This is a genomic window from Hydrogenophaga bisanensis, from assembly GCF_042665135.1.
Classification (GTDB): domain Bacteria; phylum Pseudomonadota; class Gammaproteobacteria; order Burkholderiales; family Burkholderiaceae_C; genus Hydrogenophaga; species Hydrogenophaga bisanensis.
The window spans coordinates 1-49,074 of record NZ_JBHTBX010000019.1; the positions used below are offsets into that span (position 1 = coordinate 1).

A 49,074-nucleotide genomic window follows, 5' to 3' on the forward strand; every position below is an offset into this window, starting at 1 on the left:
AACCGCCCGCGTGCCGTCCACGGCTTCTACCCGCCGATCGTCGTCTACCAGGCCATGTTGGACAAGCTCAATCAACCCAATTCCTCAACTCAATAAATCGGTGTTGCACTTGGTGCTTGACTCCGCCAAGCCTTTTGCATTTCAGCGCCAGTACAGTGTGCGCGAGTGGGAGCAGCGTTTCTGGCACAAGCGGCTGTCCCACCCGTCGCTCGAGGTCTACGCCGCACCCATCGACACCACCATGGCGGTGTATGACAAGCGGCTCTACGATGGCGTGTTCTTCGAGGCGGTCCGGGTCGCCGGTGACTTTGGATGCCTCCACATGCCGTGGCATCCCCAGCTTGATCTGTTTGATGCATCGACTCGGCAGAAGTATCTCCAGGGAAATCGTTCCAGCTCATGGCTGAAAGATCGTTGAATTTGATGGTGGCGCTGCTTCTGGCGGCCACTCTGGTGGTCCCCGGGGGATACGCCTTCCTGGCGCTGGCGCTGTCGGTCGCGGGTTTGTCTTGGAGGGCCGGCTTGCTGCCGAGCTGGAAGGATGCATGGACCCGGCCTGGTGTGCGCTGGTTGGTGCTGGGGATCGCAGGCTACGTGGTGGCCTACGTGCTCGTGGGGATTGTGCATGGATACAAGATCCAGTATTACGAACCCCTGATTCCATTCTTCCTGGCGCCATTCATGTTGGCGGGAGCGAGGCGGTGGCTGCCCGCGCAGCGATCTGTCTGGTTGGGGTTTGCGTTCGGTGCGCTGCTCGCGGGTTTCATGGCGTGGTTTCAGGTCTACCACGAAGGGATTGCCCGTGCGCATGGGGCGCATGGAAACGCCATCCCCTTCGGTCACATTGCTCTGTTGCTGTCCGGTGCATCGTTGTGCGGCTATCTGTACTTCCATCGCCGCCAGGATCACTGGGTCTATCAGACGGTGTGTCTGGCCGGCGTGGGGGCCGGCTTTGTGGCATCGTTCCTCAGTGGCTCCAAGGGAGGGTGGTTCGCCATCTTCCTGATCTTTTTCGTTTGGGCCTGGCGCGTGACCGCACGCCGCCCCTTGCGCGTCAGATTGGCCTATCTCACGGCCATCGTTCTCCTGTTTCCCGCCTTGCTCTGGTTCGCGCCCCGGGAACTGGTCTGGGACCGTCTGATCGGCGGGCTCGATGGCGCCGTGCACTGGCTGAGCAATGGCGGTATCACGGAAGGTTCGGTCAGTATCCGTCTGGAGATATGGCGGTTTGGCCTGGCTCAGTTCTGGGAACGGCCTGTCTTTGGTTGGCCGCAGAGTGAAGCCATCAGCGCGATGCGTGCTCATCTGAGGCAGTTCGACATCAGTGATGTTCTGGCCAACCTGGGAACGTTTGACAACCTGCTGGTCGAAACCCTGATGTCAGCCGGTTTTGTCGGCTTGGCCGGGCTGGTCTGCTTGTTCGTCGGTGTGCTGACCACCTTCGGCGCCCGGTATCTGTCAGAGGACGATGACCATCGGGAGCTGGCATTGGCCGGCATGCTGATCACTGTGTTCGTGCTGGGTTACGGGCTCTCCGTCAATGTCCTGGGCATCAACGCCTTCCGCCAGGTGTATCTGTCTTGGGCCGCCCTCTGGCTGGCGTTGTCCCTTTGGTCACCTGCGTCCTGGATCCGACCGGACAAGTCTGGTTACACGGATCCCTCTCCCAGTTCCGGCGGGAGCTGATAGGCCCGGATCAATGTGGGCCAGTGAGCCTCTTCCGACCAATGTCGGATGGCCTGTCGCTGCGCTTCCTTGCGCAAGGATCTGAGCAGTCGCTCAAGGTTGGCCGATTTCCAGTCATCGCCAGGACGCACCCCGCATTTGTCGAAGTCGACAATCCACGCCAGACCGGTGTCGTCAAGCAGCAGGTTGTGTGCGTTGAGGTCCGAGTGGAAGACCTGATGGTCGTGCATGCGTCGTATGGCCCGGCCGACAGCCTCCCAGTCCGAGTCGGGCAGCGTGCTGACTGCCAGGCGCTGGACCAGGTTGCGGGTTCCAGGCAGCATGGCCACCATGATGTCGGCGCGGTAGGTAAGTCCCTTCGGGTCAAATCGTGCCGCCACGGGCGCGGGTACGGGCAGGCGCCAGTAACGCATCAGGCGGAGCAACTGGTACTCGCGCATGGCCCGGCTCGACGCTACCCGCGTCCCCATGAAGCGGTCCTTGCTGATCCTGGCCATCAGACCACCCCGGCGATAGTGCCGCAGCACCACGGACACACAGCCGCAATCGGTCAGGTGAACCTGCCCCCGGCCGCTGCCGGTGGCCATGGGCCGGGCATCGCCCTGATGCGGGCCAAGGTCAAAGTCGGCGGAGGCTACCTCGTCGGACAGACCCGGGTCCCACCAGACGACCCGCCCCTGGTGACTCGCCGTACGGATCGGGGTCAGGGCCGCGGGATCGTGATGCGCCCAAAGGGGGGCGAGCATGGCGAGTGTGCGTGCAGTAGCCCCCTGGTGCTGCCTGACCAGTGAGGCGGCGCGGTGGCCCATGCTCCTGAAAGGCCCGAGGTCGTGGCAGGCCATCTCGACCTGCTGCCGCAGTTCCTCAGCAGAGCGTACGCGCACCCCGGCACCCGCGGTTTCGATCAGCTGGTAGAGCTGTTCGAAGTTGTGGGTATGAGGGCCGAATAGGACCGGCTTGCCGAACACCATGGCTTCGAGTGCATTGTGTCCGCCGACATGGGCCAGACTGCCGCCGATGAAGCAGAGGTCCGCGCTCTGGTACCACTGCATCAACTGGCCCATGGTGTCGCCCAGCCAGATGTGCACGTCCTGGGTGGGTTGCTCACGTCGGCTGTGACGCGCGAAGGCGAGCCCGGCGCGCCCCAGATTTCGGGCGACATCGTCGAAACGCTGTGGGTGTCGGGGCACGAGCACGAGCAGCAACCGGGGATCCAGCCGAACCAGGTCGGGCCAGAACGACAGCAGGATGTCTTCTTCGTCCTGATGCGTGCTGCCAGCCACCACCACCAGTCTGCCATTGAATGCCGGTGAGTGCACGGTGGGGGGCTCGTGGGCCGGCATGTCGAACTTGAGGTTGCCGGTGCTGTGGCAACGTTCTGCGGGTACACCCAGGGCGATGTACCGGGCCTGGCTCTCCGGCTCGGCGGCGGCGACCCAGCTCAGGTGGGACCATGCCGGGCGGAACAGGCTGGCCAGTCGTCGGTAGCTACGGGCGGATCGCTCGGACAGACGTGCATTGACGATGACCACGGGAATGCATCGACGCCGGCATTGCCACAGCAGTTCTGGCCAGACCTCCCGTTCAATGAGGATGAGCATCCTAGGCTGAAGCCGGTCGAGGAATCGGGCGGTGGCGCCGGCGGTGTCCAGCGGAAGGTACACATGGCGGATCACGGCACCCCAGTGGTCCCTGAGCATCTGCATCCCGGTGGGCGTGACCGTGCTGACGGTCAGGCTGTGATCACGCCACTGATGCCGCAAGGCCTCGATGAGCGGACGTGCGGCCTGCACTTCGCCGGCGGAGGCCGCGTGTATCAGGATGCCGCCGGCGGCCTCCGGTGGGCACTCGATCATCCCCAGCCGCTCTGCCAGGCGTTTGGCGTACAGAGGTTCGCGCCGCCCTCGCCACCACAGCCAGCCGAGCACCGCGGGTACCAGCAGGCGAGCGATGAGCCGGTACAGTCGGTGCGTGGGGCTCAACGCCAGTGTTCCGCGACCCATGCCGTGGGCAAGACGCGCCGGTACCACTTGCCGCTGATGCCTGCGATGGCATCCGGCGGGTTGGGCTTGCCATGGAAGGCAATCACGCGGGCGCCAGGCGGGATCACCGGTGGGGCGAACCAGCCCATGATGCCCCGGCGCATGCAATGTCGCTTGAAGCTGCGGCACCATTCCTCCGGCCAGTAACTGACCTTGCCCTGGCGACCGAGGAAGCCCGTGATGAACTCCTGCTCGTTGCGCACCTCTTCGACCACCTTGGGGTAGCCGCTCCTGAGGTGGTCGAGGGCGTCGACATGGGCGCCCACGGTGAACAGGTACACCGAGGTGTTGCCGGTGCCGTCTTTCTTGTCCCATTCCTTGATCACCACGAATTCGCCGGGTTGATCGAAGAAGGGGTCCAGACTGTCGACGATGACGATGTCCAGATCGAGGAAGAGCGTCCGGCCCTCCAGGTCGTACAGGGGGTTGGCGAAGCTGGTGAGCTTGAGCCAGCCATGACCGAAGGTCCAGGGCTTGCGCTGGTCGAACTCGTCAAAACCGATCGGAGGAATGGGTTTGACTTCGATGCCGGGATCGATTCCCTGGGCGTCGTCGGTCAGGCAGACAAAGCGGAACGGTCGGTGCAGGTGCCGGCGAACCATGTTGTGCAGACGGTTGACGTACTCGGGGCCGTATTTCTTTCCCCACTTGATGCACAACACATTGACCGATTGCATGAGACCTCTAGGCTTTCTTGTCGACGACACCGGCCGGATCAGGCCTGCCGGTGTCCGGTCGGGCAGTTTAGCTCAGCTCAGCGGGCCAGCATCGCGTCGATCGGTCGCAGGTCATCGGGAGCGAGCTGACCGCTGGCCTGGCGCAGGCGCAGGCCGCCGAGCAGGACGTTGTAGCGGGCTTGCGCCAGATCGCGCTTGGTCTGGAACAGCTGGCTCTGGGCGTTGAGCACATCGATGTTGATGCGCACCCCCACCTGGTAGCCCAACTGGTTCGCTTCCAGGGCGCTCTGGCTGGAGGCTTCGGCCGCCTCCAGCGCCTTGACCTGCCCTTGGCCGGACAGGACGCCGAAGTAAGCGCTGCGAGTGGCCTGGGTGACGCCACGGCGTGCGGCTTCCAGATCGGTGCGCGCCTTCTCTTCCAGGGCCACGGTTTCCTTCACCCGGTTCTGGATCGCGTAGCCGGCAAACAGCGGCAGGTTGAACTGCAGGCCGATGGTACCGGTGTTGTTGCGGACGTAGCCCGGGATGTTCGCCGAGGACGATGGCGCGCGTGCGACCTGGTACTGACCCACCAGGTCAAGCGTGGGCTTGTGGCCGGCTTCGGCCTTGGCGGTCTCCAGTCGGGCGATGTCGAGCCCCTTGGCGGCTTGCTGGATGGTTGGATGGCGCTGTTCGGCTTCGCGCACCCAGGCTTCCGGATCGGCGGGGGACAAGGCGGGCAGGGCCACCGGCACCATCAGGGGCTTGGGGCTGACGCCGCTGCGGCCCACCAGTTGGTCGAGTGCCAGTTTCTTGACACGAAGGTCATTCTCGGCGGCGATCTCCTGGGCTTGCACCAGGTCGTAGCGTGCCTGGGCTTCCCGCGAATCGGTCACTGTGGAGGTACCCACCTCGAAGTTGCGCTTGGCTGCGGCGAGCTGCTCGGCCACTGCGGCCTTCTGGGCCTGCACGAAGGTCATGGTGTCCTGCGCCGCCAGCACATCGAAGTAGGCTTGGGTGGTGCGCACGATCAGTTCCTGCTCGGCGGCCTGAAGCTGGGCCTTGGCCACCTCGAGCGCCAGTTCACCTTGCTCGCTGGCCGCCCGGTTGGCCGGCCGGTACAGCGGCTGGCTGGCAGACAAGGTGACGTTCTGGCTGTTGAAGGAGCCGTCCAGTGCGTTGACCGAGCTGTTGCGGTCGTTCCAGTTGGCGCCCGCCGACACGCCCGCCTGGGGCAGCAGCCCGGCCTTCGCCTGCTCCGCACGGGCGAGGTTGGCTTCGTACTGCGACCGGGCCGACAGATAGGTGGCGTCGTAGGCACGTGCCGCCTCGTAGATTTCCACCAGGCTCTGGGCCTGCGCGGGCAAAACCATGCAGGCGGCCACGGCTGCGACAGCAGCCATGCGGACGTGGAACTGACGGTAGAGAGGACGGTTGGCGCGCAGGGCACTCATGGCAAATCCTTCGATGAACGGATAAGGGCTGACCAGGCAGACGCTGCTCAGTAAACGGGGACCGACGGGTCGCGCTCCTGCGACCAGGCGTGAATGCCGCCGTGGACGTTGACCACCTGCTCAAAGCCTTGCTGCATCAGGAAGTGAACCACCTGTGCACTGCGGGCACCGTGGTGGCACAGGCAGGCAATCGGGCGGTTCCGGTCCAGTTCCAGGTAACGGGCCGGGATGCTGCGCATGGGCATCTGGACCAGATCGAAGCCATCATCGGGTTTGACGCTGGCCATCTGGAATTCCCAGGGCTCGCGCACGTCCAGCACCATTGGTTTGACACCGGATTGCTCGTCGGCCAGGGCCTGAAGCCACTGCGGAAACTGGGCGGGACGGATGGAGATCATGGTGGCAGGTGGGTCAGAAGCGGAAGCGGGATGCTTGCGGGAAGTTGTGCAGGCGAGGAGCCACGGTGTCCCAGGGCTGTGCCGTCTGGAACGAGGTGTCTCCCACACGGGTAATGATCGTGGCGCGCATCACAGGTTCCTCGCCCACGATGGCGCCCAGTCGGCCGCCCGGTGCCAGCAACGACAGCAGTGCCGGCGGTACTTCGGCCACGGACCCGCTGAGCACGATCACGTTCCAGGGGGCTTCTGCCGCGCAAGCGGCGAAGCCGTTGGCGCACGCATCGGCCGCCCGCACATCGGCGTTGGTGATGCCGGCGCGCTGCAGGTTCTCACGGGCCGTGCGGGCCAGCGATTCATTGATCTCCAGCGAAACCACCCGGGACGCCAGGCTGGCCAGCAGGGCGGCCATGTAGCCGCTGCCTGCACCGATCTCCAGCACCTTGTCGTCCGGATGAATGGCCAGGTCCTGCAGCAGGCGCGCCTCGACCCGGGGAGCAAGCATGCATTCACCTTCCACGGCGGGCGAGGCCAGGGGCAGTTCCATGTCGACATAGGCCAGCGCCTGCTGGCCGGCGGGCACGAACTGCTCGCGGGGCAGTCGATCGAGCAAGTCAAGCACGACGGGATCCAGCACTTCCCATGGACGGATCTGCTGTTCGATCATGTTGAAGCGTGCGCGGGCCAGGTCGAGGGTGTCCTGAGAGGTCATTTTGATACTCCGGTGGGTATATTAGCCGATCCTGCCCCATTTTACCGGGGGGACCCTGACTCACCCCTGGCAGGCATGGGGTCGGCCACGGTGTCGCGGGGGCCCAGGCGGCGACGCAGCCAGGAGGCCAGATCATCCATGTAGCAGTACACGACAGGGACCACCACCAGGGTCAGGATGGAGGAGGTGATGACGCCGCCGATCACGGCCTGACCCATCGGAGCTCGCTGTTCAGAGCCCTCGGTCAGCGCAAACGCCAGCGGCACCATGCCGAACACCATGGCCAGCGTGGTCATGAGAATCGGGCGCAGACGAACCTTGGCGGCCAGCAGCAGGGCGTTTTCCCGGTCCAGGGGAAGCTGGTCATCAAACCCCTCCCGGGCGCGGATGGCGAAGTCCACCAGCAGGATGGCGTTCTTGGTGACCAGGCCCATCAGCAGCACGATGCCGATGACCGAGAACATGCTCATGCTCGACCCGAACATCATCAGCGCCAGCACCACGCCGATGAGCGTCAAGGGCAGCGAGGTCATCAGCGCCAGCGGTTGCAGGAAGCTCTGGAACTGGCTGGCCAGGATCATGTAGATGAAGATGATGGCCATGGCCAGCGCCGACACCGCGTAGCCGAAGCTCTCCTGCATGTTCTTGGTCGAGCCGCCGAACTCGTATCGGTAGCCGGGCGGGAAGGCAACCGTGTCCAGCGCGGCACGGACCTCTGCAGACACCTCGCCCAGCGAACGGCCATACACGTTGGCGCTGATGGCCACTTCACGGTTGAGGTTGCGCCGGTTGATCTGGTTGGGACCAGTGGACTCGGTGATCTGCGCCACCTGACCCAGCCGGACGACGCGCCCCTGACCATCGCTGCCGGTGCCGATCGTGAGCGGCAGTTGCTCCAGGTCGGCGGTCCGCTCCCGCTGGTCCGGCGCCAGCCGGACGTTCACGTCGTAACTCTCGCCGTCCTGGGCCCGCCAGTTGCCCACCGTCTGCCCCGCCACCAGGGTGCGCAGGCTGCTGGCCACCGCGGCCGTGTTCAGTCCGGCATCCGATGCCAGGTCACGCCGCAGGCTGACATCCACGGTGGGTTTGTCGGGCTTGAGGCTGGAGTCCAGATCGACGAGGCCCACGATCGGGCGGATCTTCTGCATCACTTCCTCGTTCAGCCGCGCCAGCTCGGTCAGGTCGTCCCCCTGCAACGAGAATTCCAGCTGCTTGTTGCCGCCGACCGGATCGAGCAGGCCGGCGTGGGTCACTGTGATCCCGGGCACGGTGCGCAGCCTCTCCCGCAACCGGGCCGACATGGCGTCGGCGCTGACCTGGCGGTCCTTCCGATCGACCAGGCGGACATAGATGCTGGCGTACATCTTGCCCTGAGCATTGCCGGTGTTGATGGTCGTCAGTGTGTACCGCACCTCCGGAAACTCGCGCAGGATCGCCTCCACCTGCCGCGCCTTGGTCTCGGTGGCCTCGAGCGAAGAGCCCACGGGGGTATGGAAGCTCACCGAGGTCTCGGAGAAGTCCGCCTTGGGCACGAACTCGCTGCCCAGCAGGGGCAGCAGGCCGATGCTGGCGATGAAAGTGACGACGGCCAGCGCCATGGTGGCCAGCTTGTGCCGCAGCGACCAGCGCAGCGCGCCCTGGTACTGCTCGGCCAGATCGTCCTGGACACGATCAAACCAGGCGGTGATGCGACCGATGGTGCGGTCATAGAGGGTCGCCGGCGGCAGGTGCTTGCCGTGCTTTTCAATCTCCGGATCGTGCCAGACCGAGGACAGCATCGGATCGAGCGTGAAGCTCACGAACATCGAGATCAGCACCGCCGCCACCATGGTGATGCCGAACTCGTGGAAGAACTTACCGATGATGCCGCCCATGAAACCGATGGGCAGGAACACCGCCACGATGGACAAGGTGGTCGCCAGCACCGCCAGACCGATCTCCTGCGTGCCATCCATGGACGCGTTGAACGGGTTCTTGCCCATCTGCACATGACGCACGATGTTCTCGCGCACCACGATGGCGTCGTCGATCAGCAGCCCCACCGACAGCGTCAACGCCATCAGCGTGATCATGTTGATCGTGAACCCGAACAGGTTCATGAAGAAGAACGTGCCGATCAGGGCAATCGGCAGCGTCAGGCCGGTGATGACGGTGGAGCGCCAGCTGTTGAGGAACAGGAAAACGATCAGTACCGTCAGCAGGGCCCCTTCGATCAGGGTCTGGCGGACGTTGTTGACCGACACCCGGATGGGGCGTGATCCGTCGGCAATCGGCTCCAGGCGGACACCGGCGGGGACCTCCGCCTGTAGCTGGTCAATGGCCGCCTTCAGGCCATCGGTCACGGCAATCGTATTTTCGTCCTGGGCCTTCTGCACCTGCAGCAGCAGCGTTCGTTCGCCGTTGTAGAGTGCCAGGCTCTCGACCTCCTGGGTGCTGTCGCTGATGCGCGCCACCTGGCCCAGCCTGACAGGCTGACCATTGCGGCGAGCCACAATCACGCTGGCAAAGTCCTGCGGGTTCTGCTGGCGCGAGAGCACCTGGACCACGCGCTCGCGTTCGTCTGTCTTGAGGGTTCCGACCGGCAGGTCCTGGTTCTCACTGCGCACCGCAGCCACCACCTGCTCTGTCGTGATACCCATGGCCTCCATGGCCGAAGGGTCCAGATCGATGTTGATGGCGCGCCGCGTGCCGCCGACCAGGCTCACGGACCCCACCCCCCGGACGTTTTCCAGCCGCTTCTTGAGGGTCTGTTCGGCCCAGGTGGTCAGTTCGACGGCACTGGGTGCCTGACCCTGGGCAGAAGCTTGCGGCAAGACCGCGACGGACCAGATCGCCCGGCTGGCGGGATCGAAACGCAGCACGCGCGGTTCATCCACCTCATCCCGGAAGCTCGGCCGCAGGATGGCGATCTTCTCGCGCACGTCCTCGGCGGCCTTGCGGCCATCAATGTGCAGCTGGAACTCGATGATGACGACCGATTGCCCTTCGTAGCTGCGCGAGGTCAGCGCATTGATGCCGGCGATCGTGTTGACCGATTCCTCCACTTTCTTGGTGACTTCGGACTCGACGATTTCGGGTGAGGCGCCGGGGTAGGTGGTGGTGACCACCACCACCGGAAAGTCGATGTTGGGAAACTGGTCGACTTTCAGTCGCTGGAAAGAGAACAGCCCCAGGACCACGAATGCCACCATCACCATGGTGGCAAAGACGGGATTGCGCAACGAGACGCGAGTGAACCACATGGCGTTCGCTCAGGGTTGGCCGTTGGCCTTGGGGGCGGCGTCTCCCGCCTTGACCGCGGTGCCTTCCCGGATCAGGCCGGCGGTGGCCCGCAGGATGGGCGTGCCGGTCTCCAGACCGGTCTGGCCGCTCACATCGACCATGGGCTCGTCACCCGCCATGCCCTGTCGCTGCAACTGCACCGCCACGTGAGCGACCTTGCCATCACGGACCACCTGTACGTAGGGCACGGGCTTGTCATTGCGCACCGCCGACAGTGGGATGGCTGCCACCTCCTGCTGGCCCGTGAGGATGTCGCCCTGCGCGAACAGGCCTTGCCGCATGCCGTCCTGTGCCGCCACTTGCAGGTACAGCAACACGCTTCGGCTGCCGGTCTGGACGCTGGGGTTGATCCGGGCCACCCGGGCCTCGACCGGTCGGTCCAGTCCTTCGATGCGCAGGCGGGCGGTCTGCCCGGCGGTCACCCGCGCCGCAGCTGCCGGCGACAGGGCCACTTCCACCTCGAAGGCCGACAGATCCACCATTTCCGCAATCCGCGCATCGACGCCCAGCCGCTCCCCGTTCTGGGCAAGGCGCGCCGAGATCTGTCCACTGAGCGGCGCCTTCAGCACCGTGTCGGCCAATGCCTTGCGGGCGATGTCCAGTGCGGCCAGCGCGGCCTGGTGGTTGGCCTGGGCGGCGGCGAGGTTGGCGCTGGAGGTCTCCAGCGCGGTGGCTGAAATGAATCCCTGCCGCACCAGAGCCTGGTTGTTGTCCTGGGTGCGCTGGGCAATCGCGACCTGGGCCTGCGCCGCGTGGGCCTGCTGCTCGGCCTGGCGGACCCGGGCCTGCGCGTCGGCGCTGTCGATGCGGGCAATGACCTCACCGGCACGCACGGCTTCGCCCTCACGCTTGACGAAGTCCTGCAGTTCGCCGGCCACCCGCGCCTTGATCTGCACGGTCTGAAGTGCCTTCAGGCTGCCGGAGACCGGGACCGTGCTTGACAGGGATGTCTTGTTTACCCGCACCACGTCCGATGAGCCAAGTTCGAACACCGGTGCCTGCTGGAGCTGGGTGGCGGCCTCGTTGGCCACTTTCTGCTGCTGGGCGCGCTTGCCGATCGCGCGCGCAATGCCCAGGGCCAGTCCAAGCACCAGCAGTGCCAGCAGGATCCAGCGCAGCCGGGAGGTCCGGCGAGGGGTTGTGTTCATGAGGATAGGGTGTGTGGCGTGGCCACCAGGCCATGGAGGATGAGATCGACCTGGGTGTCGATGAACTGAACCGGATCGATCTCACGCGTGGATGGGCAGCATGGGCCCAGCGAATGCTTCCACATCAGCAGGAAGATCATGGGTGAGATCAGGCTGTAGACGGCGTAGTCGAGGTTGGTCGGGCGGAAGTCTCCCCGGCTGATTCCGCGCTCAAGGACGCGGCGCAACAGACGGTCTCCGGGTTCGATCACTTCATGCTCGTAGAAAGCCGCGAGTTCGGGGAACATGCGCGCCTCGCTCATCACCAGCTTGGTGATGCCGGAGGCGGGCGTCATGCCGATCCGTTCCCACCAGGAGTGCAGGCAATAGCGCACGAGATCGGCGCTGCTGCCGTCAAAGGCCTCCAGCTCCTGGTTCCATTCGTCGAAACGGCCAGCGATGTTCTCGCGCACCACCGCCTTGAACAGGTCTTCCTTGCTGGGGAAGTACAGGAAAAGGGTGCCTTTGGAGACGCCCGCACGGGCGGCCACCTCTTCGACGCGGGTGGCGGCAAACCCCTTCTCCACGAACAGGGTCAGCGCGGCATCCAGCAGTTCGCCAGGGCGCGCTTCCTTGCGCCGCTCGCGGCGTGGGCGGGCAGCATCGTGCTCGGATTCGTGGTCGGCAGGGGAGGTAGGCATATTACTGACCGGTTGGTTATTAATATACCCCAAAGCCAACAGGGGCGCTAGCCGAGGCGAATGCCGACGCGCCGAATCTGGCCACCTTCCATGGCCCGCACGCTCAGTTCGGCCTGCCCCAGGGCCACGCTGTCACCGACCACGGGCGGGCGGTGCAGTTTTTCGGTCAGCCAGTGGCCCAGGGTCTGGGAAGGCTCGCCGGGGACCGGCAGACCGTAGAAGGCACACAGGTTGTCCATGGTGGTTCCGGCGTCCAGCACGAAGTCGCCGAACACCTGCCGCACCTGCTGCTCGTCGTCGGGGTCCGGCAGGGTCACGCCCAAGCGCCGGGCGCTCCAGGCAATGGTCGAGCCTTGCAGCAGCAGCGATGCCAGCACGACCACGAAAGCCACATTGAAATAGGTTTGTGCCCCCGGAATACCGGCCATCACCGGGAACACGGCCAGCACAATGGGTACCGCGCCGCGCAGGCCCACCCAGGAGATGAAGGCGATCTCGTTGCGTGCAAAGCGCATGGGTGCCAGGCACAACCAGACGGACAGCGGGCGGGCGATCAGCATGAGCACCATTGAAATACCCAGCGCGGGCCACAGGGTCTCCAGCAGACGTGTGGGCGTGACCAGCAGGCCCAGCAGCAGGAACATGCCGGCCTGGGACAGCCAGGCGTAACCGTCCATGGCCGACAGCGATGACCGCACCAGACGGCGGGCGCGGTTGCCGATGATGACTCCCATCGCGTAGACCGCGAGAAAGCCGGAGCCGCCCAGCCAGGTCACGCCGGCAAACACCGTCAGCCCGGCGGACACCAGCAACAGGGCGCGGATGCCTCCGCCGCCGTCTTCGCCACGCCCCAGGCGCTTGAGCAGTTCGGCCATGCCAAATCCGGCGGCCAGGCCCAGAGCAGCCCCCCAGCCAAACTGAAGCAGGAGGGATCGCAGGACCTCCATCGGGCCGACCGTGCTCGGGCCTCCAGCAGCCACCGCCAGCGCCACGCCAATGCAGGTCAGTGTCAGGTAGACCGCCATCGGGTCGTTCATGCCGGATTCGATTTCCAGCGTGGCCGCCACCCGCTCATTGAGCCGCACGCCCGAGGACTTGAGCAGGGAAAACACCGCCGCGGCGTCGGTGGAGCCGACGATGGCGCCGACCAGAAGGGCCAGCGGCCAAGACAAGTCGAGCAGCCAGTGGGCCGCCGCACCGGTGAGGCCCGCGCACACCACCACACCCACCGTGGCCAGGCACAAGGAGGGTTTCAGTCCGGTGCGAAAGGTGTCGAAGTCGGTGCGCAGACCCCCATCGAGCAGGATCACCGCCAGCGCCACGTTGCCGACCCAGAAGCTCAGGCGGAAATCATCGAAGACCAGGCCGCCGGGCCCGTCCTCGCCCGCCAGCACGCCCACCAGCAGGAACACCAGCAGGAAAGAGAACCCGGCGCGTGCCGAGAACACGCCCGCCAGCACGCTGATGAACACCAGGCCGGCAGCCGCCAGCAGGGGCAGGGTCAGGAAATCAAGTGACAGGGACATGCCCCGACGCTACCAGAAAGCCGCCGGGGCACTTGAGCTTTGTCCCTGAAAACCGCCGATCTGCGGGGCAGTGTTCAGTTGGCAAACGCCGCAATCCCCGTGATCGCGCGGCCCAGGATCAGCGCGTGCACGTCGTGCGTGCCTTCGTAGGTGTTGACCACCTCCAGGTTCACCAGGTGGCGGGCGACTCCGTACTCGTCGCTGATGCCGTTGCCGCCCATCATGTCGCGGCTCATGCGGGCGATCTCCAGCGCCTTGCCGCAGCTGTTGCGCTTGAGGATGCTGGTGATCTCCACCGCGGCGGTGCCTTCGTCCTTCATGCGGCCCAGGCGCAGGCAGCCCTGCAGGCCCAGGCTGATTTCGGTCAGCATGTCGGCCAGCTTTTTCTGGATCAGCTGGTTGGCGGCCAGCGGGCGGCCGAACTGCTGGCGGTCCAGTACGTACTGGCGGGCGCGGAAGTAGCAGTCTTCGGCGGCACCCAGCGCGCCCCAGGCGATGCCGTAGCGGGCGCTGTTCAGGCAGGTGAACGGGCCCTTCAAGCCGCGCACCTCGGGGAAGGCGTTCTCTTCCGGCACGAAGACCTCGTCCATGACGATTTCGCCGGTGATCGAGGCGCGCAGGCCGACCTTGCCGTGCACGGCAGGGGCAGAGAGGCCCTGCCAGCCTTTTTCCAGAATGAAGCCGCGGATCTGGCCGCCGTCGTCCTTGGCCCAGACCACGAACACGTCGGCGATCGGGCTGTTGGTGATCCACATCTTGGCGCCGCTCAGGCTGTAGCCGCCGTCGACCTTGCGGGCGCGGGTGATCATGCTGCCGGGGTCGCTGCCGTGGTTGGGTTCGGTCAGGCCGAAGCAGCCGATCCATTCACCCGTGGCCAGCTTGGGCAGGTACTTCTGTTTCTGCGCTTCGCTGCCGAACTCGTAGATAGGCACCATCACCAGCGAGCTTTGCACGCTCATCATGGAGCGGTAGCCGGAGTCGACGCGCTCGACTTCCCGCGCCACCAGGCCGTAACAGACGTAATTCAGACCCGCGCCGCCGTATTGCTCGGGGATGGTCGGGCCCAGCAGGCCCAGTTCGCCCATCTCGCGGAAGATGGACACGTCGGTGGTCTCGTTGCGGAAGGCCAGCTGCACGCGCGGCAGCAGCTTTTCCTGGCAGTAGGCACGGGCGGCTTCCTGCACCTGGCGTTCGTCGTCGGTCAGCTGGGCGGTCAGGTGGAAGGGATCTTCCCAACTGAAGGTGTTCTTGGTCGATGCCATGGGGTGGTCTCCGTGAAATGAATGAGGTGGATTGTCGTGCCGCCATGAATAGCTGTCTAATATCGATTGACGATTGATCAATACATGGATTGAATTGATGGAGTTCCGTCACCTGCGTTGCTTCACCGTGCTGGCCGAGGAGTTGCACTTCGGCCGCGCGGCCCAGCGTCTGGCGATGACCCAGCCGCCCCTGTCGATGGCCATCCAGCAGCTGGAGGCCGATGTGGGTGCGCGCCTGTTCGATCGCAACAGCCGTGGCGTGGCCTTGACCGCCGCCGGGCAGGCCTTTCTGCCGCGGGCACAGGCCTTGCTGGAACAGGCCGCGCAGGCTGCCCGTGAGGCGCGCGACGTGGGGCAGGGGCTGGCCGGACAGTTGCAGATCGGCTTTGCCGGCACGGTGCTTTATCGCGGCCTGCCGCAGGTGCTGCAGTCGTTTTCGACGGCGCACCCCCGGTTGCGACTGGTCTTGCGGGAGCTGTCCAGCAGCGAGCAGCTGGTGGAACTGGTGCACGACCGGCTGGATCTGGGTTTTGTCCACACCACGCGGGTACCGGCCGGCTTCTCGCAGATTCTGGTGTCCAGCCAGCCGTTCATGGCCTGTCTGCCGGCCAGTCATCCGCTGGCTGCTGCCGGGCGACTGACGCTCGACCAGCTCAGGGACGATGCTTTTGCGATTGTCATGCGGGCGGTGTCGCCCGACTATCACGACCGTATCCTTTCCGCCTGCGCCGACGCCGGGTTCGAGCCAGCGCTGGCCTTCGAATTGCGCCACTGGCTCAGTGTCGTGTCCGTGATCGCCCAAGGGCTGGGCGTCGGTCTGGTACCCGCCGCCTTGCAGCAGGCCGGGCTGCCTGGCGTGGTCTTTGTCCCGCTGCAGCAGCCACTGGCCCCCTACGACACCCATTGCCTCTGGCGGACCGGGCGGGATGAGTCGGCATTGGGGGCATTCCTCCAGGCGGTTCGCATGGCCGCGCAGCCCGGGCATGATGGTGGCCCGGCATGAAACGAAGCGGAGAGATGACGTGAGCGATTCACAGACCCTGGTCCTTGGCGGTGGCTGCTTCTGGTGCACCGAGGCGGTGTACAAGGAGGTGCGCGGCGTGCTGGATGTGGAATCGGGCTACAGCAACGGCCAGGCCCAGCAGCCCAGCTACGAGGACGTGTGCACCGGCACCACCGGTTGCAACGAGGTGGTCAGGCTGGTGTACGACCCCTCGCAGGTGAGCACCCGTGAGCTGCTGGAGATTTTCTTCGTCATCCACGATCCGACGACCTTGAACCGACAGGGCAACGACGTCGGGACACAGTACCGCAGCGGCATTTACGTCACCACGCAAGAGCAGCGCGCTACCGCCCTGGCACTGATCGGAGAGCTGACTGCCGAGAACGCGTTTGGACGCCCGGTCGTGACCGAGGTTCTGCCGCTGCAGAACTTCTGGCCAGCCGAGGACTACCACCAGGATTTCTTCGAGCGCAATCCGTTCCAGGGTTACTGCATGGCGGTGGCGGCCCCGAAGGTGGCCAAATTTCGCAAGACCTTTGCCCGTCTGGCCCGTTGATCATGCCTGCTGCAGGCGGGTGCGAATCCTTGGCCACAGCACGATGATCGCCAGACCACCCAGCACCAGCCCGCAGGCGGCCAGCTTCCAGCCCGGCAGCGGTTCACCCAGCATCAGCGCCGATGAGCCCATGCCGAACACCGGCACCAGCAAAGCCATTGGCGTGACCGAGGCTGCGGGGTGTCTGGCCAGCAACCAGTTCCAGGCGCCGTAGCCGAAGAGGGTGTTGCCGATGGCCTGCCACAGCACGCTGGCCCAGATCAGCATGTCTGCCTTGGTCAGGGCTTGGCTGATGGCAGATGGTCCTTCCATCCACAGCGACAGTGCTAGCAGGGGAGGTACGGCAAACACGCTGCTCCAGACCATGAAGTGCAGCATGTTCACCTGACCGGCCTGTTTGACGACCAGGTTGGCACAGGCCCAGCAGAACCCGGCGGCCAGCACCAGGGCCACACCGGTGGCTGTGACGTCGGCATCCAGGTGCATGCCGATGACGCCGAGTCCGGTCACAGCAAGCATCAGGCCGGCCAGCTGGAACGGCCGCACGCGCTCCTTCATCAGGATCAGGGACATGCTGATGGTGAAAAACACCTGCATCTGGACCACCAGCGACGCCAGCCCGGGCGAAATGTGGCCTTGGATCGCCAGGAACAGCAAGCCGAACTGCCCGACGCCCAACAGCACACCGAAGGTTGCCATGGTGCGCCAGCCGGTGCGAGGCCTCGGCACGAACAGCAGCCAGGGCAGCGCCGACAGCGCAAAGCGCAGCGTGGCGAACAGAAAGGGCGGCAGCCCATCGAGTCCCCAGCGGATGACCACGAAGTTGGTGCCCCAGACGAAGACCACCGCGAGAGCCAGCAGCAGGTGGGCGAGGGGCACGTGAAACTCCTGGAGCAAAAGGGCTTGCCAGTGTAGCCATCTCCCCTGGAGGAGGCTGCCCGGATGCGACAGTCAGCGACCTCGGATGGCTTGCGCCATGGCCTGGGTGTTGGTGCGCATCATGGCCACGTAGGTGCCGGCCGGCCCGCTGGCGTCCGACAGGGCGTCGGAGAACAGCTCGCCCGCGGGCTTGACGCCGGCTTCGCGGCCGATCTGCTCGATCAGTCGCGGGTCGGAAATGCTCTCGACGAACAGGGCCTTGGTCTTTTCCTTCTTGATCTGGCGCACCAACTGGGCGACACCCTTGGCCGAGGCTTCGCTGTCGGTGCTCACGCCCTGCGGCGCCAGGAACTTCACGCCGTAGGCCCTGGCGTAGTAGCCGAAGGCGTCGTGCGAGGTGATGAGCTTGCGCTGCGCGGCCGGGATGGTGGCCCAGATGGCCTTAATCTCGGCGTCGAGTGCCCGGAGCTGGTCGGTGTAGGCGCCGGCATTCTTCTGGTAGGTGTCGCAGCCGGCAGCGTCGGCCGCGCACAGGCCCTTGGCGATGTTGGCCACGTAGGTGATCACGTTGGGCACGGCCTGCCAGGCGTGCGGGTCGGCCCCTCCGTGGTGATGGTGGTGGTCATGCTTTCCGCCTTTGTGGTCGTGGTCGTCGCCCTCGCTCGGCAGGGGCTTGATGCCTTGGCTGACCAGCACCGGTTTGCCCTGGTACCCGGCGCTGTCCAGCAGGCGCTGCATCCAGCCTTCAAAACCCAGGCCGTTGGCGAACACCACCTGGGCCTGCGCCACCTGTTTCGCGTGCGAGGGCGAGGGCTGGAACACGTGTGCGTCGGCGCCGGGGCCGACCAGCACGTCCACCTGCACACGCTCGCCACCGACCTGACGGACCAGGTCGCCCAGGATGCTGAAGCTGGCCACGGCCTTGACGGGGGCGCTGGTCTGGGCGTGGGTCAGCGGTTGAAAGGCCAGGGCGCCGATGGCGGCCAGGGCGGCGATGGTGTGGCGGCGGGGGTGCAGGTTCATGGGGATCTCCAGACAAGAGAAGGGATGGGAGCGAAAGGAAACGGGTCAGGCCCTCAGGTGGCGGGGGTCGGTGGGACGCTGGCGCAGCACGCCGTGCGGTGCGAAGGCCATGGACAGCAGGTACACCCCGCCCAGGCCGAGCACGATGACCGGGCTGGTCGGCCAGTCGGCGTGGTAGGACAGCAGCAGGCCGGCGATGGACGTGCACAGCGCGATGCCGGTGGCCACGGCCACCAGCGGGCCGAGGCGCCGCACCCAGAAGCGCGCGCTGGCGGCCGGCAGCACCATGATGCCCACCGCCATCAGCGTGCCCAGCGCGTGGAAGCCGGCCACCAGATTGATCACCAGCAGGGCCAGAAAACCGACGTGCGCCACCGCGCCGAGCCCGCTGACCTGGCGCAGAAAACCCGGGTCCAGGCATTCCAGGATCAGCGGCCGGCGGATGAGGAACAGGGTCGCCAGCGTCACGCCGGTGATGACCCAGAGCAGGGCCAGCGCCGAGCCGTCCAGCGCCAGCACGGAGCCAAACAGCACGTGCAGCAGGTCCACGTTGTTGCCGCGCACCGAGACGATGAGCACGCCCAGCGAGAGCGAGATCAGGTAGAAGGCCGCGAGGCTGGTGTCCTCGCGGATCAGGGTGTTGCGCGCCACCAGGCCGGCGCCGATGGCGACCGCCAGGCCGGCCACGATGCCGCCCACCGTCATGGCCGCCAGCGACAGGCCGAACAGCAGGTAGCCGATGGCCGCGCCCGGCAGGATGGCGTGCGCCATGGCGTCGCCCATCAGGCTCATGCGCCGCAGCATCAGGAACACGCCCACCGGCGCGGCCGACAGCGCCAGCGCGATGCAGCCCAGCAGGGCCTGGCGCATGAAGCCGAACTCGATGAAGGGACCGAAGATCAGGTGGCTTTCGTTCATGGGGTGGCCTCAAGCGCAGTCGTGATCGGGTGCGGGTGGCGAGGCCCTGCGCCGGGCGCGCCAGCCTCGCATTCGCCGGCCCGCTCGTCGAACGGTTCGTGCAGCGACTGCGCGCGGGCCCAGTTCGCGTCCGTTAGCACCTCGGCGGTGGCGCCCCAGGCCACCGGCTCGCGCGCCAGCAACAGGGTCTGCGGAAAGTGTTCGCGCACCTGGGCGATGTCGTGCAGCACGGCGATCACCGTGCGGCCCTGGCTTTGCCAGCCGTGCATCAGGGCCAGAAGGTCGGCGGTGGTGCGCTGGTCCACTGCCGCAAAGGGCTCGTCCAGCAGCACCACGGGCGCGTCCTGCAGGATCAACCGCGCGAAGCGCGCCCGCTGCAGTTGCCCGCCCGATAGCGTGTCCAGTCCACGCGCCTCGAAGCCCGAGAGGCCGACCGCCGCCAGCGCGGCGTCGCAGCGCTGTCGGTGCGCGGTGGTGAAGCGCCCGAGTGCGCCCACTTCCCGCCACAGGCCGGTGGCGACCATGCCGCGCACATCGATGGGGAAGCTGGCGTCCAGTTCGCTGTGCTGCGGCAGCCAGGCGATGTGCTCGCGCTGCAGGCCCTCGATGTGGCCCGACAGCGGCGTCAGCACGCCGGCCAGCGCCTTGATGAGCGTGCTCTTGCCGGCGCCGTTGGGGCCGACCACAGCCACCAACGCGCCCGGCGTGATCTGAAGGCTCAGGTGGTGCACGGCCGGGTGGCGTTCGTAGCCCAGCGTCAGGTCACGCAGGTGAATGGTACGGGTCACGGGGGTCATGGGCACGGTCTGGCGCTACACTGTTGCAACTCAATTGCGATAGTCGAATATTAACGCAACTATGTTGCAATAATGGAGGCGTGCCCATGGCGACCAAAAGATCCCCTGACTTGGCCGGCGTGCCGCCCGACATCCAGCGTCGGCTGGAGAGTGCTGGCCTGCGTCGCACCTTGGCCACACGCGCCGTGCTCGGGCTGTTCCTCGTCAACCCGCAAGGCACGCTCAGCCACGCGCAGGCGCTTTCGTCGCTTCAGGCGCGCGGGCTGGACATCAACCGCGTAACGCTCTACCGCTTGCTTGACCGACTGGCCGCTTGTGGCGTGCTTCAGCGGCATACCGACGACGATGCCCGGACCTGGCGCTATGGGTTGGCCGCCTCGGAGCCGGAGGCCCAGGCGCCTCGTTTCGAATGCGATGCCTGCCACCGCCAGTTCCGGTTGACGGAGGCCAGCGACAGCACCCGCCAGGTGGCCCGGGACCTGTTCAGCACGCTGGCCAGGCTAGGGCACAAGGGCCAACGCGTGGACCTGTCCATCCACGGCACCTGCGCCAGCTGCACGCCGTCGGAGAAGGCCGCTTGATCCACAGTCGCGACCTGGCGTGCCAGCTGCCCGGTGGGCGCATGCTGCAGTTCCCAGACGTGGACCTGCCAGCGGGCGGCACACTGCTGCTGCGCGGCCCGTCCGGCAGCGGCAAGAGCACCTGGCTGGCGCTGGTGGCGGGCCTGCGCAGTGGCAACCGCGGGCGGCTGAGCGTGGCCGGTGCCGAAGTAGGTGCGATGGCACCTGCAGCCCGCGATGCCTGGCGCGCCAGGACCATTGGTTTTCTGCCGCAGAGGCTGCTGCTCAGCGAGGCGTTGAACGTGGCTGACAACCTGGCGCTCGTCTATGTCGCAACCGGGCGGCCGGTGGACCGGACGCGCATCGCGCAGACCCTGGATGCACTGGGCGTGGCCGCCATGGCGACGCGGCGGCCTTCGCAGCTCTCGGGTGGCGAGGCGCAGCGTGTGGCGCTGGCGCGGGCGCTGCTGCTGCGGCCGCCGCTGATCTTGGCCGATGAACCCACGGCCAGCCTGGACGATGTGGCCTGTGCGAACGCACTGGCCCTGCTGCAGGCTCGGGCACGCGATGCCGGTGCGTCCCTGGTGGTCGCGACCCACGACGCGCGCGTACTGCATGCTCTGCCAAACGCACAGCGGCTGGACTTGCCAGGAGCCGTTGCATGAACCTGCTGAGTCTCTCCTGGCGCTACCTGTGGTCGCGTCCGCTGGCCACGGTGCTGAACCTGCTGCTGCTGACCCTGGGGCTGGCCATGGTGGCCTTCGTGCTGCTGGTGCAGAACCGAATCGAACGCGCCTTCGAGCGGGACCTGCAGGGCATCGACCTGGTGGTGGGCGCCAAGGGGAGTCCGCTGCAGCTCATCCTGGCTGGCGTGTTCCACCTCGACGTGCCACCGGGCAACGTGGCGCTGGCCGACATACAGGCCCTGGCCCGTCACCCGCAGGTGGCGCAGGTGATCCCGCTGAGCCTGGGCGACAGCCTGCAGGCCTTCCGCATCGTCGGCACCACACCCGACTACGTGGCGCACTACGGGGCCACCCTCGCGCAGGGGGCGCTGTGGTCGGTCCCTATGCAGGCGGTGTTGGGTGCCCAGGTGGCGCAGGTCACCGGCCTGGGGGTGGGTCAGGTATTTGCCGGCGCGCACGGCCTGGGTGGCGGTGGCCATCGGCACGAGGACACACCGTATACCGTCACCGGTGTTTTGCAGCCCTGCGGTTGTGTGCTCGACCGCCTGTTGCTCACGGACACGGCGTCTGTCTGGGCTGTCCACGAGGGTCTGGCGCCCGGCGAATTCGAGGGCCTGTCGGCCGACGATCGCAGCGCCATCGAGGCGGAGCGCGAGGTGACGTTGGCCCTGGTGCGCTACCGCACGCCGCTGGCGGCGGTCAGCCTGCCGCGGCTGGTCAATACCACCACGAAGATGCAGGCCGCCGCACCTGCGGTGGAAATCACGCGCCTGCTGTCCCTGCTGGGTGTGGGCACCCGTTTGCTGCAGGGCTTGGGCGCCGTGCTGTTGACAGTGGCTGGGCTGTCGGTGTTCATCGCTCTCTGGGGCGCGGTGCGCGAACGCAGCGCCGACATCGCCATGCTGCGCATGCTGGGCGCGCCGCCGCGCCGGGTGGGCGCGTTGCTGCTGCTTGAAGCCCTGTGGCTGGCACTCTTGGCCTGTGCGCTCGCCCTGCTGATGTCGCAGTCGCTGGTTTGGCTCGCCGGTGACCTCTGGTCCGCCGGGCAGGGCCTGATCGTGAACCCCTGGTCCACACCAATGGCCCTGTGGTCCGTGCCCATGCTGGCGCTGGGCGTGGCCCTGCTGGCGGCAGCGCTGCCCGCGATCAGCGCGTATCGGGTGGACGTCGCTTCCCTTCTTTCTTCCGCAACCCCCACCACAAGGTGAAATCCATGAAAGCACTCCTCATTGCCCTCGGTCTGGCCCTGTCGTCCTCATGCGTGCTGGCTCAGCACACGGACAAGGAAACCCAGGAGGACATCAAGCGCCACCGCGCCATGGCGGCCGCCCACGAAGGCGCTGCCAAATGCCTGGAAGCTGGCAAGGGCGAGAAGGTCTGCATGGCCGAGCTGCAGGTTGCCTGCAAGGGCCTGGCCATTGGCAAGTACTGTGGCATGCGTCACGCGCACTGATGCATGCAAGTGGCGGTTGAAGTAAGCTTCCTGCGCATGATCCCTTCGCTTCGACTGCTCCCGGCCTGGTTGCTGTTTCTGGCAGCAAACGCGTCGGGCCAGGTCCTCAGCTCTCCTCTGGGTACCCCGTCTGGCTCTGGGGTGCCGGGCGCTTCTGCGCCTGCTGTCCCGCACGGGCAGGGTGCTGGTGTGCACAGCCCACTCAGTCCGTTTGCCCCGCTGCCCAAGCGCACCGATGTCGTTCCCTGGTCGGTGCTGACCGACATCCGGACCCAGATCGAAAACCGGCGCATCGTGCCGGTCTATCCGCCAGCGGTCCAGTCGCTGGACCAGCGCCAGCAGCGCATCCAGGGCTTCATGATGCCGCTGGAGCCGGGCGAACAGCAACGCCATTTCCTGCTCTCGTCCGTGCCGCTGACCTGTTCCTTTTGCGTGCCGGGGGGGCCGGAAAGCATGGTCGAGGTCAGGACCAAGACGCCGGTCAAGTACAGCCTCAACGCTGTGGTCGTCGAGGGGCGTTTTCACGTCCTGAAATCCGATCCCTATGGCCTGTATTACCGCATCACCGACGCCATCGCGGTGAAGTGACCTGCCCGGACAGCCGGGTGACAGGTCACCTCAGCGGCTGCCGCTACCATCGGTGCGGTGAACTTTTCATCCCACCCTGTTTTCATCTCGCTGACACCGGTGTTCCTGCTGATCGGTGTCGGTTTCCTGGCCGGGCGCCTGCAATGGATCCGCGGTGATGCCATCAAGGATCTGTCCAACCTGGTCTTTCTGGTGCTGATTCCGGCCTTGCTGTTTCGCACCATGAGCGCGGTGCGCTTCGAGCAGCTCGATCTGACACCGGTGGCGGCCTACTTCCTGGCCGCGGTGGGCCTGCTGGTGCTCAGCATCGCCTGGCGGGGCTTCAACTGCCGCAGCGTTGTCATGGCCCTGGCTGGCGTGTTCTCCAACATGGTGATGATCGGCATCACGCTGGTGGAACTGGCCTACGGCAAGCGGGGGCTGGTCACGCTGCTGACGTTGGTGTCGGTGCATGCGCTCATCCTGCTGACGCTCGGTTCGGTGATGCTGGAGCTCGCGGCCGCCCGCGAGACACGGCGTGCCGGTGGCGAGCCACCCCACCTCATGGCCACGGCAATGTCGGCGATCAAGGGGGCACTGATCCATCCGATCCCGCTGCCCATCCTGACCGGGCTGCTGTTCGCGCAGACCGGCTGGTCCTTGCCGAGTGTGATCGACAAGCCCCTGCAGCTGCTGGGCAGTGCCTTCGGACCGTTGGCCCTGGTGCTGGTGGGTGTGAGTCTGGCGCGCACGCCCATGCACGGGCATTGGGGTCCGGCCCTGTGGATCGCCGCATCCAAGAACCTGTTGCTGCCCCTGCTCGTCGGCCTCAGCGCCTGGGGCTTTGGCATTACCGGTCTGCCCTTGACCGTGATGGTGGTCGCCGCGGCCTTGCCGATCGGTGCCAATGTGTTCCTGTTCGCCCAGCGCTACCAGGTGGTCCAGGAACTGACCACGGCCAGCATGGGCATTTCCACCGGCTTGGCCCTGTTCACGCTCAGTGTGGTGATGCTGATCATGTCCTGGCTGAACCCAGTGGTGATCACTGGCTGATCCGCCGGGCTTCCTCGATCTGGTACTTCACGTAGCTCTGGATGCTGAACGACAGGCTGCCCATGAAGGCGGTGGCGCCGACCAGCAGCGACAGCACCACCGCGCCGATCGTCAGCCAACTGGTAGCGCCTGCCGTGCCGTCCGGACCCTGGTCCGGCGCGTACTTGGCGTTCCAGCGCGCACGGTCGCTCAGCCCGTAGACGATGGCGCTCAGGCACGCGGCGGCCAGGCTCATGCCCAGAAACGGAATCAGCCACCAGGACAGCTTGTCATCCTGCCCCAGCGCCAGTACCCGCTCCACGCCCCACCAGCCAAGGCCCGAGGCCAGGGGGAACAGCCACCCTATCCAGTCGCCCAGCCCGCGCAGGTAGAACCGGTGCAACCCCATGGTTCCCCCCAGCAGCGCCAGCCACGCCGCCAGGGTCTTGTTTTTCCGCCGGGACACGTTCATGCCCCTGCCGGATCTTGGGGGGGCGTGCTGTCGCCCTGGCCGATGCTCTTCTGCATCAGCACGATGTCCAGCCAGCGGCCGAACTTCCAGCCGCAGGACTGCACCACACCCACCTGCTCGAAGCCCAGGGCCTTGTGCACACCGATCGACCCGGCGTTGGCCGAGTCACCGATCACCGCCATGACCTTGCGCACGCCGGCACGCTCGCACTGGGCCAGCAATTCGGTCAGCAGCAACTTGCCCAGGCCCTTGCCGGCCGACTCCGGGGCCATGTAGATCGAGTCTTCCACCGAATAGCGGTAGGCAGGACGCGGCTTGAACCAGTTGCCATACGCGTACCCCATCACCTGGCCATCCACCTCGATGACCAGCCAGGGCAGTCCTTTGCCCAGCACATCGGCCCGACGGCCTGCCATCTCGTCCCGGGTAGGGGGGGTGGTCTCGAAGGTGCCGGTGCCGTGGAGCACGTGATGCGCGTAGATGCGGGTGATGGCGTCCAGGTCTTCGTCGCGGCTGGGTCGGATCAGAGTCATGGAGAACTATAAAAGGAATGGGGTGAAACACACGAACTGGCTATAATGCCGGGTTTTGTAGCGTTTCGCTGGCCGGGTGGTCAGTCGTGTGTCTCAAGCGCTGCAGGAAACTCCCTGACGCGACAACCTGTCGCAGGGGATTCTCACCACCCGAAGGATAAATCATGGTCGTCATTCGACTCTCCCGCGGCGGCGCAAAAGCCCGTCCGTTCTACAACATCGTGGTTGCCGACAAGCGCAACCGCCGCGATGGTCGCTTCATCGAGCGCATCGGTTTCTACAACCCCCTGGCCAAGGGTGGTGAAGAGCCCCTGCGCATCGCCCAGGACCGCCTGACCTACTGGACCGGCGTGGGTGCCCAGCCGTCCGAAACCGTGGCCCGTCTGATCAAGCAGGCTGCCGCCAAGGCCGCCGCCTGATTCCAGGCCTGCACACCGTCAAGGTGAGCACCGCTCCCGCATCCACCGCCAGCCCGTTCCAGCCGTCGTCTTTGCCGGACGACGCGGTTGAACTGGGCCGGTTCACGGATGCGTGGGGCATCAAGGGCTGGGTCCGCATCCAGCCGCACAGCGCCGACACCCGCGCGCTGTTCGAGTCATCCGAATGGTTCCTGTTGCCCCCCGAAGCACGCTTCGGCAAGGGGTTTTCAGCGTTTTCGGGTCCCGTGCGGGTAGCTGTGGCCGACATCAAGGTGCATGCCGATGGCATCGTGGCCCGCCTCGAAGGCTCAAACGATCGCAACCTGGCCGAATCGCTCAAGGGCGTTCGCATCCACGTGGCCCGCAGCGCCTTTCCTCCGGCAGAAGAGGGCGAGTACTACTGGGTCGACCTGATCGGCCTGGAGGTGGTCAACCGCGAGGGCGTCCACCTCGGTGTGGTGCGCGACCTGCTGCCCACCGGCCCCACCTCGGTGCTGGTGATGGAGTACACCGAGCACGTCGATGGCGCCGACAAGACCGCCGAGCGCATGATCCCCTTCGTCGCCGCGTACATCGACGACGTCGATCTGAAGGCGCGCCGCATCATCGCCGACTGGCAGACCGACTACTGACCGGGCGCAGCCATGCGCTTCGACGTCATCACCCTGTTTCCCGAGCTCTTCGAGCCCTTCTTGCGCTGCGGCATCAACCGCCGCGCCTTCGAGTCCCGCCAGGTGGATGTGCGCCTGTGGAACCCACGTGACCATGCCGAGGGCAACTACCGCCGCGTTGACGATCGCCCGTTTGGCGGCGGCCCCGGCATGGTGATGATGGCCGAACCCCTGTGGCGCTGCCTGCAGGCGATCCGTGCCGACCGGGCAGAGCCCGATGATTCCCGTGCGCCCGTGGTGCTGTTCTCGCCCATCGGCGACCGGCTGGACCATGGGGTCGTCCAGCGCTGGGCCGATGACAGCCGCGGCGCCGTGCTGGTCTGTGGCCGCTATGAGGGCATTGACCAGCGCTTCATCGACGCCTGCGTTGACCGCCAAGTCAGCCTTGGTGACTTTGTGCTTTCGGGCGGAGAGATCGCCGCCCTTGCGCTGCTGGACGCGGTCGCCCGGCTCATGCCGGGCGTGTTGGGCGATGAGGGCAGCCATCAGCAGGACAGCTTCAACCCCGCGCTCGATGGCCTGCTGGACAGTCCGCATTTCACGCGCCCCGAAGTCTGGCAGGGGCCTCGGGGGCCGATGGCGGTGCCTGAGGTACTGTTGGGCGGACATCACGAAAAAATCGGGCGCTACCGCCGGGAACAGAGCCTGACGCTGACCGCCCGACTGCGGCCCGAGCTTCTGGATCATGCCCAAGGTGCCGACCGGCTGGACAAGGCCGATCTGGATTTCCTTCGCCGGCAGAAATTGCTATAATCCAAGGCTTTTCGATCCTCTGGCGGCCGCTGTGCCTTGCGAGTGCTCCAAGCGCTCGGGTGCACAGCCACTATCCACCCCATGTTGGGGCAGCGCGTCCATGATCGGTATCAAGGAAACCATGAACCTCATCCAGACCCTCGAGCAGGAAGAGATTTCCCGCCTGAACAAGGACATCCCCGCATTTGCGCCTGGCGACACCGTGATCGTCAGCGTGAACGTGATCGAAGGCACCCGCAAGCGCGTCCAGGCCTACGAAGGCGTGGTGATCGCCCGCCGCAACCGTGGCCTGAACTCCAGCTTCATCGTTCGCAAGATCTCCAACGGCGAAGGCGTCGAGCGTACCTTCCCGCTGTACAGCCCCCTGATCGCCAAGATCGAAGTCAAGCGCCGCGGTGACGTGCGCCGTGCCAAGCTGTACTACCTGCGTCAGCGCAGCGGCAAGTCGGCGCGTATCAAGGAAAAGCTGGGCGCGTAAGCGAACCGTGTTTCCGCCAGAAAGCCGCTCCTCGGAGCGGCTTTTTTTGCGCCGTGTTTTGAGGAGGCCGTGTCTCCGACGTCTCTCTCAAAGGTCAGTTCGTGACCTATGCTTGACCCATGTCGACGATCTTGCCCCGTTTTGACCCCCGTGAGGTGCCTGTCATTGAGCCGCAGGACCCGCGCGCGCTCATTCCGGTCGGGCGGGAGCAGCTCAAACCGGCTGCCTTGCGGCGTCGATTTGCCCGTCCTCCCGAATGGGTTCCCGAGTTGCGGCGCGAGCAGCGCTTCACGGATCGGCAGCCGGCGGCGGCCGCTGTGCTCATGCCGGTGGTGATGCGTGAGGAGCCGACGCTGATCCTCACCCAGCGCACCGACCACCTGTCGACCCATTCCGGGCAGGTGGCACTGCCCGGCGGTCGGGTGGACCCTGAGGACGGTGGCGCCGTCGTGGCCGCGCTGCGCGAGGCCGAGGAAGAGATCGGGCTGGACCGCTCGCACGTGGAGGTGCTGGGCATGCTGCCCGAGTACATCACGGGCACCGCCTTTCATGTGACCCCCGTGGTGGGCCTGGTCCAACCCGATGTTCACCTGGTGCCCAACCCCCATGAGGTGGCCGCCGTTTTCGAGGTTCCCCTGTCTTTCCTGATGAACCCGGCACATCACCGCCTTCATGCCCTGAGCTTTGAAGGGCAGGTGCGCCACTGGTATTCCATGCCCTATGACGACGGTATCGAGGAACGCTACATCTGGGGAGCGACCGCGGGCATGCTGCGCAACCTCTACCACTTCCTGTCGGCCTGAATACCTGCTGGCTGGTCGCGCGCCGCTATGATCGCGCCATGAGTTTCTTTGCGGTCTTCATGGCTTTGCTCCTGGAGCAGGTGCGCCCCGTCGGGCATGACAACCCGGTTCATGTGGCCATGCGGTCCTGGGCCCGCGCCGTGGGGCGCCATCTTGACACAGGGGAAAAACCCCATGGCTGGGTCGCCTGGGCCCTGGCCGTGGTGTTGCCTGCGGTGCTGGTGGCGGTAGTGCACATCTGGCTGGAGCACTTGAGCTTCCTGCTGGCGCTGGTCTGGATGGTGGTCGTGCTCTACCTCACCCTGGGCTTTCGCCAGTTCAGCCACCATTTCACTGCCATCCGCCAGGCCATGGAAACCGGCGATGACGCCACCGCACGCCAGCACCTGGCGCAGTGGCTCCGGGTCGACGTCACCACGCTGCCGCGCACCGAACTGCTGCGCCATGTCATCGAGCACAGCGTGTTGTCGGCGCACCGCCATGTCTTCGGTGTCCTGCTGGCTTTCTTTGTTGGCTGGTTCCTGGGTCTGGGGCCGGCGGGGGCGGTGGCCTATCGCCTGGCCGAGTACGTGGCCCGGCGCTGGCCATCCGTGCACACCGGTTCGTCGCCCAGCGTCCTCGCCCAGGTGTCGGCCCAGGCTTGGCGCGTGGTCGATCATGTCCCGGCCCGTGCCACGGCGCTGGCTTTTGCCATCGTGGGCAACTTCGAGGAATCAGTGGCCAGCTGGCGCAGCGACGCTGCACGCCATGGTGAGGGTGGCGATGGCGTGGTGCTGGCGGCCACGGTCGGGGCGGTCAACGTGCGCCTGCGTCCGGATCCGGTCGAGTTGCCCACCAACCGGGCAGAACCCCAGATCGCCCATCTGGCCAGCGTGGTGGGGCTGGTCTGGCGCAGTGTGGTTCTCTGGATGCTGTTCCTGGCGCTGGCCACGCTGGCGGGCTGGCGGGTCTGACAGCAGCCTCTTCAGCGCTCAGAAGGCGCGCTGACTGCTCAGCTGGGCATGCAGTTCCAGATACAGGCGGTAGCGTGTGGCGCTGATGCTGCCCTCGGGATGGTCCGGGCTGGCGACCGCAGAGGTCACGGAGCAACCGGGTTCCTGCCGGTGGGTGCAGTTGTAGAAGCGGCACCCGCCCAGCGCCCCGCGCAAATCGGGCATCAGTTGTGCCAGGTGCTCGGGTTCGATGTGGGCCAGGCCGAACTCCTGAAATCCGGGTGAATCGATCAGTGCGGTGTGGCGCTGCGCATCGGTCCAGTACCAGGTGGTGCTGGTGGTCGTGTGTTTGCCCGAATTCAAGGCACGGGAGATTTCGCCGGTTTGCGCCGACGCGTGCGGGACCAGCCCATTGACCAGCGTGCTCTTGCCCACGCCCGATGGTCCCAGCACCAGGGTGGACCGCTGATCCAGACGTGCCTTGAGCTCATCCAGCCCTGAGGGCTCACCCTGGAGAGCCGGTCGAAGACACAGTGGCAACACCGCGTAACCCATGCGGCGGTAAGGGGCCAACCGTTCCCAGGCCCGATCGAAGGCTGGCTGGACATCGCGCTTGTTCAGCACGATCAGGGCCTCGATGCCCGCTGCTTCGGCAGCGATCAGGGCGCGGGTGAGCTGGCTTTCCGAGAACTCCGGTTCCGCGGCCAGCAGGATCAGCACCAGGTCGATGTTGGCGGCGAAGGACTTGGTGCGCCATTCATCCTGGCGGTGGAACAGGTTGCGCCTCTCGTCAACCGCTTCAATGATGCCTTCGTCGCCGGTCGGGGCCCAGCGCACCGTGTCGCCCACCACCACCTCGTTGCGCTTGCCCCGGGCATGGCAGATCAGACGCTGACCATCGGGTGCCTCCACCAGGCAATGGCGACCATGCGCGGCGACCACCAGCCCGGGTTGCGTGGCCGTGTTCTGGCTTTTCGACAGTGACTTGGAACGGCTCAAGTGGATGCACCGGCTGCAGTGGGCAACAGCCTGGCCAGGCGCTCGCTGGCGGGCGGGTGCGAGTAATAGAACCGGGCATACAGCGGATCCGGCGTCAGGGTGCTGGCATTGTCCTGGTACAGCTTGAGCAGGGCGCTGGCCAGGTCCCGCCGGTCGGCATGTTCGCTGGCATAGGCGTCCGCCTCGAACTCGTGACGGCGCGAGAGCTGGGCCATCAGGGGCGACAGGAAATAGGTGACCAGCGGCACCACCATCATGAAGAGAATCAGGGCCAGCGCATCGTTGGCCGAGTCAAGCGATGGTGTGACCCCCAGTCCCGTGTAGAACCAGACCTGCCCCGACAGCCAGCCCAGCAGGGCAAAACCGAGCAGACTCAGGGCAAACATCATCACCACACGCTGCACGATGTGGCGGCGTTTGAAGTGCCCCAGTTCATGGGCCAGCACGGCATCGATTTCCCCGGGATTCAACTGCTTGAGCAGCGTGTCAAAGAACACCACGCGCTTGGCGGCGCCGAAACCGGTGAAGTACGCATTGGCATGGGCGCTGCGGCGGCTGCCGTCCATCACGAACAGACCCTTGGCGGAGAACCCGCAACGCTGCATCAGCGCCTGGACACGGTCGCGCAGCGCCTCGTCGGCCAGGGGCTCGAACCGGTTGAACAGGGGAGCGATCACGGTCGGGTAGACGATGAGAAGCAGCAGGTTGAACCCCATCCAGACACCCCAGGCCCAGAGCCACCACAGCGTGCCCGCCGACCCCATGAGCCAGATCACCAAGGCCACGATGGGCAGGCCGACCAGTGCACCGACCAAGGTACCCTTGACGAGGTCACTCAGCCACAGGCCCAGATTCATCTTGTTGAAGCCGAAGCTTTCCTCGATGCGGAACGTGCTCCACCACGACAGGGGCAGGGCCACCACGCCGCCAATCAGGGCGAAGCTGCCGATCAGGGCCAGCTGTTGCCACAGGCCGGGGCCCATCCAGGACAGGAGGAGCTGGTTGAGGGCATCCAACCCACCCAGCAGTGTCCAGCCCAGCAGCAAGGCCGCATCGATGGCCGCTTCAAGCATGCCGAACCGGACTTTGGCCACCGTGTAGCTGGCCGCCTTGCGGTGGGCTTGCGCACCAACGGTGGCTTCAAAGGCGGCTGGCACCTGGTCGCGGTGCAGCCACACATGCCTGATCTGCCGGCTGGCCAGCCAAAGGCGGGTACCCAGGCCAGCCAGCAGAAGACCACACAGCACCAGCGACAACATGAGAGACGGCGAATCCATGCCCCGGAGTCTATCGGAGCGTGCGATCCTGCGCAGGGCTTGTCATGGGCGACAATTCCGGCATGAGTGAAATGACCGACACCACCGACCCTTCCACCCCTGATGAAACTGTTGCGCCCACCCTGGCGCGCAGCGACCTGAATCTGGTCTGGCTCGACTGCGAGATGAGCGGCCTGGACCCTGAAAAAGAGCGCCTGCTGGAGATTGCCGTGGTCATCACCGGGCCCCAGCTCGAACCGCGCATCGAGGGACCGGTGCTGGTCATCCATCAGTCCGATGCCGTCTTGGGCGGCATGGACGCCTGGAACAAGGGCACCCACGGGAAAAGTGGTTTGACCGACAAGGTGCGTGCCAGCACGGTCGATGAGGCGCAGGCCGAGGCCATCCTGCTGGAGTTCATCGGGCGCTATGTCCCGAAAAAGTCATCGCCCATGTGCGGCAACTCCATCGGACAGGACAGGCGCTTTCTGGTCAAGTACATGCCCAAGCTGGAAGCATGGTTCCACTACCGCAATCTGGACGTCAGCACGCTCAAGGAACTGGCCCGTCGCTGGCGTCCCGAGGTCTACGACAGCTTCAAGAAGCAGCAGAAGCACACTGCACTGGCGGACGTGCACGAGTCGATTGACGAACTGGTGCATTACCGCACGCACTTCCTTCGTTAAAGCGGCGCAGTGCGTCCGTGCCGGGCTGACCTGTCAGCCTTGCATGTCAAAATCGTGACTTCTGTGGGAAATTTCCATGACAAAAAAACAGAAGTCCGGATTCGTCACGCGGCACCAGGACGTGCTGCAGTTGGGTGCCTCCATCATCTTCCTCTTGCTGGTGGGCCTTTATGCATCGCTCACCGGTGCCAACGTCGCCGGGCTGTCCAGCTCGGCGGTGTGGCTGCTCATCATTGCGGCGGTGGTCGGTGGCTACATGGCCATGAATATCGGTGCCAACGATGTGGCCAACAACATGGGGCCGGCTGTCGGATCCGGTGCCATGACCATGGGCTGGGCCATTCTCTTGGCTGCGGTGTTCGAAGCCATGGGCGCCATCATCGCCGGTGGTGAGGTGGTGGGTACCATCAAGGGGGCCATCATCGATCTCAAGCAGATCCCCGACGCCGCCCAGTTCGCCTGGTTGATGTTCGCCGCGCTCTTGGCCGGTGCCATGTGGCTCCATCTGGCCACAGCCATTGGTGCGCCGGTGTCCACCACCCATTCCATCATCGGTGCGGTGATGGGGGCGGGCATCGCCGCAGGTGGCTGGGGGCTGGTCAACTGGGGAACCATCGGCAACATCGTTCTCAGCTGGGTGATCTCCCCGCTCTCAGGCGGACTGATTGCCGCAGGTTTCCTTTACCTGATCAAACGCAGCATCACTTACCGCACCGACATGACCGAAGCGGCCACTCGGGTGGTGCCATGGCTCATCGCAGCCATGGCCTGGGCGTTCGGCACCTACATGCTGCTCAAAGGGCTGGGTCAGCTGGTGAAGGTGGGGTTCTGGGTTGCCATGGTGGCGGGCGGCGTGTTCGCGATGGTGGTGTGGGCGTTGGTCAAGGGACCGATCGCTGCCCGGGCGCGTCATCTGGAGAACAGCAAGGACGGTGTCAACCGCCTTTTCGTCTGGCCTCTGGTCTGCTCGGCTGCCTTGCTGAGCTTTGCTCATGGCGCCAACGATGTGGCCAACGCGGTTGGTCCGCTGGCGGCCATCTATGAGGCCGTCAAAGCCGGTGCGGTGGCCACCAAGGCGGCGACGCCGATGTGGATCATGGTGCTGGGCGCCATCGGTCTGGCGGCCGGCCTTTCCCTGTATGGTGCCAAGCTCATCCGCACGGTCGGCAAGGAAATCACCGAGCTCGACAACATGCGGGCCTATTCGATTGCCATGGCCGCCACATTGACCGTCATCGTTGCTTCCCAGCTGGGCATGCCGGTCTCCACCACCCACATCTCCATTGGTGCGGTGTTCGGTGTGGGCTTCCTGCGCGAGCTGCTCAAGGTCAACTACGCCAAGATGGAGAATGTGGTCCGCGCCGGACACCAGGGCGAGGACCGGGCCGAGGTCGAGTCTTACCTCACCCGGTTCGAAGCGGCCGAGGTGAGCGAGAAAAAGCGCATGCTGGCCGAGATGAAAAAGCGGGCCAAGGCGCGGGAGATTGCGGTGGGTGCCGTGTTCGACAAACGCGAGCAGAAAGCCTTCAAGAAGGCTTACAAGAAGGAGATCGTCAAGCGGTCGGCCGTGCTGCGCATTGTGGCGGCCTGGATCGTGACCGTGCCGGCCACAGCAGTCCTGGCGGCTATCCTGTACCACATCGTGGCCGCCGTCCTTCGCTGATGGCCGGAAATTTGGGGTTTTCCCCAATCTGTGCGAGAATATAAAGCTGTGCTCATAAAGGGCACAGCTTTCTTGCATCTGCCTCACACAGCAGGCTCCCTGAAATACCCCGTGCTGCGCTCACTGCGTCAGACCGGTCCTCGGAGCCCTTCGCACCCGAATGAATGTGCGCTGACCGTTTGATGGTTGATGTTCTGTAACCACGAACGGATCTTGCGCGACGGGTCACCCCGGCATCTCTGCCGGCGGCCGCCTATTGCTCCTGCTTCGGTCGTTTGCGCAATTTTTCCGCGCAAGGACTCACATGAGCGACTCTTTTGAAGACCGCGACGCTTTCGCGTCCGCTACCGACACCTCCACGGAGATCTCCACCAACGACGCGCCGGCGGCGCCCAACGGGTTTCAGGTCCTCGGGCTGGCCCCCGAGCTGATCGCTGCCGTCGCCGATCTCGGCTACGTCGAGCCTACCCAGGTCCAGAACCTGGTCATCCCCAAGGCCGTCCAGGTCACGGGCGAGTCTGGTCGCTATGCCGACCTGATGGTGTCCAGCCAGACCGGCAGCGGCAAGACCGCCGCTTTCCTGCTGCCCGTGCTGCACACCCTGCTGCAGCAGCAGGCCGAGCGCGCAGCTCAGGAGCGTGCCGAGCGCGAGCGCCTGGCGGCAGAAGCCGCTGCCCGCGGCGAGGCCCCGCCCAAGGCGCCCAAGCGCAAGGACCCGACCAATCCGCGACACTTCAAGGCCGCCACGCCCGGCGCCCTGATCCTGTGCCCGACGCGTGAGCTGGCGCAGCAGGTGGCCCATGACGCCATCGATCTGGTTCGCCATTGCCGCGGCCTGCGCATCGCCAACGTGGTGGGCGGCATGCCTTATCAGGTGCAGATCGCCCGCCTGCAGAACGCCGATCTGGTGGTGGCCACGCCGGGCCGCCTGCTGGACCTGCAGCGATCGATGCAGATCAAGCTCGACCAGGTGCAGTTCCTGGTGGTGGATGAGGCCGACCGCATGCTGGACCTCGGCTTTGCCGATGACCTGGCTGAGGTCAATGCCCTGACTGCCCAGCGCCGGCAGACCATGATGTTCAGCGCCACGTTCGCGCCCCGCATCCAGCAACTGGCCATGCGCGTCATGCACGAAGGTGGCAAACACGTGCAGAGGATCCAGGTCGATACCCCGCAGGAGAAGCACGCCAACATCAAGCAGGTGCTGTTCTGGGCCGATCACGCCGACCACAAGCGCAAGCTGCTGGATCACTGGATGCGCGATGCCTCCATCAACCAGGCCGTGGTGTTCTGCAGCACGCAGATCGAATGCGATGGCCTGGCCGAAGAACTGCAGCAGGCCGGCTTTGCTGCCGTGGCCCTGCACGGCGCGCTCAGCCAGGGGCTGCGCAACCGGCGCCTGATGGCGCTGCGCAATGGCCAGGTGCAGTTCCTGGTGGCCACCGACGTGGCAGCCCGCGGTATCGACGTGCCCACCATCACCCACGTGTTCAACTTCGGCCTGCCCATGAAGGCCGAGGACTACACCCACCGCATTGGCCGTACTGGCCGTGCCGGACGTGACGGCATCGCCGTGACCTTCGCCGAGTTCCGCGACCGCCGCCGCATCAGCGACATTGAAGCCTTCACCCACCAGCGCTTCACCGCTGAAGTCGTCCCGGGTCTGGAGCCGCGCATGCGTGCGCCCCAGCCGGAATTCGGTCGCGGTGGCCGCTCGGGTGGCCCTGGCGGTCGCGGCGGCTTCGGTCGTCCCAGTGGCGGTCCCGGCCGTGGTCAGGGGCGTGCCGATGGTGCCCGCCAAAGCCGTGACTTTGCCGGTGGCTTCGGCCGTACCGACAAGGCACCCGGCCGCTCGTTCGATCGTCCCCAGGAAGCTCAGCGCCCCTTCGAGCAGCGCGACCGTGGTTTCCAGGACCGTGGCTTCAACAACGATCGCGGTGGCTTTGCTGACCGTGGTGCCAGCCGTGGTTTTGGTGACCGGGAGCGCTCGTTCGGTGATCGGGGTGACCGTTCCTTTGGGGACCGCTCTTTCGGTGATCGCGGCGACCGTGGCAGCTTCGCCGGTCGTCCGCCGGCAGGTGGTGACCGTGGCCCGGCCCGCCGCAACGAAGGCGGCAACGGCGGTGGCTTCGGCCGGCCGCAGGCGCGCCCGCAGGGTCGCCGTCCGGCACGTTGAAGCTGATCAGGGCTGCCTGAAGATCAGTGGCGCGATCTGGTCCACGTACCAGGTCACCGCGCTGATCGACAGGTGCCCGTAGTCGTAGCTCAGGGGTTGGCGCGACGACTCATTCACCCGGGTCAGGCATCCTTCGGCATTGCAGAAGTAGTCCAGCCCGGAAATGAATTCGATGCCCATGGCTTGTGCCTTTGCGCGCATCTGGGCAGTGATGTCGGGCAGCTTCGGGTCCAGTCCGTTGTGCAGTCGCAAGGGCGGTGGCTGCGAGTACGGCCCCTTGCGCCATTCCTCCAGCAGAATCTGTGGCAGTGGTCGCTGCCAGTAGGGCACCGCTCCGAGCAGGATGATGCGCGGCACGCCAGCCTTGCGCAGTTCTGAGATCGTCGCTTCCAGCGGACGCAGGTCATAGCGCGGGTGGTGCCACCACGCATACAACAGCACGATGTCCGGCCTGGATTGCCGGATCGCCCGGATGTTCGCCTCGTTCTGTTCCCGGCACATCGGTCTGGGGTTGATACCCAGGATGGGCGGGCAGATGGCGCCCGCGCGTTCACCGATGCCGAACTGGTAGCGGCCGCTGTCCTGCAAGGCCTTGAACCCCGGGTAGAGGGATGACACGTGCGAGTCTCCCCACAGGAACAGCAGAGGGCGTCGGTTCTTCTCGATGCAGAAATCCTTGTACGCCACCGGATCCACCCGGGGCTCCAGAATGCAGTCGTGATATCGCCAGCCTTCAGTAATGACGGCACTGCCACCGCGGGCGGTCATGTCGCGAATAATGGGTGGGAAGCGCTGTTCGAAACCATTCTGATGCCAAGTCCAGACGCCCAGCGCTCCCACACCAGCCATGCCCAGCAGCAGGATCGGCGTCACGCCACGCCAGCGCAACCGGCCGAAGCGGATGGGGATCTCGACCAGCACATAGGTCATTGCCGCCAGCAGGACACTGAGCAAGGCCATTGCCCATAGCGTTGACGGGGCGGCCTGCCCGCCGGCCTGCAGATTGGCAAAGCCCATCAAGGGCCAGTGCCAAAGATACAGCGGATAGCTGATCAGGCCGATCCACACCAGCGGTCGCCAGGCCAGCACCAACCGGTTGACCCAGGCCTGGGGGCCTGCGGCGATCAGCAGGGCCGCCCCCAGGGTCGGCAGCAGCGCCCAGCCGCCCGGAAACTTTCGCTCGGGATGGATCCGGTCCAGCGCCAGCCAGATCAGCAACAGCCCAAGGGTGGCCAGCACCTGCTGGCGCCATCGGCCGTGTGCCTCCACGGCGCCGGGCATGCGTGGCGGGATGCCGAGAACGCCCCGCCAGCCTGTCTGGTACACATGCATGGCGGCCAGCAGGGCGCCCACCATCAGCTCCCAGGACCGCCCCAGCGGGTGGTAGTACGCGGCCGTGGGGTCTTGCCGCACCAGCACCAGGTTGAACGCCCAGGAAGCGATCAGCAGGACCAGGATCCAGCGCAAGGCATTGGCACGCCAGCGATGCAGTGCCCACAGGGCCAGCGGCCATGCGATATAGAACTGCTCCTCAATGGCCAGGGACCAGAGGTGCAGCAGGTGCTTGACCGAGGACGCGTCGTCGAAGTACCCCGCCTCACGCCAGAACACCACGTTCGAGAGGAACAGGCTGGCTGCCAGCAGGTGCTTGCCCAGCGTCTTCAAATCCAATGGTGTCATCCACCACCAGCCCATCGCAAAGGTGGCCAGCAGCACCAGAATCAGGGCAGGGAAGATCCGGCGCACCCGGCGCGCGTAGAAGTCCCCAAAGCTGAAGCGCCCGTCGCGCAACTGCGTCAGGATGATCGAGGTGATCAGGTACCCGGAAATGACGAAGAAGATGTCGACGCCCACGAACCCGGCCCGGAACGCGTCGGGCATGGCGTGGTGTGCCACGACGGCGAGAACCGCAATGGCACGCAGGCCGTCAATGTCCGGCCGGTATTGGGGCAGCTGGCCTGGGTGGCTCAGGGGTTTGTTCACCACCTTGTGAGCCCCGGCAAGCCTCAGAGTTCAGTGTGCGTTCAGACGCCAGACCACGTAAGCCACGGCCATGCCGGTTAACACACCAGCGGCTATCTCCAGACGGCTGTGGCCCATTCGCTCACGCAGCGCCACATGCCCCGGCTCGCGGGACGCCAGCAGGTTGATGGCGGCCGCATGCTTGCCGACCTGACGACGCAGGCTGTTGGCGTCCAGCATCACGATGAATGCCAGGGTGACGGCCACCCCAAAGGCCGGGTGACCGAGGCCCTCGCGCAAGGCAATCAAGGCCGCCATGCTGCTGACGATGCTGCTGTGATTGCTGGGCAGACCACCGTAACCAATGAGTCCGAAAGCCAGTCGCCCCGCCTTGAGGCTGTTGATGATGAACTTCAGAACCCCAGCCACCAGCCAGGCCACAAAGGGGGTCATCAGGTAAGACAGATCCATGGGGCTCATCCTTGAAGGGTCGGCCACAGTGCCCACAGACAGGCGCCTGTCCATGCCAGCACGGTAGCGATCAGAGGCCAGTCGGAAAGCAATGCATCGGTGGGAGATTCGCCCCCGTCCAGCTTCTCGACCACGTACCAGTAGCGGAACAGTCCGAACAGGACCACGGGAACGGTGATCACCAGTTCTGGCCGCGAGGACATGACGAACATGCTGTAGAACAGCAGTGCGCCCGTGGCCGACATCTCCGCGTAGCGATTGACCAGTGCGACGGTATAACGCTCCAGGACTTCGCGACCCTCTGCGCCGCTTTGACTCAGTTCCTGGCGACGCTTGACGGATGCGAGATACAGCGCCAGGCAAAGCGTGGTGACAAACATCCACGAAGACACGGGTACTGCCAAGGCCTGTGCGCCCGCATAGACGCGCAGTACGAACCCGATCGCGATCGTGAAAATATCCAGCACTGGCTGGTGCTTGAGCACAAAGCTGTAGGCCAGGTTCAGCACCACATAGGCCAGGATGACCAGAATGACACCCGGCTGCACGAACCAGCCCCAGACCAGCACGCCATAGAGCACCACAAGAAGGGCCAGGGCTGCGGGCACGGTGACAGTACCTGCTGCCAGCGGGCGCTTCCTGGACTTGGTGGGGTGTCGGCGATCCCGTTCGATGTCCTTGAGGTCGTTGACCGTGTAGGTCGCTGATGAGGCCACACAAAACAGGAGCATGGCCAGCAAAGCCTGTCCGACCGATGCCGGATCGGCAAAGGCCCCTGAGAAGAGCAGGGGCGCCAGCACGAAGGCGTTTTTGATCCACTGCCGTGGCCTCATCAGCTTGATGAGACCTGCCATCTGGCCCAGGCCGGTGCGGGGGGGCAGGGTATCATGCATGCCGTTTGTCAGGTGATCCGTAAACCCAAGATTCTGCACGATGAAGATTGCGCTGCTCTATGCGCTGCTGGCGGCGGTGGCCACGGTGGCCAACATCGGTTCGCAGGACGTGGTGGTGCGGTTGTACGACGGGCCTCTGCACCTGATGGCCTCGGTGGTGGTAGGCACGGGCGTGGGCCTGGTCGTCAAGTACGTGCTCGACAAGCGCTACATCTTCCGTTTCCAGGCCCGCGACGTGGCGCACGACAGCCGCACCTTCGCGCTCTATACCGTGATGGGCCTGCTGACCACCGTGATTTTCTGGGGCTTCGAGTTCGGTTTTCACTGGCTGTACGGCACCGACGAAATGCGTTACATGGGCGGTGTCATCGGTCTGGCGATCGGCTATGTGACCAAGTACCACCTCGACAAGCGCTATGTGTTCAAGGCGGAGGCTGCATGAGGCCGGTGCAGTCCTGGGGCCGCCTGAGCGCTGACCTGCATGAGGTGGTGCGGTTGGAACACCCGTCGACCGTGCTCTCGCAAGTGAAGGCCTGTCCGAGCGGGCTGGCGTTCGGCAACGGGCGAAGCTATGGTGATGTGGGCCTGAACCCGGGCGGCGTACTTTGGACGACCACGGGGCTGGATCACCTGATCGCCTGGGATGCCGCCAATGGCCGATTGCAGTGCGAAGCCGGTGTGCTGCTGCGCGACATCCAGCGCGTGCTGGTGCCGCAAGGCTGGATGCTGCCGGTGACCCCGGGCACACAGTTGATCACCGTGGGTGGCGCGATTGCCAATGATGTGCATGGCAAGAACCACCACGCGCTGGGCAGCTTCGGCGACCACGTGCGCCGCCTTTGGCTGGTGCGAACGGACGGTCAGCTTATTGAATGCGGCCCCGATCTTCAGCCCGACTGGTTCGCTGCCACGGTGGGTGGCATGGGGTTGACTGGCGTGGTCGTGAAGGTTGAATTGCAGCTGCGGCGGGTGACCGGCCCCTGGATGGACACCGACACCCTGCCTTATGGCAGCCTGGACGAGTTCTTTTCGCTGGCAGACAACAGCGAGGCGGGCTGGGAGCACACCGTCTCGTGGATTGATTGCCTGGCGGGTGAAGCCGCGCGCGGCATCTTCATGCGCGCCAACCTGTCACAGGCGGGCATCGGGCCGAAGCCCAGAGGCGGCAGGAGGCGAATGCCCTTCACCCCGCCGCTGTCGCTGGTCAACCGTCTGTCGCTGCGGCCCTTCAACTGGGCCTATTACCACCTCAAGCGCCAAGGTGCGGGCAGGGCGCTGGCCCACTACGAACCGTTCAACTACCCGCTGGACAACCTGCTGGAGTGGAACCGGATGTATGGACCCCGGGGGTTCTACCAGTACCAGAGCGTGGTACCTCGCACCGTCGGTCCTGACGCGACGAAAGCGATGCTGCGCGAAATTGCTCGCAGCGGCGAAGGCTCCTTCCTGGCGGTTCTCAAGACCTTTGGCGACCGCCCTTCGACGGGCTTGCTTGGTTTTCCGCGCGCGGGCGTGACACTCGCACTGGATTTTCCTAACCGGGGCGAGCGCACCATGCGCCTCTTCGAACGACTGGATGCGGTCGTGCGGGAGGCGGGTGGGGCGCTCTACCCAGCCAAGGATGCGCGCATGCCGCGCGACATGTTTGAGGCCGGCTACCCTCGCCTGCCCGAGTTTTTGCCATTCCGCGACCCGGGCATCAGTTCGGCCATGTCGCGCCGTCTCATGGGAAGCTGATGTGACTGCCTTGACCCCCCTCCGCCCGCGCATCGTGATCGTTGGTGCCACCTCGGCCATGGCCGAGCATTGCGCCCGACTGTGGCTGCAGCAGGCGCCGGCTGAACTGGTGCTGCTCGGCCGTGATCAGGCACGCTTGCAACGCGTGGCCGCTGATCTGACCGTGCGCTCACCCCTGTCGTCCATCGAGGTGCAGGTGGCGGACTTCCTGGACGAAGCAGCCATCGACGCCACCGTGCAACAGCTGTGCGCCGTCCGCGTGCCTGACGTGGTGCTGATTGCCCACGGCACGCTGCCCGACCAGCAGGCTTGCCAGCAGGACCTGAAGGCCGCGCGCCAGGCGCTGGAGGTCAACGGCATCTCGCCGGTGCTGTTTGCCGAGGCCTTTGTCACACGCCTGCAGGCTGCGGGCCGGGGCACGCTGGTGATGATCGGATCGGTGGCCGGCGACCGGGGCCGCAAGTCCAACTACGTGTACGGCGCAGCCAAGGGGCTGGTCACGCGATACGCACAAGGCCTGCAACACCGTCTGGCCCGAAGCGGCGTGCAGGTGGTGCTGGTCAAGCCTGGCCCCACCGCAACCCCCATGACCGCCCACCTGGCGGGGCAGGGGCCTGCGCTTGCCCCTGTCGAAGACGTGGCCAAAGCCATCGTCAAAGGCACGGCCAGGGGCAAGTCGGTGATCTATGCGCCGGGCAAGTGGTGGCTCATCATGATGATCATCCGGCACCTGCCAGCGTTCGTGTTCAACCGGATGAATATCTGAGCGTCAGGCCGCAGCCACCATCGGGTCACCGCAGCGGTAACCCGACACAAGTTTGGCCAGCACATCTCGAATGGCCTCAATGTCCTGGCGGGACAAGGATTCATCCAGACGACCGAGTTCTACCTGCAGACACTCCCAAGTCAGGAACTCTTCTTTGGCCTGCATGATGCGCGGATGCTGCGTCGGCTTGGGGTCGTTGCCGATCAGAAGCTCTTCATAGAGCTTCTCGCCGGGCCGCAAGCCGGAAACCTCGATTTCGATATCGCCTTCGGGGTGGTGTTCGTCACGCACCGTCAGGCCAGACAATTCGATCATCCGCAGCGCAAGGTCATAAATACGCACCGGTTCGCCCATGTCCAGCACAAACACCTCGCCGCCTCGTGCCATGGCACCGGCCTGAATCACCAGTTGCGCCGCCTCGGGGATGGACATGAAGTAGCGGGTGATGTCCAGGTGGGTCAGGGTGATCGGACCACCGTCACGGATCTGCTGCCGGAACTTGGGCACGACCGAGCCTGACGAGCCGAGCACATTGCCAAACCGGACCATGGACAGGCGCGTGCGCGGGCCCTCGGCCGCCATGGCCTGCAGCACCATCTCGGCCAGACGTTTGCTCGCCCCCATGATATTGGTCGGTCTCACGGCCTTGTCCGTGCTGATCAGCACAAAGTCGGAAACACCGGCTTCGGTTGCCGCGCGTGCGGTGATCAGGGTGCCCAGCGTGTTGTTGCGGATGCCCTCGACCGGGTTGTGCTCCACCAATGGCACATGCTTGTAGGCCGCCGCGTGGTAAACGGTGTCTGGCCGCCATGAAAGCATGATCTCGCGCATGCGTTCCTCATCGCGCACCGACGCCAGCAATGGCACCAGCTCTACACCTGCAGCATCCTTCAGTCGCGCTTGCAGCTCTTCAGAAATCTGATAGAGCGCGTACTCGCTGAGCTCGACCATCACCAGTCGGATGGGCTGCAAAGCCAGAATCTGGCGACACAGTTCGCCACCGATGGAACCTCCTGCGCCTGTTACCAGCACCACCTTCCCGGTGATGTTCTTGCCCAACAGAATGTGGTTGGGGCTGACGGGTTCCCGGCCCAGCAGATCGTCAATGTCCAGTTCGCGCAGGTCTGACAGACTGACCCGGCCTTGGGCAATCTCGCTCACGCTGGGCAGCGTTCTGACCTGGACGTGGGCCGCCTGGATGCGGGTGATGATTTCGTTGCGCCGTTGGCGGCTGGCGGACGGAATGGCCAGCAGCACGGTGTTGATGCCAAGGGTCCTCACCAGATCTGGCAGGTCTTCGGGGCTGTAGATGGGCTGGGCATTGAGGACGTGGCCATGCAGCCGATCGTCATCGTCCAGAAACCCTACCACCCGCATTTCGTGACTATTGGACATGGCGCCGGCCAGCTGGCGCCCGGCGTTGCCTGCCCCATAGATGAGCACCTTGGGCAGGCTGGCCACCTGCAGTTGCCGCTGGTACAAGCCCCCCAGCCAGAATCGGGCCATCAGGCGCGATGCACCCACCAGCAGCAGCAACAGAATGGGCTGGATCAGGCCGATGGTCCTGGGTACGCCGGTGACCCCGATGGCCGTGAACACGGTGGCGTAGAGTACCCCGTAGATGGCCACGGCCTTGCAAACCGTCATCAGGGCGAACAGGCCTGAATAGCGGAATATAGCCCGGTACAGTCCATGAACGATGAACAGGGGTAGCGCAAAGGCCAGCGAAGCCAGGGCCGCGCTCCACGGCTGCCACATCGAGTCATCGAAGAAAGTGACCCATTCGCCCAGCCGTAGGTAGTAGGCCAGCCAGACGGTGAGCACGCATAGGGATGCGTCTACCCCGAGCACGACGATGCGCTTGGCGGCGCGCGGCATGCCCAGGATGGGCATGGCAAGGCGGTTGAGCATCAGCGGGCTCCTGTGATGCTGATCTAGTGCGAAACACCCGAGCGGCGCAACACACGCCACGCGGTCAGCGCCATGATCCGGAGATCGAACCAGAAAGACCGGCGCTGCAGGTACTGTGCATCGAATTCTACTTTCTGCGGGATCGGCAGCTCATCCCTTCCGTTGATCTGTGCCCAGCCCGTCAGTCCGGGCACCAAGGTGTGCACCCCACGTTCGGTGCGCAGCGCGATGAGGTCATCCTGGTTGTAGAGGGCAGGGCGGGGGCCGACGAAGCTCATGTCGCCCACCAGAATGCTCCACAACTGTGGCAGCTCATCCAGGCTGGTTTTCCGCAGAAACTTGCCCACCGGCGTGATGTACTGCTCCGGGTTCTGCAGCAGGTGGGTGGCCACGGCCGGTGTGTCCGTGCGCATGGACCGGAACTTGGGCATCCTGAAAATCTTGTTGTCACGCCCGACCCGGTTGCTCCAGTAGACCGCCGGTCCGGCGGATGTCAGCCGTATGGCCAGCGCAATCAGGGCAATGGGCAGCGCCAGCAGCAATGAAAGCATCAGCGCCAGCGACAGATCGAACAGCCGCTTCATGGGCGGATCCCCTTGTTGTGTCCAGCATTGCCGACCGCCAGCGCCAGTTCTTCATCCACCGTGTGGGGTGGATGCCAGTTCAGCAACTCACAGGTTCGGCTGATGTCCACCTGCAGAGAGCCGGTCAGCCGATCGATCTGTGCGCTGCGACCCGTAAGTTGCCCGGCCAGCTTCATCCACGCCACCGGCACCCGCCAAATCCGTGCGCGACAGCCCATCGCCTTGGCCAGCCGAAGCACCAGGTCAGGGGTGGACAGATCCTCGCCGTCCGACACCAGCAAGGTCTGGCCCGCGGCCTGGGTATCGGTGGTGCAGCGGCAGATCAGATCCACCAGGTTGCGCAGGCCCACCATGGAGCGGCGGTTGTTGATCAGCCCCAGCGGCAGGGGCCAGCCTGACCGCACCAGGCGGATCAGTGCCGCAAAGTTGGCACCGACCCCCTGGCCGTACACCAAGGGTGGACGGATTACCACCACTTCCAGACCGGTCTCTGCCGCCATGCGCCACAAACCCTGTTCCGCCGCCCATTTGGATTGACCATATGGGTCCTGAGGCGCGGGAGGGGTGTCGTGCCGGAACGGGTGCCCATGCAGGGTGCTTTCACCCAGCACCTTGACCGAGCTGATGAACACCAATCGTCGCACACCGGCCAGCGCCGCACAGCGCGCCAGCTGCAATGTACCGTCGGTGTTCACCCTCTGATAGGCCGAAGCTTGGGTGTCTGCGCCGTCACCCATCTGGTGCACATGCGCTGCGCAGTGAACCACGACATCCAGTCCCAGCAGGGCCTGTCGCCAGTCGGTATCTGGTCCGATCTCGCCCACCAACAGAGCCGATTCGTCAGGGTGTCCACCATGGCGCCGCCGAAGCAGTGGCCTGATGGCATGGTGTTGCTCCCGAAGGGCCGCACAGACAGCGCGCCCCACAAAACCGCTGGCGCCAGTGACTCCGACCGCCAAGGCCGTGCTCGCACTCATGGGGCAACCGGACGCTGTCAGGCCTTTTCCTTGCCGTGATTCCGGTCACGGGCTTCCAGCGACAGGGTGCGGATCTCCTCCAGCAGCTTTCGGTTGGCGGCCTGCAGGTCGGCGACAAAGGCGATCAGGATGGTGTGGAAGCCGATGATCAGGAGCGAACTGGCCAGAATCAGTGACTGGATGTGGCCTTCGTAGCCATGCTCATTGGTCAGCCACTTGTAGACAAAACGCAGGCCGATCAGGAAGCCGATGCCGAACAACGTGGCGCCGATCGACGCAAAGAACCGGAACGGCCGGTAGATGGCAAACACCCGGATGATGGTGACGATGCTGCGCCGGATATACGAGCTGATGCTCTTGACCAGACGCGACGGCCGCAGGTCGCCATTGACGCGGATCGGCACCGAGGTGATGGCCATCGCCTTCTGACCCGCCTGGATGATGGTCTCCAGCGTGTAGGTGTAGTCGCTGAATACCGTCAGGCGTTGCGCCGCCGCTCGGCTCATGGCGCGGAAACCGCTGGGCGCGTCCGGAATGTCGGTCTTGGACGCCACGCGCACCACCCAGCTGCCCAGTTTCTGCAGCAGCTTCTTGATCGGGCTGAAGTGCTCGATGGTCTCGATCGGTCGCGCACCCACCACGATGTCGGCCTTGCCATCCACAATGGGTTGGGTCAGGGCAGGGATGTCGCCAGCGTTGTACTGGTTGTCGGCGTCGGTGTTGACGATCACGTCCGCACCCGCATCCAGACAGGCCCGCAGGCCGTTCATGAAGCCACGTGCCAAACCCTGGTTGCGCGTGTGGCGCACCACATGGTCCACCCCATGGGCCAGCGCCACTTCCACCGTGTTGTCGGTGCTGCCGTCATCGATGATCAGCCATTCCACCTTGTCGAAGCCGGGCACTTGCCGAGGCAACTCAGCCAATGTGATGCCAAGCGTGGCTGCTTCGTTGTAGCAGGGGATCTGGATGATGAGCTTCAAGGTGTTCTCCGGTCGCTGTGGCTTCCATCGGCCCAAAGGCCTGAAGAAGGTAACCCTCTAGTTTAAAGGGTGTTCATGCTGGGGCCCGACGTTCCTGTGGGCGACTCTCAGATCACCCCGATGGTCTTCAACCGATCGGCGTACTGCCTGGCCACCGCCTCAATGCTGTGATGCGCTTTAATGTAGGCCTGTCCGCGAGCCGCCATGGCCGCCGTGCCTTCTGCATCCTCCAGGCAGCGCCGCATGGCGGACGCGGCCAGTTCTATGTCCGGGTCCATCCAGCATTGGCCTTCGTGGTCGGCATAGTCTCCCTTCCTCAAGGGAATCAAGGGGCCGTCCACCACATAGGCGGTGCCTTCATGGGCAAAGTCGACACTGCCCGAGTAGTTGGTGGAAATCACGGGCTTGCCCAGCAGCATGCACTCGGCCACCACACGGCCGAAGCCTTCAGAGCGGTGCAGCGACACAAACACGTCGGCGCAATCAAGCAGGGCCAACATGTCCTGGCGGCTCAGGAACTGGTCAATGATCACGATGCGATCATCCATACCGGCCAGGCGCATCAGTTCCTGATGCTCCGGCACCTCCGGGCGCGAGTTCATCATCTTCACGACCAATTGGACGCCGCGTTCGGACGCAGGAAAGGCCAGCTGGAAAGCACGCACGGCGGCCAGCGGGTTCTTACGCTGGTACCAGGCGTTGCAATCGAACACCGACAGGAACGTAAACGGCTGCTCCGGCAGCTGGAAGTGCGCTCGAGACCTGGGTTCAAAGCTGGGGATCTCTACCGCAGATGACATGTAGACCACCGGCTTGTCGGTGGCCTGGCTGAACATCACTTGCAAGAACCGAGTCTGCGCCCAGATCTCATCCGGCATGGCCATCAGACCTTGCCAGCGCTCTGGCCACTTGGGCAGCTCCCATTGCCAGCCGCAGATGTTGTAGCGCCCCGCCAGCACATCTGCCTGCTGCAAGAAGAACAGGCGTAGAGTGTCCACCGCCGGTAGCGTGATCAGGTTGAACCGATAGATTGGGGCGTCCTGCATGTGCCGATCGATCCAACCGTTTTGCCGGTGGGCCATGGTCAGGGGAATCGGTGGCTCATAGACGCACGGTGCAAGACCGGCATGTAGCAACGCTCGGGTTGCCATGCGGGCATCCTCACCCACACCGAACTGGCCAGTGGCAAACCCGACCACATTGATGCCGTTGTCAAGTCGGGTACCTATTGAAGGGGCAGCGACGGGTGGCTCGGTGTGCCGGACCACGGCTTTGTCTACAGCCTCAGTCAGCAAATGTCCTGCCTCAGCCCAGCAAGTCTCCATAACTTCCCGGTCTCCAGCGATGAGTTGGTCGCGAAGTTCTGGACGGTTACCATAAAGAGGTGCCAGCAGGCCAGCCAAGCGTGGCAAGCGCTTACGGGGAAACCAGCCCCAAGTGTGGCCTGGGGCCTTCAGGTAGGCAATTTCTTCTGGCGTGAACTGTAGAAACCGGTACTCTCGGCAGCCCAAGGTCAGGCGCCAATGCATCAAACGCAAGCGCCCTGACGCGGTTTCCACCTCATAGTCCTTCATGTCGTCGCGGACACGCAGCACTGCCAACAGGCCCTTGGTCAGAGGAAGCACCGCATCTTGCGTCACCCCCTCCGCTGGTTCGAACAGCGCAGAGGGAAACGCACCACCAGGCGGCCAGTCGATATCCGGGGCCTCATGCCGCAAAGGGTGGTCCCAATACACCATGCTGGCTATCACCCCATCTTTCGAATCGGTGTGAACTTGGCGCGAATCGGCCAGATCAGGCCACAAAGTGTTGAGTTGGGTGAGGAAGTAGGGGGCTTTGAGCCCTCCAGGCATGTTTACCTCGTGGTGTAGCCAAGTATTTGCGTTCATATCAAACAATGATACGTGGTCCTGCGACTTGGGCTGCTGCCGGTTACCTCCCCACCAGACTACCATCAGGTGACCTCAACTTATAGCAACCAGTCTTCACGATTCCAGCGGCGGTCCAGCGCATACTCGTCCGGATCGAGGCGCAGGGCACAAAAGCTTCACACAACGAGGTATCGAGCGCGCCAGCAGCATCCAGATGAGAAAATGTGCCGTTGGCTATAAAGAGAACAACACAGAGGGCTACATGCACGGAAATTCCAGAATCGATTTTGCCAACACTTTGCGCGGATTTGCGGCGCTCGCGGTCGTCATCTCACACTACTATGGCGTGTTTTGGACAAATCGCGCAGCAGTAGAGGCTATCGCAAACGCTCCGGCCCTTCCTTTAGAGACCCATGCGATACCGGATTACATATCGTGGCTCCATCTTTTTCCAATATTCAATTGGGGTGCTTTTGGTGTGGCGCTGTTCTTTATCATCAGCGGATTTGTTATTCCCTTTTCACTTCAGAAAATGAGCTGGATTGGCTTTTCAATTGGCCGGATTCTGAGAATAATGCCGACATATTTTGTTGGTTTTAGTGTCACCCTGCTGGCAATTTTGGTGAGCAGCCAGGGTAATCCCCCCGAAACGCATCGGGCTGAGAAGTAGATTCATGCGGTCATGGCCAACCGCTGTTTCGGGGTGATGCCGCCCAAGGCCATGTTTGGGCGTTCGTGGTTGTACATCCACATCCAGTTGG

General features: G+C 64.8%; 49 protein-coding genes. 23 read left to right on the forward strand and 26 right to left on the reverse strand.

Going from position 1 to position 49,074, the window contains the following annotated elements; genetic code table 11:
* Positions 1-112: 112 nt before the first annotated feature.
* Together ACFQNJ_RS18255 and ACFQNJ_RS18260 are read left to right on the forward strand one after the other, a co-directional pair.
* Positions 113-418 (forward strand): hypothetical protein, encoded by a 306-nt coding sequence (locus tag ACFQNJ_RS18255; protein ID WP_382260105.1) that lies wholly within the window; start codon positions 113-115, stop codon positions 416-418.
* A gap of 5 nt (positions 419-423) precedes the next feature.
* Complete coding sequence (locus ACFQNJ_RS18260) at positions 424-1,686, forward strand: O-antigen ligase family protein (RefSeq protein WP_382260107.1); 1,263 nt, start codon at positions 424-426, stop codon at positions 1,684-1,686.
* Here ACFQNJ_RS18260 and ACFQNJ_RS18265 read toward each other — a convergent pair.
* The 10 genes from ACFQNJ_RS18265 to ACFQNJ_RS18310 form a co-directional block, all read right to left on the reverse strand.
* On the reverse strand, positions 1,650-3,668 hold the full coding sequence (locus ACFQNJ_RS18265; RefSeq protein WP_382260109.1) for a 3-deoxy-D-manno-octulosonic acid kinase: 2,019 nt from the start codon (positions 3,666-3,668) through the stop codon (positions 1,650-1,652). The two genes, ACFQNJ_RS18260 and ACFQNJ_RS18265, sit on opposite strands and share 37 nt — an antisense overlap.
* Complete coding sequence (locus ACFQNJ_RS18270; protein WP_382260111.1) at positions 3,665-4,405, reverse strand: glycosyltransferase; 741 nt, start codon at positions 4,403-4,405, stop codon at positions 3,665-3,667. Before ACFQNJ_RS18270 ends, ACFQNJ_RS18265 begins: the two co-directional genes overlap by 4 nt.
* 77 nt (positions 4,406-4,482) lie before the next feature.
* Positions 4,483-5,838, reverse strand: coding sequence for a TolC family outer membrane protein (locus ACFQNJ_RS18275; protein ID WP_382260113.1), 1,356 nt, complete (start codon positions 5,836-5,838; stop codon positions 4,483-4,485).
* A 47-nt stretch (positions 5,839-5,885) separates the two neighbouring features.
* Entirely contained in the window at positions 5,886-6,236 is a 351-nt protein-coding gene (locus tag ACFQNJ_RS18280; protein WP_374641059.1) for a rhodanese-like domain-containing protein, read from the reverse strand.
* A gap of 13 nt (positions 6,237-6,249) precedes the next feature.
* Positions 6,250-6,945: a protein-L-isoaspartate O-methyltransferase family protein gene (locus ACFQNJ_RS18285; RefSeq protein ID WP_382260115.1), complete on the reverse strand. Its 696-nt coding sequence runs from the start codon at positions 6,943-6,945 to the stop codon at positions 6,250-6,252.
* Positions 6,946-6,986: 41 nt separating this feature from the next.
* Positions 6,987-10,187, reverse strand: a complete 3,201-nt coding sequence (locus ACFQNJ_RS18290; RefSeq protein WP_382260117.1) for an efflux RND transporter permease subunit — start codon at positions 10,185-10,187, stop codon at positions 6,987-6,989.
* A gap of 9 nt (positions 10,188-10,196) precedes the next feature.
* A complete protein-coding gene (locus ACFQNJ_RS18295; protein ID WP_382260119.1) occupies positions 10,197-11,375 on the reverse strand; it encodes an efflux RND transporter periplasmic adaptor subunit in 1,179 nt (392 codons plus the stop codon).
* Positions 11,372-12,055, reverse strand: coding sequence for a TetR/AcrR family transcriptional regulator (locus tag ACFQNJ_RS18300; protein ID WP_374641063.1), 684 nt, complete (start codon positions 12,053-12,055; stop codon positions 11,372-11,374). Before ACFQNJ_RS18300 ends, ACFQNJ_RS18295 begins: the two co-directional genes overlap by 4 nt.
* Positions 12,056-12,102: 47 nt before the next feature.
* On the reverse strand, positions 12,103-13,581 hold the full coding sequence (locus ACFQNJ_RS18305) for a potassium/proton antiporter (RefSeq protein ID WP_382260121.1): 1,479 nt from the start codon (positions 13,579-13,581) through the stop codon (positions 12,103-12,105).
* A 74-nt stretch (positions 13,582-13,655) separates the two neighbouring features.
* Positions 13,656-14,843, reverse strand: coding sequence for an acyl-CoA dehydrogenase (locus ACFQNJ_RS18310; protein ID WP_382260123.1), 1,188 nt, complete (start codon positions 14,841-14,843; stop codon positions 13,656-13,658).
* 97 nt (positions 14,844-14,940) lie between these two features.
* On the opposite strand from ACFQNJ_RS18310, the gene ACFQNJ_RS18315 reads away from it, so the two are divergent.
* Positions 14,941-15,846, forward strand: a complete 906-nt coding sequence (locus tag ACFQNJ_RS18315; RefSeq protein ID WP_382260125.1) for a LysR family transcriptional regulator — start codon at positions 14,941-14,943, stop codon at positions 15,844-15,846.
* Positions 15,830-16,402 (forward strand): peptide-methionine (S)-S-oxide reductase MsrA, encoded by a 573-nt coding sequence (msrA, locus tag ACFQNJ_RS18320; protein ID WP_382260179.1) that lies wholly within the window; start codon positions 15,830-15,832, stop codon positions 16,400-16,402. Before ACFQNJ_RS18315 ends, msrA begins: the two co-directional genes overlap by 17 nt.
* Here the strand turns inward: msrA and ACFQNJ_RS18325 are convergent, their stop codons facing one another.
* From ACFQNJ_RS18325 to ACFQNJ_RS18340, 4 genes are all read right to left on the reverse strand, one after another.
* Positions 16,403-17,281, reverse strand: a complete 879-nt coding sequence (locus ACFQNJ_RS18325; protein ID WP_382260127.1) for an EamA family transporter — start codon at positions 17,279-17,281, stop codon at positions 16,403-16,405. It abuts the gene before it with no gap.
* A 72-nt stretch (positions 17,282-17,353) separates the two neighbouring features.
* A complete protein-coding gene (locus ACFQNJ_RS18330; protein WP_382260129.1) occupies positions 17,354-18,304 on the reverse strand; it encodes a metal ABC transporter substrate-binding protein in 951 nt (316 codons plus the stop codon).
* Positions 18,305-18,349: 45 nt separating this feature from the next.
* The gene (locus tag ACFQNJ_RS18335; protein WP_382260131.1) at positions 18,350-19,222 is read right to left on the reverse strand and encodes a metal ABC transporter permease; all 873 of its coding nucleotides are present in this window, start codon (positions 19,220-19,222) and stop codon (positions 18,350-18,352) included.
* Positions 19,219-20,019 carry a metal ABC transporter ATP-binding protein gene (locus tag ACFQNJ_RS18340; protein ID WP_382260133.1) on the reverse strand — a complete coding sequence of 267 codons (801 nt, stop codon included), beginning with the start codon at positions 20,017-20,019 and terminating at the stop codon, positions 19,219-19,221. Before ACFQNJ_RS18340 ends, ACFQNJ_RS18335 begins: the two co-directional genes overlap by 4 nt.
* An 86-nt stretch (positions 20,020-20,105) precedes the next feature.
* Here ACFQNJ_RS18340 and ACFQNJ_RS18345 point away from each other — a divergent pair, with 86 nt between their 5' ends.
* The 6 genes from ACFQNJ_RS18345 to ACFQNJ_RS18370 are packed head-to-tail and all read left to right on the forward strand — an operon-like array spanning position 20,106 to position 24,338.
* On the forward strand, positions 20,106-20,600 hold the full coding sequence (locus ACFQNJ_RS18345) for a Fur family transcriptional regulator (protein ID WP_382260134.1): 495 nt from the start codon (positions 20,106-20,108) through the stop codon (positions 20,598-20,600).
* The gene (locus tag ACFQNJ_RS18350) at positions 20,597-21,244 is read left to right on the forward strand and encodes an ABC transporter ATP-binding protein (protein ID WP_374643001.1); all 648 of its coding nucleotides are present in this window, start codon (positions 20,597-20,599) and stop codon (positions 21,242-21,244) included. Before ACFQNJ_RS18345 ends, ACFQNJ_RS18350 begins: the two co-directional genes overlap by 4 nt.
* A complete protein-coding gene (locus ACFQNJ_RS18355) occupies positions 21,241-22,473 on the forward strand; it encodes an FtsX-like permease family protein (protein ID WP_382260135.1) in 1,233 nt (410 codons plus the stop codon). The genes ACFQNJ_RS18350 and ACFQNJ_RS18355 overlap by 4 nt, the downstream gene beginning before the upstream one ends.
* 5 nt (positions 22,474-22,478) lie before the next feature.
* Complete coding sequence (locus ACFQNJ_RS18360; RefSeq protein ID WP_382260136.1) at positions 22,479-22,718, forward strand: hypothetical protein; 240 nt, start codon at positions 22,479-22,481, stop codon at positions 22,716-22,718.
* 36 nt (positions 22,719-22,754) lie between these two features.
* Positions 22,755-23,306: a DUF3299 domain-containing protein gene (locus ACFQNJ_RS18365; protein ID WP_382260137.1), complete on the forward strand. Its 552-nt coding sequence runs from the start codon at positions 22,755-22,757 to the stop codon at positions 23,304-23,306.
* 57 nt (positions 23,307-23,363) lie between these two features.
* Positions 23,364-24,338 carry an AEC family transporter gene (locus ACFQNJ_RS18370; RefSeq protein WP_382260138.1) on the forward strand — a complete coding sequence of 325 codons (975 nt, stop codon included), beginning with the start codon at positions 23,364-23,366 and terminating at the stop codon, positions 24,336-24,338.
* Here ACFQNJ_RS18370 and ACFQNJ_RS18375 read toward each other — a convergent pair.
* Both ACFQNJ_RS18375 and ACFQNJ_RS18380 read right to left on the reverse strand, forming a co-directional pair.
* A complete protein-coding gene (locus ACFQNJ_RS18375; RefSeq protein WP_382260139.1) occupies positions 24,328-24,789 on the reverse strand; it encodes a TM2 domain-containing protein in 462 nt (153 codons plus the stop codon). The two genes, ACFQNJ_RS18370 and ACFQNJ_RS18375, sit on opposite strands and share 11 nt — an antisense overlap.
* The gene (locus ACFQNJ_RS18380; protein WP_382260141.1) at positions 24,786-25,322 is read right to left on the reverse strand and encodes a GNAT family N-acetyltransferase; all 537 of its coding nucleotides are present in this window, start codon (positions 25,320-25,322) and stop codon (positions 24,786-24,788) included. The genes ACFQNJ_RS18375 and ACFQNJ_RS18380 overlap by 4 nt, the downstream gene beginning before the upstream one ends.
* A 164-nt stretch (positions 25,323-25,486) precedes the next feature.
* Here ACFQNJ_RS18380 and rpsP point away from each other — a divergent pair, with 164 nt between their 5' ends.
* The 6 genes from rpsP to ACFQNJ_RS18410 all read left to right on the forward strand — a co-directional run bounded on the left by rpsP (position 25,487) and on the right by ACFQNJ_RS18410 (position 29,399).
* A complete protein-coding gene (gene rpsP, locus ACFQNJ_RS18385; protein ID WP_374642987.1) occupies positions 25,487-25,741 on the forward strand; it encodes a 30S ribosomal protein S16 in 255 nt (84 codons plus the stop codon).
* 23 nt (positions 25,742-25,764) lie between these two features.
* Entirely contained in the window at positions 25,765-26,373 is a 609-nt protein-coding gene (gene rimM / locus ACFQNJ_RS18390) for a ribosome maturation factor RimM (RefSeq protein ID WP_374642985.1), read from the forward strand.
* Positions 26,374-26,385: 12 nt separating this feature from the next.
* Positions 26,386-27,165, forward strand: coding sequence for a tRNA (guanosine(37)-N1)-methyltransferase TrmD (trmD, locus tag ACFQNJ_RS18395; RefSeq protein WP_382260143.1), 780 nt, complete (start codon positions 26,386-26,388; stop codon positions 27,163-27,165).
* A gap of 121 nt (positions 27,166-27,286) precedes the next feature.
* On the forward strand, positions 27,287-27,643 hold the full coding sequence (gene rplS, locus ACFQNJ_RS18400; protein WP_382260145.1) for a 50S ribosomal protein L19: 357 nt from the start codon (positions 27,287-27,289) through the stop codon (positions 27,641-27,643).
* Positions 27,644-27,762: 119 nt separating this feature from the next.
* Positions 27,763-28,446, forward strand: coding sequence for a CoA pyrophosphatase (locus ACFQNJ_RS18405; RefSeq protein ID WP_382260147.1), 684 nt, complete (start codon positions 27,763-27,765; stop codon positions 28,444-28,446).
* 38 nt (positions 28,447-28,484) lie between these two features.
* On the forward strand, positions 28,485-29,399 hold the full coding sequence (locus ACFQNJ_RS18410) for a cobalamin biosynthesis protein (RefSeq protein ID WP_382260149.1): 915 nt from the start codon (positions 28,485-28,487) through the stop codon (positions 29,397-29,399).
* Positions 29,400-29,417: 18 nt separating this feature from the next.
* On the opposite strand, the gene rsgA is transcribed toward ACFQNJ_RS18410, so the two are convergent.
* Positions 29,418-30,377 carry a ribosome small subunit-dependent GTPase A gene (gene rsgA, locus ACFQNJ_RS18415; protein ID WP_382260151.1) on the reverse strand — a complete coding sequence of 320 codons (960 nt, stop codon included), beginning with the start codon at positions 30,375-30,377 and terminating at the stop codon, positions 29,418-29,420.
* A complete protein-coding gene (locus ACFQNJ_RS18420) occupies positions 30,374-31,654 on the reverse strand; it encodes a M48 family metallopeptidase (RefSeq protein ID WP_382260153.1) in 1,281 nt (426 codons plus the stop codon). Before ACFQNJ_RS18420 ends, rsgA begins: the two co-directional genes overlap by 4 nt.
* A gap of 71 nt (positions 31,655-31,725) precedes the next feature.
* On the opposite strand from ACFQNJ_RS18420, the gene orn reads away from it, so the two are divergent.
* The 3 genes from orn (at position 31,726) to ACFQNJ_RS18435 (ending at position 36,158) form a co-directional block, all read left to right on the forward strand.
* Positions 31,726-32,319, forward strand: coding sequence for an oligoribonuclease (gene orn, locus ACFQNJ_RS18425; RefSeq protein ID WP_382260181.1), 594 nt, complete (start codon positions 31,726-31,728; stop codon positions 32,317-32,319).
* 76 nt (positions 32,320-32,395) lie between these two features.
* A complete protein-coding gene (locus tag ACFQNJ_RS18430; protein ID WP_382260155.1) occupies positions 32,396-33,982 on the forward strand; it encodes an inorganic phosphate transporter in 1,587 nt (528 codons plus the stop codon).
* A gap of 304 nt (positions 33,983-34,286) precedes the next feature.
* A complete protein-coding gene (locus ACFQNJ_RS18435; RefSeq protein WP_382260157.1) occupies positions 34,287-36,158 on the forward strand; it encodes a DEAD/DEAH box helicase in 1,872 nt (623 codons plus the stop codon).
* A gap of 6 nt (positions 36,159-36,164) precedes the next feature.
* Here the strand turns inward: ACFQNJ_RS18435 and ACFQNJ_RS18440 are convergent, their stop codons facing one another.
* Genes ACFQNJ_RS18440 through ACFQNJ_RS18450 form a run of 3 tightly spaced genes read right to left on the reverse strand, consistent with a single transcriptional unit; the run spans position 36,165 to position 39,484 of the window.
* Positions 36,165-38,141: an acyltransferase family protein gene (locus tag ACFQNJ_RS18440; RefSeq protein WP_382260159.1), complete on the reverse strand. Its 1,977-nt coding sequence runs from the start codon at positions 38,139-38,141 to the stop codon at positions 36,165-36,167.
* A 30-nt stretch (positions 38,142-38,171) separates the two neighbouring features.
* A complete protein-coding gene (locus ACFQNJ_RS18445) occupies positions 38,172-38,591 on the reverse strand; it encodes a divergent PAP2 family protein (RefSeq protein WP_374642965.1) in 420 nt (139 codons plus the stop codon).
* Positions 38,592-38,596: 5 nt separating this feature from the next.
* Positions 38,597-39,484, reverse strand: coding sequence for a decaprenyl-phosphate phosphoribosyltransferase (locus tag ACFQNJ_RS18450; protein ID WP_382260161.1), 888 nt, complete (start codon positions 39,482-39,484; stop codon positions 38,597-38,599).
* Between the two features lie 40 nt (positions 39,485-39,524).
* On the opposite strand from ACFQNJ_RS18450, the gene ACFQNJ_RS18455 reads away from it, so the two are divergent.
* The 3 genes from ACFQNJ_RS18455 to ACFQNJ_RS18465 are packed head-to-tail and all read left to right on the forward strand — an operon-like array spanning position 39,525 to position 41,987.
* Entirely contained in the window at positions 39,525-39,926 is a 402-nt protein-coding gene (locus ACFQNJ_RS18455) for a GtrA family protein (protein WP_382260163.1), read from the forward strand.
* Positions 39,923-41,221, forward strand: a complete 1,299-nt coding sequence (locus ACFQNJ_RS18460; RefSeq protein ID WP_382260165.1) for an FAD-binding oxidoreductase — start codon at positions 39,923-39,925, stop codon at positions 41,219-41,221. The genes ACFQNJ_RS18455 and ACFQNJ_RS18460 overlap by 4 nt, the downstream gene beginning before the upstream one ends.
* Before the next feature lie 10 nt (positions 41,222-41,231).
* Positions 41,232-41,987, forward strand: coding sequence for an SDR family NAD(P)-dependent oxidoreductase (locus ACFQNJ_RS18465; RefSeq protein ID WP_382260167.1), 756 nt, complete (start codon positions 41,232-41,234; stop codon positions 41,985-41,987).
* Positions 41,988-41,990: 3 nt separating this feature from the next.
* Here ACFQNJ_RS18465 and ACFQNJ_RS18470 read toward each other — a convergent pair whose 3' ends face one another.
* From ACFQNJ_RS18470 to ACFQNJ_RS18490, 5 genes are all read right to left on the reverse strand, one after another.
* The gene (locus ACFQNJ_RS18470; protein WP_382260169.1) at positions 41,991-43,898 is read right to left on the reverse strand and encodes a polysaccharide biosynthesis protein; all 1,908 of its coding nucleotides are present in this window, start codon (positions 43,896-43,898) and stop codon (positions 41,991-41,993) included.
* A gap of 23 nt (positions 43,899-43,921) precedes the next feature.
* Positions 43,922-44,482: a sugar transferase gene (locus ACFQNJ_RS18475; RefSeq protein WP_382260171.1), complete on the reverse strand. Its 561-nt coding sequence runs from the start codon at positions 44,480-44,482 to the stop codon at positions 43,922-43,924.
* Positions 44,479-45,459 (reverse strand): UDP-glucose 4-epimerase family protein, encoded by a 981-nt coding sequence (locus tag ACFQNJ_RS18480; protein ID WP_382260173.1) that lies wholly within the window; start codon positions 45,457-45,459, stop codon positions 44,479-44,481. Before ACFQNJ_RS18480 ends, ACFQNJ_RS18475 begins: the two co-directional genes overlap by 4 nt.
* A 17-nt stretch (positions 45,460-45,476) precedes the next feature.
* Positions 45,477-46,442 carry a glycosyltransferase family 2 protein gene (locus ACFQNJ_RS18485; RefSeq protein WP_382260175.1) on the reverse strand — a complete coding sequence of 322 codons (966 nt, stop codon included), beginning with the start codon at positions 46,440-46,442 and terminating at the stop codon, positions 45,477-45,479.
* Positions 46,443-46,549: 107 nt separating this feature from the next.
* Positions 46,550-48,331, reverse strand: a complete 1,782-nt coding sequence (locus ACFQNJ_RS18490; protein WP_382260183.1) for a glycosyltransferase family 4 protein — start codon at positions 48,329-48,331, stop codon at positions 46,550-46,552.
* A 196-nt stretch (positions 48,332-48,527) separates the two neighbouring features.
* Here ACFQNJ_RS18490 and ACFQNJ_RS18495 point away from each other — a divergent pair, with 196 nt between their 5' ends.
* Positions 48,528-48,983, forward strand: coding sequence for an acyltransferase family protein (locus ACFQNJ_RS18495; RefSeq protein ID WP_382260177.1), 456 nt, complete (start codon positions 48,528-48,530; stop codon positions 48,981-48,983).
* Positions 48,984-49,074: the final 91 nt, after the last annotated feature.

Coding starts and splice junctions, on each gene's coding strand:
- ACFQNJ_RS18260 (WP_382260107.1), top strand. CDS start 424: ATGGTGGCGCTGCTTCTGGCGGCCACTCTGGTGGTCCCCGGGGGATAC.
- ACFQNJ_RS18270 (WP_382260111.1), bottom strand. CDS start 4,405: ATGCAATCGGTCAATGTGTTGTGCATCAAGTGGGGAAAGAAATACGGC.
- ACFQNJ_RS18275 (WP_382260113.1), bottom strand. CDS start 5,838: ATGAGTGCCCTGCGCGCCAACCGTCCTCTCTACCGTCAGTTCCACGTC.
- ACFQNJ_RS18280 (WP_374641059.1), bottom strand. CDS start 6,236: ATGATCTCCATCCGTCCCGCCCAGTTTCCGCAGTGGCTTCAGGCCCTG.
- ACFQNJ_RS18285 (WP_382260115.1), bottom strand. CDS start 6,945: ATGACCTCTCAGGACACCCTCGACCTGGCCCGCGCACGCTTCAACATG.
- ACFQNJ_RS18290 (WP_382260117.1), bottom strand. CDS start 10,187: ATGTGGTTCACTCGCGTCTCGTTGCGCAATCCCGTCTTTGCCACCATG.
- ACFQNJ_RS18295 (WP_382260119.1), bottom strand. CDS start 11,375: ATGAACACAACCCCTCGCCGGACCTCCCGGCTGCGCTGGATCCTGCTG.
- ACFQNJ_RS18300 (WP_374641063.1), bottom strand. CDS start 12,055: ATGCCTACCTCCCCTGCCGACCACGAATCCGAGCACGATGCTGCCCGC.
- ACFQNJ_RS18305 (WP_382260121.1), bottom strand. CDS start 13,581: ATGTCCCTGTCACTTGATTTCCTGACCCTGCCCCTGCTGGCGGCTGCC.
- ACFQNJ_RS18310 (WP_382260123.1), bottom strand. CDS start 14,843: ATGGCATCGACCAAGAACACCTTCAGTTGGGAAGATCCCTTCCACCTG.
- ACFQNJ_RS18315 (WP_382260125.1), top strand. CDS start 14,941: ATGGAGTTCCGTCACCTGCGTTGCTTCACCGTGCTGGCCGAGGAGTTG.
- msrA (WP_382260179.1), top strand. CDS start 15,830: ATGGTGGCCCGGCATGAAACGAAGCGGAGAGATGACGTGAGCGATTCA.
- ACFQNJ_RS18330 (WP_382260129.1), bottom strand. CDS start 18,304: ATGAACCTGCACCCCCGCCGCCACACCATCGCCGCCCTGGCCGCCATC.
- ACFQNJ_RS18335 (WP_382260131.1), bottom strand. CDS start 19,222: ATGAACGAAAGCCACCTGATCTTCGGTCCCTTCATCGAGTTCGGCTTC.
- ACFQNJ_RS18340 (WP_382260133.1), bottom strand. CDS start 20,019: ATGACCCCCGTGACCCGTACCATTCACCTGCGTGACCTGACGCTGGGC.
- ACFQNJ_RS18345 (WP_382260134.1), top strand. CDS start 20,106: ATGGCGACCAAAAGATCCCCTGACTTGGCCGGCGTGCCGCCCGACATC.
- ACFQNJ_RS18355 (WP_382260135.1), top strand. CDS start 21,241: ATGAACCTGCTGAGTCTCTCCTGGCGCTACCTGTGGTCGCGTCCGCTG.
- ACFQNJ_RS18360 (WP_382260136.1), top strand. CDS start 22,479: ATGAAAGCACTCCTCATTGCCCTCGGTCTGGCCCTGTCGTCCTCATGC.
- ACFQNJ_RS18365 (WP_382260137.1), top strand. CDS start 22,755: ATGATCCCTTCGCTTCGACTGCTCCCGGCCTGGTTGCTGTTTCTGGCA.
- ACFQNJ_RS18375 (WP_382260139.1), bottom strand. CDS start 24,789: ATGAACGTGTCCCGGCGGAAAAACAAGACCCTGGCGGCGTGGCTGGCG.
- ACFQNJ_RS18380 (WP_382260141.1), bottom strand. CDS start 25,322: ATGACTCTGATCCGACCCAGCCGCGACGAAGACCTGGACGCCATCACC.
- rpsP (WP_374642987.1), top strand. CDS start 25,487: ATGGTCGTCATTCGACTCTCCCGCGGCGGCGCAAAAGCCCGTCCGTTC.
- trmD (WP_382260143.1), top strand. CDS start 26,386: ATGCGCTTCGACGTCATCACCCTGTTTCCCGAGCTCTTCGAGCCCTTC.
- rplS (WP_382260145.1), top strand. CDS start 27,287: ATGAACCTCATCCAGACCCTCGAGCAGGAAGAGATTTCCCGCCTGAAC.
- ACFQNJ_RS18405 (WP_382260147.1), top strand. CDS start 27,763: ATGTCGACGATCTTGCCCCGTTTTGACCCCCGTGAGGTGCCTGTCATT.
- ACFQNJ_RS18410 (WP_382260149.1), top strand. CDS start 28,485: ATGAGTTTCTTTGCGGTCTTCATGGCTTTGCTCCTGGAGCAGGTGCGC.
- ACFQNJ_RS18420 (WP_382260153.1), bottom strand. CDS start 31,654: ATGGATTCGCCGTCTCTCATGTTGTCGCTGGTGCTGTGTGGTCTTCTG.
- orn (WP_382260181.1), top strand. CDS start 31,726: ATGACCGACACCACCGACCCTTCCACCCCTGATGAAACTGTTGCGCCC.
- ACFQNJ_RS18430 (WP_382260155.1), top strand. CDS start 32,396: ATGACAAAAAAACAGAAGTCCGGATTCGTCACGCGGCACCAGGACGTG.
- ACFQNJ_RS18435 (WP_382260157.1), top strand. CDS start 34,287: ATGAGCGACTCTTTTGAAGACCGCGACGCTTTCGCGTCCGCTACCGAC.
- ACFQNJ_RS18445 (WP_374642965.1), bottom strand. CDS start 38,591: ATGGATCTGTCTTACCTGATGACCCCCTTTGTGGCCTGGCTGGTGGCT.
- ACFQNJ_RS18450 (WP_382260161.1), bottom strand. CDS start 39,484: ATGCATGATACCCTGCCCCCCCGCACCGGCCTGGGCCAGATGGCAGGT.
- ACFQNJ_RS18455 (WP_382260163.1), top strand. CDS start 39,525: ATGAAGATTGCGCTGCTCTATGCGCTGCTGGCGGCGGTGGCCACGGTG.
- ACFQNJ_RS18460 (WP_382260165.1), top strand. CDS start 39,923: ATGAGGCCGGTGCAGTCCTGGGGCCGCCTGAGCGCTGACCTGCATGAG.
- ACFQNJ_RS18470 (WP_382260169.1), bottom strand. CDS start 43,898: ATGCTCAACCGCCTTGCCATGCCCATCCTGGGCATGCCGCGCGCCGCC.
- ACFQNJ_RS18475 (WP_382260171.1), bottom strand. CDS start 44,482: ATGAAGCGGCTGTTCGATCTGTCGCTGGCGCTGATGCTTTCATTGCTG.
- ACFQNJ_RS18480 (WP_382260173.1), bottom strand. CDS start 45,459: ATGAGTGCGAGCACGGCCTTGGCGGTCGGAGTCACTGGCGCCAGCGGT.
- ACFQNJ_RS18490 (WP_382260183.1), bottom strand. CDS start 48,331: ATGAACGCAAATACTTGGCTACACCACGAGGTAAACATGCCTGGAGGG.
- ACFQNJ_RS18495 (WP_382260177.1), top strand. CDS start 48,528: ATGAGAAAATGTGCCGTTGGCTATAAAGAGAACAACACAGAGGGCTAC.